Here is a 57,145-nt window from a genome sequence, read left to right on the forward strand (position 1 = left end):
GGGGGCGGCCGGGGTGTCGGCAGGGCTGGGGAGGGTCGTCTGCTCGGTCATGGCGCTGCGAGCGTACCCGGATGGTCTGACATGCCCCATTTACGCCGGGGCTATGTTGAGGGCATGACCAACGAGCAGAGCAAGTTCGGCGGGACACCGGTCACGACGGTCGAGGAGCTCCGGGAGATCGTCCCGCCGCCGCTGGAGACGGCGGCGAACAAGGTCCGTCCCGCCCTGCACGAGCTCGACCGGCAGTGGCTGGCGGCCTCGCCGCTGTGCCTGGTCGCGACGTCCGACGCCGAGGGCAACCTCGACGTCTCCCCCAAGGGGGACCCGGCCGGCTCCCTGGTACGGGTGCTGGACGACCGCACGATCGCCGTCCCCGAGCGGCCCGGCAACCGGCGCACCGACGGGTTCCTCAACGTGCTCGCCAACCCGCACGTGGGACTGATCTTCGTGATCCCCGGCCGCGGCGACACGCTGCGGGTCAACGGCCGCGCCCGGCTGGTGCGCGACGCGCCCTACCTCGCCGAGCTCCAGGTACGCCGCAACGTGCCGGTCCTCGCGCTGGAGGTGGACGTCGAGGAGGTGTTCCACCACTGCTCGAAGGCGTTCCTGCGCTCGAGGGCCTGGGACCCGGAGACCTGGGGCCAGGACGAGGTGCCGCGCCGCGCCGTCATCTCGCGCACGCTGGAGCGCAGGAACGACAGCCTGGAGGAGCTCGACGCGTACTACGGGCCGCGGTACGCCGAGACCATCTACGGCTGAGCGCGCGGGCCGGGGTGAACTTCGCCGCTCTGGTTGGCAGTCCCCGGACACGGAGGGACGATGCGAACATGTCCGTGCCTCCTCCGGAACCGCCCGCCCCCGGCCCTGCCCCGCGGCGGACCGGCCCCAAGGTGCTCACGTTCACCGCGCTCGGCGTCCTGCTGGTGGGCATGATCGTGGCCGTGGTGGGCTTCGCGGCAGCCGCCCGGGGCATCGTCGAGCTGGTACCCACCGACCTCGTCACCAGCGAGGGGACCGCCGGCAGCGACGCCCTGGCCCTGGGACCGTCCACCACTCCCGTGGCCTTCGACGTCCAGGAGCGGGGCGCCTACCTCGTCGTCGAGGTCTCGCGGGACTCGTCGACCAGCCTGCCCACCTCGTCGGTGAGCGCCCAGGGACCGAGCGGCCCGGTGCGCATGAGCCGGCCGGACCAGCCCGGCTCCCTGGAGGTCAACGGCTGGGCGGTGCACCCCGTCGGGATCATGGTCCCCGACGAGGACGGGACGCACGCGATCGTCGTCGACCCGCAGGTCGCGACCGACGACGTGAGCATCGCCGTGAGCGGCCCCTTCAACGCGGAGAGCGTGGCCGGGATCGGCGGCAGCGGACTCGTCCTCCTGCTCGGCCTCCTGATCGGCGGGCTGGGCTTCCTGCTCCTGATCGGCGGCATCATCTGGTGGGCGCTCGCCAAGAAGTAGTGCGTCACGCGCCCAGACCGAGCATCGCCCGGACCGGCGCCACCCCCGCGAGCGTGACGTCGGGCCGGTGCAGGTCCGGGCGTGCCGCCCACATCTCGCGGGTCATCCGGTAGCGGTTCTCCGTGGCCGCCGTGCCCTGCCGGTCCACGAGCGCGACGCCGTTCGGCGCGTAGCCGAGCGACCGCGTCACGCCGTTGGACTCCGGGTTGTCGTCGAAGGCCTCGGTCGTGGCGTCGGCGGCGTCGAAGCCCTCGAACAGCAGGTGCAGCGCCAGCAGCCGCATGCGCTTGCCGAGGCCCTTGCCGTGATGCTCCAGGCCCAGCCAGGAGCCGGTCCCGGCCGAGCGCGTCGCGGCGAACGCCTTGGCACCCACGCTCTGGACGCCGACGGGCTCGCCGTCGAGGAACACGCCGAGCTCCAGCGCCCAGGCCTCGGGCGCGATGCGGCCGCGCGACGCCCAGTGGTACTGCAGCAGCCCGCGGCGCACCTCGTCCGGCTCGCCGATGTTCCACGGGACGAGGAACGGGCTGCGCTCGGGCGGGTGGATCCCCGCGACGGCGAGGTCGGCCAGCCGGACGAGGTCGGTGTCGTCGGGCAGGCGCAGCTCGAGGTCATCGGAGGTGACCCGGAGCCCGAACGGCGGGAAGGCGCTCGCGAGATCCATCGCCCGACCGTTCCAGGTGCCGCCGGGCCGGGGCAACCTGAAATCGGCCGACGGCGTGTCGCGCTCCGGAGCAACCCACACCCGGACGAGGGGTGCTGGCTGGGCTGCATTTCATTCACCTGGGACACGGGTGATCCACGTGTGCTGAACAGTTCGGCTGAGCCGAAAATCTCGGTAGCAGCGTGAACGAAATGCGGCCCAGCCGGCACCTCCCACCCGACCGTGCTTGACCCCGAGAGGTACTCGCACATCGGCCGCAACAGGCGACCGTGCACGCGCTGCGTCGAGTCGGAAACCGGGCCTGTGGACAGCGCTCCCGAGCTCCCGGGAGCGGGCAGGCTGGGTCCATGGCGCGCACCAACTACGACCCGCTCGACCGCAACCCGATCTTCGACGGCACCCTGGACCCCGATCTCGACGACGACGTCGAGGCCGACGACGCCGGGGTCACCCCGCGACCCGCGCCCAACCTGTACCGGGACGGGCTGGCGCTCGTGTGCGCGGCGGCCATCCGGTTCGAGGCCGCGCGGCGCGGCCTGAGCCAGCAGCAGATCGCGGCCGAGGTCGGCCTGTCGCGCGCCGCCGTCTCAGCCCGGTTCCGGGGCCGGACCGCCTGGACGCTCGACCAGGTGGGCAGGCTCGCGATGCTGTTCGGCTGCGACCCTTCCGTGCTGGTCACGGAACCACGCCAGCCCGTTCGGGAGCTCGCCGGGAACTACCGGTGAGCGCCGGGCCGGCCGCGGCGGGACCGCGGCCGGCGGCCGGCGCACCCCGGGCTCACATCAGGGTCGCGTCCGCCGCCTCGAGCGCGACCGCGCCGAGATTGCCGCCCGACTGGACCGCCCAGGCGTGCTGGCGCATCGCGCCGTTGCCCTGGGACCAGAGCCCGCCGAGCAGCTCGGTCACGGTGTCGAGATCGCCGAGATCCACCAGAGCGTCGCGGACGTGTTCCACGAGCGCGCCGACGACGTCGTGCGCCGGGGCCGGCCGCCAGGTCCGCGGGTCCACGAGGGCGCCCGACAGGCCGGAGCGGCCCGCCCGCCACAGGGCGGTGCGCAGGATCTCCACCGGCACCTCCGGCGGCGGTTCGTCGCCCGCCCGCGCCGCCGTCTCGACGAGGCCCCGGGCGAGCGCGGCCAGGAGTGTCGCCGTGTCCGCCGAGAGGCACACGTCCGCGACCCGGATCTCCACGGTCGGGTACCTGGCCGAGAGCCGGGCGTCGAAGTAGACCATCCCCTGGTCGAGGATCGTGCCGGTCGCGACCAGGCCCTCGACGGCGGCGTGGTACGCCTCCGGCGTCCCGAAGGTCCGGGTCGGGCCCGCCGTCGGCCAGCGCGACCAGACCTGCGAGCGGAAGCTCGCATACCCGGAGTCGTCGCCCATCCAGTACGGCGAGTTCGCCGACAGCGCCAGCAGCGGCGCGAGCCACGGCCCGATCCGGTCGAGCACCACGACGCCCTCGGCGTCGTCGGCCACCGCCACGTGCACGTGGCAGCCGCTCGTGAGCTGCTCGCGCGCCGTCAGGCCGAACTCGGCGCGCGCCTGCAGGTAGCGGAGCTTGCCGACCGTGGTCCCCGCGAACGCCAGGGGCGACGTGCCCAGCGCGGCGATCCGGGCGTCGTGTCGCTCGGCCGCAGCCTGGGCGCCTGCCCGGCCCTCCCGGATCGCCGCGGCGACGTCCTCGAGCGTCGAGCGCGGCGGCGTGGCCGTCTCGATCTGCTCCTCCATGAACTCGTGCTCCAGCGGGCCGTCGTCCGGCTCGGCCGTGCCGAGCACGTCCTGGGCGCGCGCGATCGGCGCCCCGTCCTGCCCGACCAGCATGAGCTCTTCCTCGACGCCGACTGTGCGCCTGTTCGTCGTCACCGCGGCGTCACAGCAGGGCGAGCGCCGCGAGGGCGTCCCGGGTCGCGTCGGCCGCGGTCATCCGCTGCGCGCGCACGATGTGGTCCCGGCTGGCGTGGTCGAGGAACTGGACCGGCAGGCCCATGTGCACCTGCGGCGTGCCGATGCCCTGCTCCCCGGCGCGCTGCGCCAGCATGTCGCCCACGCCGCCGTCGACCACGCCGTCCTCGAGCGTGACCACCAGGTCGTGCTCGCCGCAGAGCTTGACCAGGTTCTCCGGCACGGGCAGGACCCACGTCGGGGAGGCCACCGTGACCTCGACGCCGTGCGCCGCGAGCGCGGTACCGGTCTCCATGGCGCAGGCCGCCATCGACCCCACGCCCACCACGAGCACGCGGCGGCTCACGGCGCCCTTCTGCCGGGTCGGGTCCGGCGCGAACCGGCCCACGACGTCGACACCGTCGAGCTCCTCGACGGCCGGGATGTCGTCGCCGAGGGCGCCCTTCGGGTAGCGGACCACGGTGGGCGCGTCGTCGACGTCGACGGCGGTGCGCAGGGCGGCGCGCAGCGTCGTCTCGTCGCGGGGCGCGGCCAGGCGCAGGCCGGGCACGATGCGCAGCATCGCCATGTCCCACATGCCGTTGTGGCTGGCGCCGTCGTCACCCGTGATGCCGGCGCGGTCCAGGACGAAGGTGACGCCCGCCTTGTGCAGGGCGACATCCATCAGGACCTGGTCGAACGCGCGGTTCAGGAACGTCGCGTAGACGGCGACGACGGGGTGCAGGCCGGCGAACGCCATGCCCGCCGCCGACGTCGCGGCGTGCTGCTCGGCGATGCCGACGTCGAAGGTGCGCTCCGGGAACTGCTCCTGGAACGGCGCGAGGCCCACGGGGTGCAGCATGGCGGCGGTGATCGCGACGACGTCGGACCGGCGGCGGCCGATCTTGACGATCTCGTCCGCGAAGACCTTGGTCCAGCCAAACCGGCTGGCGGCGACGGGCAGTCCGGTCTCGGGGTGGATGACGCCGACGGCGTGGAACCGGTCGGCGATGTCCTCCTCCGCGGGCTTGTACCCGCGGCCCTTCTCGGTGATGGCGTGCACGATCACGGGCCGGCCGTACGCCTTGGCGCGGCCGAGCGCGCGCTCGAGCGCCTCGGTGTCGTGGCCGTCGACGGGGCCGATGTACTTGATGCCCAGGTCCTCGAACAGGCCCTGCGGCGCGACGACGTCCTTGAGGCCCTTCTTCAGGCCGTGCAGCCAGCGCCAGGCGAAGCGTCCGGGCGGGCCGGAGCGGTGCAGGGCGCGGGTGCCCCAGCTCAGGAACGCCTCGTAACCGCTGGTGGTGCGCAGCGTGTCGAGGTGGTTGGCCAGGCCGCCGATGGTCGGCGAGTAGGAGCGGCCGTTGTCGTTGACCACGATCACGAGCTTGCGGTCGCGGCTCTCGGCGATGTTGTTCAGCGCCTCCCAGGCCATGCCGCCGGTGAGCGCGCCGTCGCCGATGACGGCGACCACGTGGTCGTCCTTGCCGCGCACCTGGTTGGCCTTGGCGATGCCGTCGGCCCAGGACAGGGCGGTGGAGGCGTGCGAGTTCTCCACGACGTCGTGCTCGGACTCGGCGCGGCTCGGGTAGCCGGAGATGCCGCCACGCTTGCGCAGGTCGGAGAAGTCCTGGCGGCCCGTGAGCAGCTTGTGCACGTAGGACTGGTGGCCCGTGTCGAACACGAGGGAGTCGCGCGGCGAGTCGAAGACCCGGTGCATGGCGATGGTCAGCTCGACGACGCCGAGGTTGGGCCCGAGGTGCCCACCGGTGCGCGAGACGCTCTCCACCAGGAAACGGCGGATCTCCTCGGCGAGCTCCGGCATCTGGCCGGGCGTGAGAGCCCGGACGTCCTGCGGCGAGCGGATGTCGCTCAGCAAGCCCATGCGCGTCCTTTCGTCGTGCCCGGTGAGGGGCGAATCGGGGCCCCACTCTAAGGGGAACCGACCACTCCACTGTGCCACGTCAGGGTCGCCTCCCATGCCTGTCTCCGATACCTCCACAACGATGTGGCAGGACTCATAGGCACAGGCAGGCAAACTCTTTACTCTTGGTGAACGTGCGATTCCTCCACGAGCAGTCCCAGGCCACCGACCTCACCTATGGCGACGTCTTCCTCGTGCCGTCGCGCTCGGACGTCACGTCACGGTTCGACGTCGATCTGTCCTCCGACGACGGCACCGGGACGACCATCCCTGTGGTCGTCGCGAACATGACCGCCGTCGCCGGCCGGCGCATGGCCGAGACCGTCGCGCGCCGCGGCGGGCTCGCGATCATCCCGCAGGACGTCCCGGCCGACGTCGTGGCCGGCGTCGTCGCGGACGTCAAGGCCAAGGACCCCGTCATCGAGACGCCGGTCGTCGTCGCCCCGCAGGACACCGTGCACAGCGTGCTGACGCTGCTCGGCAAGCGGGCGCACGGCGCCGCCGTCGTCGTGCAGGACGGCCGGCCCGTGGGTGTGGTCACGGAGTCGGACTGCGCCGACGTCGACCGGTTCACCCGCGTGGCCGAGGTGATGTCCGCCGAGCCCCTGCTCCTGGAGGCCGCCCTGCTGGACGGCCCGGGCGGGCTGGAGGCGGCGTTCGACGTGCTGCACTCCGCGCGGCTCGACCTCGCGCCCGTGGTCCGCGACGGCCTCCTGGCCGGGGTGCTGACCCGCAAGGGCGCGCTGCGCTCCTCGATCTACAGCCCCGCCCTGGACGCGGCGGGCAGCCTGCGGATCGGCGCCGCCGTGGGGATCAACGGCGACGTCGCCGCCAAGGCGAAGGACCTGCTGGCCGCGGGCGTCGACGTGCTCGTGGTCGACACCGCCCACGGCCACCAGTCCAAGATGCTCACCGCGCTGGAGGCCGTGCGCTCCGTGGACCCGGACGTGCCCGTCGTGGCCGGGAACGTCGTGACCGCCGACGGCGTGCGCGACCTCGTGGCCGCCGGCGCCGACATCCTCAAGGTCGGCGTGGGCCCGGGCGCCATGTGCACCACGCGCATGCAGACGGGCGTCGGGCGGCCGCAGTTCTCCGCCGTCCTGGAGTGCGCGGCCGCCGCGCGCGAGCTCGGCAAGCACGTCTGGGCCGACGGCGGGGTGCGCCACCCCCGCGACGTCGCCCTGGCGCTGGCCGCGGGCGCGTCGCAGGTGATGGTGGGCTCCTGGTTCGCCGGCACGTACGAGTCCCCCGGCGACCTGAAGGACGACGGCACGGGCCGCCTGTACAAGGACTCGTTCGGCATGGCCTCCGCGCGCGCCGTCGCGGCCCGCACCGCCGGGAGCGGCACGGCGTTCGCCCGGGCCCGCAAGGCCCTGTACGAGGAGGGCATCTCCACCGGCAAGATGTACCTCGACCCCGCCCGGCCGGGTGTCGAGGACCTGCTCGACGAGATCACGTCGGGCCTGCGGTCCTCGTGCACCTACGCGGGCGCCCGGTCCCTGGCGGAGTTCTCCGAGCGCGCCGTCGTGGGCATCCAGTCGGCCGCCGGGTACCAGGAGGGCATGCCGGTCGCGACGAGCTGGTGAGGCGGCAGCTCAGGCGGCCGGGCCCTCGGTCGGCCGAGCCCGCGGTTCGGCCCCCGGCTCAGCCGACCACGACCAGCCGGCGCGTCGGGCGGGTCAGCGCGACGTAGAGGTCGCGCTCCCCGCCCGGGCGCGCGGCAGTGATCCCGTCCGGGTCGGCCACCACGACGGCGTCGAACTCCAGGCCGCGCACCTGGGAGACGGGCACCACGCGGACGTCGGTCGCGGCCAGCGCGGCGGCGAGCTCACCGACGCGCGCGTCGGCCGCGACGACGGCGACCAGCTCGTCGGGCTCCGCGGCCGCGAGCGCCCCCGCCTCCTGGGCCACGGCGGCGACGAGATCGCCCGGCGCGGCGACCGCGACCTGGCGGGGCGCGTCGCCGTGCCGCACCGCGCGCGTCGGCGCCTGGTCGGGGGCGATCCGCGCGAGCAGGGGCGCCGCCTCGGCGAGGACCTCCGCGGTGGTGCGGTAGCAGACGGTAAGGGTGCGCACGTCGGCGCGCCGGGCCAGGTCGGCGCCCAGCGCGTCGGCCCAGGTGCGGGCGCCGGTCGCTGGGCCGGCCTGCGCCAGGTCGCCCACGACGGTCATCGAGCGCCCGGGGCAGCGGCGCAGCACGGAGCGCCACTGCATCGGTGTCAGCTCCTGCGCCTCGTCGACCACCACGTGCCCGTAGATCCGCGCGGGCGGGCCGTTCAGCAGGTGCTCGGCCTCGTCGAGCAGGGGCAGGTGGGCTGCGGTCCAGGCCGGGGTGTCGGCGTCGGGCACCGCCAGCTCCGGGTGGGTGTCCAGCAGGTCCAGCACCACGTCCTGGGCCACGAGGTAGGGCCACGCCTCCTCGACGGCGCGCTCCAGGGCGACGTCCTCTCCGAGCTCCGCGGCGAGCGCGCCCGGGTCCAGCTCGGCCACGGCGGCGGCGTGGCCGAACCTTCCGCCGTCGTCGGGGGCGAAGCCGAGCCGGGCCAGGTCGCCCGCCGCGGCCTTGTCGACGTCCACGCCGCCGGTGAGCACCTCGATGTCCTCGTCAAGCTTCGCGAGGAACACGCGGGCGCGGGCCTGGACCTCGTCGGCCACGACGTCCACCACGAGGTCCTTGAAGATGGCCCGGGCCTGGTTGTGCGGCAGCCCGGCGCCGCCGGCCGTCTCGCGCGCCTCGGCGAGCGCGTGCTCGTCGAGGGTGACGGGGTCGCCGTCGACCAGCACCGTCAGGGTGCCGGACGGCGCCTGGTACCCGCGCACGACCTCGGCCAGCGCGTCGGCCAGCCGCGGGTCGCCGGCGGCCCGGCGCAGCGCGTGGCCGGCCGCGGGTGCCTCGGGCAGTCCCAGAGCGTCGGCGACCAGGCGGTCGACGGTGCTCAGGGCGACATCGTTCTCGCCGAGGGACGGGAGCACCTCGGCGATGTAGTCGAGGAACCGCGTGCCGGGGCCGAGCACGAGCACGCCGTCGGCCCGCGCCTCGTCGAAGCCCGCCAGGACGTACGCGGCCCGGTGCAGCGCGACCACGGTCTTGCCGGTGCCGGGGCCGCCCTCCACCACGGTGAGGCCGCGGTGCGCCGAGCGGATGATCGCGTCCTGCTCGGCCTGGAGCGTCGCCACGACGTCGCGCATGCGGCCGGTGCGCCGCGCGCTGATGGCCTCCAGGAGCGGCCCGTCGCCGACGACGTCGTGCGGCCCGGGCTCGGTGCCGTCCAGGATCTCGTCGCTCACGCGGGAGACCCGGCGGCCGTCCAGGGCCAGGTGCCGGCGGCGGCGCAGGCCCATCGGGTGCACGGCCGTGGCGGCGTAGAACGGGCGGGCGGCCTCGGCGCGCCAGTCCACGAGGAGCTGGTCGTCGCCGTCGCTCAGCCCGGTGCGGCCGATGTGCAGCGTGCGGCCCTCGGCGTCGTCGATCCGGCCGAAGCAGAGGTGGTGCTCGGCAGCGTCCAGGGTGCGCTCCCGGCGGCGTAGCATCGCGACGCGGACCTCGCGTGTGTAGGCCTCGGCCGGGTCGGTCGACGAGGCGCGGACGGCGTCGCCGAGGTCGGCCCGGACGCGGCGGGCCTCGCCGTCGAGCCGGGCGTACAGGGCGTCGACGTGCTGCTGCTCGGCGGACTGCTCGGTCTGGCGTGGCTGCACCGGGTCTCCTTCTTGTTGGCCTGGGGTCAACGCAAAGGAATCACGGAACGTTCCCGGCCACCTAGCTCCCTCGTTGGCAAGCACCAACACGCCGACGGCCGCGCGTGGGTCACCGCACGGGCTTCGACGCGAGCGTGACCGCCGCGCCGAGCGCGATCGCGGCCGCTGCGACCACGGTGGTGCCCGTCCAGCCGATCCAGCTGACCGCCGCGGCGCCGAAGGCGGTGCCCAGGCTCCCGCCGACGAAGTAGACGATCATGTAAGCACTGTTGAAACGCGCGGGTGCTCGTGGGTCGATCGCCAGCACGGTGCTCTGGTTGGCGACCTGGGCGGCGAACAGCCCGCCGTCGAACAGTGCCAGGCAGACGAGCATCGGACCAGGCTCTCCCAGGACTAAGCCCATGACCGTTGCCGCGATGCCGGCCAGCGCCAGCCCCGCCAGGATCACCGGGCGGGCCCCGAGCCGGTCGGTCTGCGCCCCGGCGATCCGGGTCGCGAGGATCCCGGCGAGTCCGGCGAGGGCATACAGGCCGATCCGCTCGGCCGAGTAGTGGTACGGCGGCCCGGACAACGCGACCGCGATGGCCGCCCAGATCGCGCAGAAGGCGAAGAACCAGGTCGCCCCTCGTGCGGCGGCCAGCCGGAGGGTCGTGAACCGCCGGAACAGGCCCGGCATCGAGCGAAGGGTTGCCAGGTATCCGCTCCGTGCGCCTCCGCTAACCCCGGGCAGGAGGAGCAGTGCGCCGCCCGCGACCACCAGACAGGCGGCGCCGAAGGTGAGGAGCATCCCGCGCCAGCCGACCGTGTCGGCCAACCAGCCACCGAGGATGCGGCCGGCCAGGATCCCGGCCGAGATCCCGGCGGTCACCGTGCCGAGCACGGTCGCGCGGCGCCGGGCGCTGGACAGCCGCCCGGCGACCGAGCTCAGGCCGGCGCCGACCGAGGAGCACAGCCCGCTCAACAGGACGCACAGGCCCAGCAGCCAAGCGTTCGGGACGGCCGCGGTCGCGCCGATCGAGGCGGCCAGTGCGACGAATTGCGCGGCCAGCACGTACCGCGGCGGGTACCGGTCGACCAGCGGCACGAGCAGGCCGAGACCGATCAGATAGCCGGCCGGTCCGCAGGCCAGCGCCAGGCCGACCGCCGCTGTCGACGACCCGAGCGAGCCGGCCACATCGGCGATCGCAGGCTGCAGCGGGTAGATCGCCGCCGTCCCCAGCGCGGCCGCGATCGCCATGAAGAGCACGACCGGGGCACGAAGGTCGGTGGCGCTGGTGGAGTTGTCCGCGAGCTCGGTGGTCACGACAGCGACCCTAGGAACAATCCCGGCCGACTACTGGCGGGATCCGGACGCCACAGTCACCGCGGCCGCACCGGCGACCATTAGCCTTGGCTCTCCATCCGGTCACGAGCCCAGCGCGTGGCCCGGAACCAGCACACGGAGACAAGGAGCCCCCGTGGTCGCCGCCGACCTCGACGTCACCATCGACCTCGCCCGGTCCCTCCTGGCCGAGCAGCACCCCGACCTCGCCGACCGCCCGCTGCGGCTGGTCGCGAACGGCTGGGACAACGTCATGCTGCGGCTCGGCGACGACCTCGCCCTGCGCCTGCCGCGCCGCGAGATCGGCGCGCGGCTCATGCGCAACGAGCACCGGGTGCTGCCCCTGCTCGCACCCCGGCTGCCCGTCGCCGTGCCCGCCCCGGTCCGCACCGGGGAGCCCAGCGCGGCCCTCGGCTACCCGTGGCCGTGGGGCGTGGTGCGCTGGGCCGACGGCGTCGCGGCCGCGACCGTCCCGGCGGCGCGCCGCACGCCCTGGGCCGAGCACCTGGCGCGCGTGCTCGTGGCGCTGCACCGGCCCGCACCGGCCGACGCGCCCGAGAACACGTTCCGCGGGGTCCCGGTGGCCGAGCGGTCCGCGAGCCTGGAGGAACGGATCCCCCTGCTGCCGGAGCGGTACCACGCGCGCGCCCGGGAGCTCTGGGCCGAGGCCGTCGCCGCCCCGGTGTACGACGACGCGCCGGTCTGGCTGCACGGCGACCCGCACCCGGCCAACCTCGTGGCCGACGGCGACCGGTTGTCGGCCGTCATCGACTTCGGCGACGTGACCAGCGGCGATCCGGCGTCGGACCTCGGCATGGCGTGGCTCACCTTCGACGCGGCGGGTCGGGAGCGGTTCCGTGCGGTGATCGACGCCGAGGCGCGCGACGGGCGCGGCTGGGACGCCGGGATCTGGCGCCGCGCCCAGGGCTGGGCGGTGCTGTTCACGTCCATCTGCTTCGCCTACCCGGACACCCACCCGATCATGGTGCGTGTCGGGGAGCACGCCGTGGAGCAGCTCTTCGCCTGAGGGGCCGGGCGGGAGTGTCGGTGGCTGCCGCTAGGTTCCTGCCATGACCTACGACCTCCCCTTCTTCGCCCTGATCGACGGGACGCCCGAGGGCACCCCGTACCCGCAGAAGGTGCACGACCTCGGCCTGCTCCACGTCCCCTCCGGCCGCATCGAGGCGTCGGACCCGTACGTCACGCTCGGCGAGGGGCTGGTCGTCCGTGTCGAGCCGGGCACCTACCCCGCGTTCGTCACGGTCGCCGACGTGTCCGAGGAGCGCGACGGGAGCCACCTGCGGGAGGCGTACCTCTCGCTCGTGCTGTCCGACGACGCACCGGTCGCCGAGGTGCGGGGCGTCACCCCGGAGGGCGCCGAGCCGGCGGACGACGGCGAGCACTACGGGGTCGGCGTGGACGCCGGCACGGTCGGGTTCGCGGACGCCGACGCGATCGTGCGGTGCATGCCGCCGGAGGACGACTCGACCGACTGGTACGACCTGCTGTTCGACTCGGGCGAGCCCACGTCGTGGTTCGAGCTGATGGACAGCCCCGACCACTACCGTGAGGGCAGCGCGAACATCGCCATGCCGCTGGCCACCGCCGGCGAGAACGTGGTGCTCAGCCACTCGGGCTGGGGCGACGGGTTCTACCCCGTGGTCACGACGCACGCCGCCGACGGCACCCTGCTCGGGGTGCACATCGACCTCCTGGTCGCCGGGCCCGACGACGACGAGCAGGAGGACGACGAGGACGACGCCGCGGAGGCCGACGACTGACGGCGCAGCCCGGCGGCCGCACGGAACCGCCTCAGAGCTGCACGGCCGAGGTGTTCGCTCCGCACACGAGCACCGCGACCCGCTCACCGGGCTCGGGCACGTAGGCCCCGGACAGCAGCGCCGCGAGCGCCGTCGCGCCGCCGGGCTCGGCCACCACGCGGGCGGCGTCCCACAGGGAGCGCTGTGCGGAGGCGATGGCGTCGTCGGTGACCAGCACCGACCGCTCCACGAACCGCTGGGCCAGCGGGAACATGAGCCGCCCCACCTGCTTGGGCGCGAGCGAGTCGGCGGCGATCCCCTCGGTGGGCGCATCGACGGGCTCGCCCGCCGCGAGCGCCCGGTGCAGGGTGGGCGCGCCCTCGGGCTCGACGGCCACGACGCGCACGTCGCCCCGGAACCAGGCGGCGATGCCGCCGATCAGCCCGCCGCCGCCCACGGCGACCAGCAGGGTGTCGAGGTCGGGCAGGTCCTGGCCGATCTCCAGGCCGAGGGTGCCCTGACCGGTCAGCGTGGCAGGCTGGTCGTAGGCGTGCACGGTCATGGCGCCGGTACCGGCGACGAACTCCTCGCTGGCGGCCAGCGCGTCGGCGTACCGGTCGCCGCCCACGACAAGCTTGGCGCCGTACCCGCGGATGCGCTCGGCCTTGGCGGGGGTGGTCACGCTCGGCACGAAGATCGTGGCGGGTACGCCGAGCCGGGCCGCGGCGTATGCGACGGCGGCCCCGTGGTTGCCGCCCGAGGCGGCGACCACGCCGGCGTCGGGCACGTCGCGGGTCAGCAGGCTGGTGAACGCGCCGCGGGCCTTGAACGAGCCGGAGTGCTGGAGGCACTCGAGCTTGAGCGCCACGGGCTGCGCCGGCCGGCCGAAGTCGGCCAGGTCGACCTCCAGCACGGGCGTGTGCCGCACGTGCGGCCGGATCAGCGCCTCCGCCGCACGGATGGCGTCCCGGGTCACCTCTGTCGTCGATACGTCCGTCATCGATCCTCCATCAGCTCGTGCCGTCCTCTCGCGTGAGCCTGCGGCTCACGCGATCCCCAGCTCTCGGTCCCGGTCCCAGTGCTCGGTCCAGCCGAGCTGGTCGAACATCGCGTCCAGGATCCCGGCGGTGAACCCCCACACGAGGTGCGTGAGGTCGCCGTCGTGCACGTGGAACCCGGGGCCGCGCCACGTCTGGTTGCCGCGGCGCAGGACGGTGGTGAACCGGTTGGCCGGGTCCAGCAGGTCGGCGACAGGGGCACGGAAGACGTGCGCGGACTCGGCGACGTCGACCACGCGCACGGGCGTGGGCCGGGCCCACCAGCCGAGCACGGGCGTGACCACGTGGTTGCTGACGGGCATGGGCAGCTCGCCGAACGCACCGAGCACCTCGACGCCGGCGGCGTCCAGGCCGGTCTCCTCGACGGCCTCGCGCAGGGCGGCCGCGACGGCGTCCTCGCCGTCCTCGGCGCGACCGCCCGGGAAGGCGACCTGCCCGGCGTGGCTGCGCAGCGTGGCGGCGCGCGCGAGGAGCAGCACGTCGAGGTCGGCGGGCACGGCCAGGTCGTGGTCACCGCGCTCGGCGGCGAGCCCGTCGAGCACGCCGAACAGCACGAGCACGGACGCGGGGCGCGCGCCGCCGGTGAACTCGCCGCGCGCGTGGGGCCACGGCCCCTCGAAGCCTCGCTCGGCGAGGGCGATCAGCTGCTTGCGTGCGGATGCGGAGGAGCTCACCGCCCGACCTTAACCCCGCACGGCGACGCCGCCGGAAACCGGCCGGCGGACGTCAGCGGGCGGCGTTCACCAGAGGAACGACCGCACCGCCGTCGCCACCGCCGAGGGCCGCTCCCGGTGCACCGCGTGCCCGGCGCCCACCACGACGCGCGCCCGCACGCTCGGGTTGCGGATCATCAGCTCGACGCCGGTGCGGGGGTGGAACAGCGCGCCCCGGTCAGGGTCGGCGCCCAGCACGAGAGTGGGCACGGTCAGCCGCGTGACGACGGCGGAGTGCCGCCAGGGCGCGTTGTCACGCAGGGTGTGCGCCACGGCGGCGGCGTCAGCGGCCTTGGCGGCCGCGGCGACCGCCGCCGCGTCCCGACGGTCCCAGGCCGTGTGCGCGCCCTGCACCGTCCGGGCCGACGGCGGGTGGGTGGCGTCACGGATCTCGGCCTTGGCCACGGCCTCGAACCGCTCCTCCTCGACGTCGAGCGCGGGGTCGAGCAGCACCAGGCGGCGGGTGAACCGGCGGTCGGCGTCGACGGCCAGTGCGCCGAGCAGGCCGCCGAGGCTGTGCCCGACCACGAGGTCCCAGCCGCTGCCGAGGGCTCGCACGTCGGCCACGTGGTCGGCCAGCAGGTAGGAGTCGGCGCGCGGGCTGGTCCCGTGCCCGCGCAGGTCGGGGGCCACGACCTCGTAGCCGTCGTCGGCGAGCGTCTCGGCGAGGCGCCACCAGGTGGCCCCGGCGGACACGATGCCGTGCAGCAGCAGCACCCGGCCCGGGCCGGTGCCCCACCTGGTCGTGGCGAGCGCGACGGCCGCAGGTGGTTGGGGAGTGCCGCCCGGAACTTCGTGCCACATCGCCATGAACAGAGGGTAACGAGCACATGTATACCGGCTTGAAACAATTGCCCGTTTTACCGCAGGGCGGCGAGATCCGCGCCACGAGCCCCCAGCAGGGACCGCGCGGCCTCCAGTGCCCGCCGGTAGACCGCATCGTCGCGCAGCAGCAGGGACCGGTCGTTCGCGGCGTTCAGCAGGGCGTTGATCTCGAAGGTGACCTGCTCGGGATCGGTGCCGGGAGCGAGCTCGCCCTGCTCGAGCGCGAGCCGCGCCTGGTGCACCAGGTACGACTCCCAGGACCGCTGGGCCGCGACGACGGCGTCGTGCACGGCGCCGTCGCGCATGTCGAACTCGACCTCGACGGTGCGGAAGAAGCAGCCGCCCTGGAACACGCGGGACCGCGAGTACTCGGTCCAGGCCAGCACCAGCGCCCAGAGTCGCGGCAGCCCTCGCCCGGCCGACCGCGCGGGGACGATCACGTGCTCGGTGTAGATCTCGACGGCCCGTTCCACGGCGGCGAGCTGCAGCTTCTCCTTGGATCCGAACAGGCCGGCGATCCCGCTCTTGTTCACCGGGACGGCCTCGGCCAGCGTGCCGAACGACAGCGCGTCCAGGCCGCGTACGGACGCCTCCTGCACCGCGTGGTCCAGCACGGCACGGCGCGTGCGGTCACCGCGGAGGCGGCGCAGGTCGGTCGGCTCGGTCAGCTCGGTCACGAAACCAAGTGTACGACCGTTCGTTCATCAGATAGTGTGCGAACGATCGTACAGATTGATCACCACACCCCGGAGGTCCCCGTGCCCCAGCCCCCGCGCGCCGTGCGCACCTTGTTCAGCACCCTCGGCCGCGTCGCGCCGCCCGCCGCCCTGGCGCTCGGCGCTGCCACCTACTGGCACGTCGGCGCACGGACCCCGGTCCGGCCTGCCGACCAGGCCGTCCACGACGCGGCGCGGCGCACCCCCCTCGAGCACCGCTCCACGTTCCGGCGCGGCCGGGACGGGCGCCCCGGCGTCGACGGCACCGTCACGGTCGCCACCTACTCCTGGGGAGACCCGGCCGCGCCCGGCGTCCTGCTGGTCCACGGCTGGCAGTCCCGCGCGTCGGCGTTCGGGCGGGTCATCGAGGACCTGGTCGGCGCCGGGCTCCGGGTCGTCGCCTACGACGCGCCCGCCCACGGCGCCTCCGGCGGGCAGCGACGCACCGGGCTCGACGACCTGGCGATCATCCGCCGGCTGTCCGACGCCGAGGACGCCCCGTGGGCCGCGGTCGTGGGGCACTCGCTCGGGGTGCTCGGCGCGGGCATCGCGCTGCACGAGGGTGTCGCGGCCGAGCGGTTCACCGCGATCTCCGGCCTCACGTCGGTCCGCGTCACGACCGACGGCTTCGTCCGCGGGTCCGGGCTCCCCTGGGCGCTCCGCGACGCCTTCGCGACGGCCGTCCAGCGGTACGGGCTGCCCGACCACGCGGACGTCTACGAGCGGTTCGACCTGCTGGGGCGCACCGTCCCGGCGGCCGTGCCGACCCTCTGGCTGCACGACGACGGGGACCGCGTGAACCCCCACCACCTGTCGGTCCAGCTCCACGAGGCCCATGCGGACTCGAGCGAGCTGTTCACCACGACCGGTCTGGGGCACAACAAGATCCTGGGCGACCGCGCGGTGCGGTCCAGGATTCTGGACCACCTCGCCGCACCGGCGCGGTGAACTCGGCGTGAACTCCTGCCGACATCACGAGATGGATACCAGAAACCTTCCCTGACCTGGGAGAACACCGTACTCTGCCGTCCGATTTGTACTTTTTTCGGACGGGAGGAAGACGATGGAGCACACGAGCGACGGAGCACTGGCGGCCACCGCGGTCAGCGTCCTGGGGATCCTGTGGTTCGCCTGGACCGTGCGGCACTCCGGACCCTGGTCCCGGTTCCTCCCGATCGGGGGCGTGGTCCTCGGTGTGGCAGTCGGTGCGCTCGGCGCGCTGACCACGATCCGCACCTGGCCCGACGGCACGTCGGTGACCGGCGGCGTGGTGAGCATCTACGTCGCCGCGCTGCTGGTGCACGGCGCGGTGACCCGGCTCGCCACCGGCGCGATCGCGAGCAGGTACCGCAAGGCGAAGGCCGCGGCCAAGGACGCCGACAAGGCGAGCGTCACCACCGGCAAGTCCCGCCTGCACCTGATCCCGACCGTCGTCTCGGTCTCCACCGCGATCCAGGTGGCGGTGATCGCGAACACCCTGGACGTACCGCACCTGTACCTCGGCGCCGCCACCGGGCTGGTGGCCGCCGCCGTGGCCTGGCCGCTCGGCGGGCTGCTACGGCTGGTCACCAGCCCGCGCGGGCACCGCCCGACCGTGGCCCTCGCCCACCCGCTGACCGGCCTGCTCACGGGCGCCGTCCTGCTCGCGACGGCGGTCTGGCTGCTGCTCGGGACCGCGTGAATGCCCGGAACCGCGTGACCCACCGGGATCTTTGCTTGGTCACATAGACGAAGCCTGTCGCTGTTTGTCCAACTTTTGCTTGACACTCGCCATAAGTCCTCCTATGTTCGAAAAGTCACCCGGTGGAGTACGTCCTGCCCCGGGGGCGTGGCCGTCGTCGCCGACGACCACGTGACGCACCCATGGAGGGAACGACGATGAGGTCCACCTCTCTGACACCGCTGTCACTCTCGGCGTCGCCGCCGCCCGCGTCGCACGCCTGAGCCAGATCCCTCCTGCACTTCAGTCTCGTCGGGACGGGCACTTCCGCCTGCCCGATGGTGTCGAACGGAGACTCATGCCCGAGAACAGCACTGACGCCACTCCCCTGCCCGGCGGCGTGTCCCGTCGCTCGATCCTGACCGGAACCCTCGCCGGGCTCATGGCGCCGACGGCGGCGCTGGCGCTCGGATCCGACACGGCGGTGGCCGTGTCGTCGTCGGTCCGGCCGCTCGCGTCCACCCGGCACATCACCGTGTACGCGGAGGCCCTGCCCGGGGGCCAGTACGGCTACGGGCTCACCCCCGGCAAGGCCACCATCCCGGGCCCCGTGCTCGAGATGTGGGAGGGCGACACCCTTCAGGTCGAGCTGGTGAACAACACCGACAAGCGCCTGTCGATCCACCCGCACGGCGTGGACTACGCGACCGACTCGGACGGCAGCCCGTTCAACGACTCGTTCAACGAGCCCGGCGAGACCCGCACCTACGTCTGGAAGAGCCACAAGCCGAAGCAGCGCGCCGACGGCACCTGGATGGCCGGCTCCGCCGGCTACTGGCACTACCACGACCACGCGATGGGCGGCGAGCACGGCACCGCCGGGCTGCGCGCGGGCCTGTACGGCGCCCTCGTGGTGCGGCGCGAGGGCGACCCGTTGCCCGACCGCCAGCACACCGTCGTGTTCAACGACATGACCATCAACAACAGGGTCGCCCCCGACACCCCGATGCTGGAGGCGAACAAGGGCGAGAAGGTCGAGTTCATCGCGATCGGGCACGGGGACCAGCTCCACACGTTCCACGTGCACGCGCACCGCTGGGCGGACAACCGCACCGGCTGGCTGACCGGCCCCGACGACCCCTCCCGGGTGATCGACACCCGCGACCTCAACCCTGGCTCCTCGTTCGGCTTCCAGGTCATCGCGGGCGAGGGCGTGGGCGCGGGGGCCTGGATGTACCACTGCCACGTCCAGTTCCACTCGGACGGCGGCATGGCCGGGATCTTCCTGGTGCGCAACGCCGACGGCAGCATGCCGGCCGGCGCCCAGGACGCCATCGACCGGTTCCACGAGCACGGCGGCCACACGACGAGCGGCACCACGAGCGAGAAGACGAGCGGTTCCGCCACCACCGACACCGAGACGGGCGCGGCGAGCCATGCCGGGCACCACTGACCGCACGACTCCCCGTTCACGCGCAAAGGAGCAGTGATGCAACGAACACGAAGAGGCCTCATCGCCGCGGTGGCCGGCGCCGCCCTCGTCGCCACGATGGCGGCGACCCCCGCGGCGGCCCAGCGGAGCACCGCCGCGGCGTCCGCGCCCACGGCCCTGACCACGGCCAAGACCTCGCCGGCCACGAACACGAAGACCACGGACACCAAGGCCACGGCGGCGGGCGAGCCGACCGTGCTCGTCTTCCACGGCGCGGCCGCCGACCAGGCCGACCCGGTCACCCTGGCCAGCAGGACCATCCGTGAGCTCGGCGCCGAGAACGGCTTCGCCGTGCACACGGCGACCGACCCGGCGGTGTTCAGCGCCGAGACCCTCGCGGAGTACCGCGGCGTGGTCTTCCTGTCCGCCGAGGGCGTCGAGCTGAGCACCGCGCAGGAGGACGCGCTCAAGGCCTACGTGCAGGGCGGCGGCGGGTTCCTCGGCATCCGCGACGCCGCGCGGGCCCAGGCCCGCTCGCAGTGGTTCACCGGCCTGATCGGCACGCGTCCCGCCGGCAACCTGCCGGACCCGCTGCCGGTGCAGAGCGCCACCGCGAGCGCCGAGAACCCGCCGAACGAGGTGGCCTCGAAGCTGATCGACGGCGACTCGCGCACGAAGTGGCTGGCGTTCGAGCCGACGGCGTGGATCGAGCTGGAGCTCGCCGAGCCGCTCGCGGCCGCCCGGTACGCGCTGACCTCGGCCAACGACTCCGAGGGCCGCGACCCGGCCGACTGGACGCTGCAGGGTTCCACGGACGGCGAGACCTGGACCGACCTGGACACGCAGACGGACCAGGACTTCCCGGACCGCTTCGCCACGAACGACTACGACCTCGACAACGACGTGGCCTACCAGCACTACCGCCTGGACATCACGGCGAACGCGGGTGACGACCTCACCCAGCTCGCCGAGATCCAGCTCTTCGACACCTCGGGCGAGGAGGAGCCCGACCCCGAGGTCCCCGTGCAGGAGGCGACGGTGAACGTCGTCGACCGCGCGCACCCGGCCAACGACGGGCTGCCGCTGAACTGGACCCGTGAGGACCGGTGGCTGAACTGGTCGCCGAACCCGATCGGCGAGGTGCACACGATCGCGCAGGTGCAGGAGTGGGACTACGACCCGGGCGAGGCGGCCAACGGCCCGTTCCACCCGATCTCGTGGTGCCGTGACTACGACGGCGGCCGCTCGTTCTACACGGGCATGGGCGGCACGGCGGCGAGCTACGCCGAGGAGGGTTTCCGCGACCACCTGCTGGGCGGCCTGCTGTGGTCGACCGGCATGGTGCGCGGCGACTGCCAGGCGACCATCGCGGCGAACTACGAGGCCGAGCGCCTGACCGGGGCGAACGCCGCCGGCACGCTCGACCAGATCGGCGAGCCGCACGGCCTGACGGTCGCGCCCGACGGCGGCGTCTTCTACATCGGCAAGGGCGCGTGCCCCTCCGGGCCGGTCGTCTCCTGGGACGACCCGAACGTGGGCCTGGGCTGCGGCACGATCCACCGGTGGGACCCCGAGGCGGGCGAGACCAACCTGCTGACCACGCTGGACGTCATGGGTAACCGTGGCAGCGGCAGCGAGCTGGTCAAGAACGAGGAGGGGCTGCTCGGCATCACGCTGGACCCCGACTTCGAGGAGAACCAGTGGATCTACGTCTACTGGATGCCGCACGAGTCGATCGACGTCGAGCGGCGCGTGGGCCAGCGGACGGTCTCGCGCTTCACCTATGACGCCGCGGCCGACACCATCGACCAGTCCACGCGCAAGGACCTGCTGGAGTGGGACACGCAGATCCACAGCTGCTGCCACGCGGGTGGTGGCATGGACTTCGACAACGACGGCAACCTGTACATCGGGTCCGGCGACAGCAACTCGTCGGGCGGCTCGGACGGCTACTCCGGCAACAACTGGACGCAGGAGTACGCGGGCCTGTCGTTCCAGGACGCGCGCCGCACGGCCGGTAACACGAACGACCTGAACGGCAAGATCCTGCGGATCCACCCGGAGGACGACGGCACGTTCACGATCCCCGAGGGCAACCTGTTCCCCGAGGCGGACGACCCGGGCGACAAGACGCGCCCGGAGATCTACGTGATGGGCGTGCGCAACATCTCGCGCCTGGCCTACGACAAGAAGAACGACTGGCTGACGGCGGCCTGGGTGGGTCCGGACGCGGGCATGCCGAACCCGGAGCTCGGGCCGGCCAAGTACGAGACCGCGACCATCATCACCTCGGCGGGCAACCAGGGCTGGCCGTACTGCATGGGCAACGGGCAGCCGTACCGCGACCGCAGCAACGAGGACGCCACGGTGCTGACGGGCTGGTACGACTGCGACAACCCGAAGAACACCTCGCCGCGCAACACCGGCCTGGTGGACCTCCCGCCCGTGCGGGACAACATGATCTGGTACTCCCCCAGCGGTGGCGGCCCGGTCTTCCCCGAGGGTGAGAACGGCATCCCGTCGTACGTGGACGAGGAGGCCACGTACACGCTGCCGTACCTGCGTGGTGGCGGTCAGGCCGTGATGGACGGTCCCACCTACCACCGGTCCGACGTCGACACCGACAGCGGCGTCGCGTGGCCCGCGTACTGGGACAACAAGTGGTTCATCGGCGACCAGTCCAACGCCAGCAACCGGATCGCCGTCACGGTGAACCCGGACACGGTCGAGGAGGCCGGTCCCCCGGTCTTCGCCGAGGACCTGCGCAAGATCATCCAGGGCGGCGCGGGCAACGAGCAGGTGCAGAGCTGGATGGACGCCAAGTTCGGCCCGGACGGCGCCCTGTACCTGCTGGACTACGCGGGCGGGTTCTTCTCCCTGCACCCCAACCAGAAGCTCGTCCGGATCAGCTACAAGGGCGGGGCCCCGACCCCGGTCCCGGCGGCGTCCGGCGCGAGCGTGCAGAGCTCCCCGCTGACCGTCGCCTTCACGGGTGACCGCTCGGGCGGCGTCTCGTACGCCTGGGACTTCGGGGACGGCCACACCTCCACCGAGGCCAACCCGCGGCACACCTACGCCCGCGTGGGCAGCTACGACGCGACGCTGACGGTGACCTACGCCGACGGCGAGACGTCGACGGTCGAGGTTCCGGCCCGGACCACCTGCACGATCCCGGACGACCGGGCCACCGTGTTCCTGGGAGACAAGGACAGCGGCGTCACCAACGACGACCTGGGCGGCTGCACGATCAACGACCTGATCGAGGACGAGCGGGAGTGGGACACGAACGGCCGGTTCGTCAACCACGTCACGGCCGTCGCCGACCAGCTCCGGGCCGACAAGGTCATCACGGTCGCCGAGCGCAAGAAGCTGATCAGCGCGGCGCAGTCGTCCGGGATCGGCGCCGAGGGCAGCACCGGGTACCGGTGGCTGTTCGACGGCACGGCCGAGCAGCTCGCGGACTGGCGACAGGCCCCGGGCGGCAAGTTCGACCTGCTGGACGACGGGTCGATCCTGGCCACCGGCGGGCTCGGCATGCTCTGGCACCCGGGGACGGAGCTCGGCGACTTCTCGCTGAAGCTCCAGTTCAAGGACTCCGCGCCGGAGGGCAGGTTCGCCAACAGCGGTGTCTTCACCCGGTTCCCGGACCCGCGCGTCCCGCGGGACGAGCGGCCCGAGTGCGGGCAGGGCACCGCCGACGAGGCCTGGGTGGCGATCTACTGCGGCCACGAGATCCAGCTCTACGACGGTCCCACCGGCGAGGTCCAGAAGACGGGGTCGGTCTACAACTTCGACCCCAACACCCTGGAGAACGCCGGGGTCACCCCGAAGGGCGAGTGGAACGACTACGAGATCCAGGTGGTCGGTCAGCAGTACACGATCATCCGCAACGGCGAGGTCATCAACGAGTTCGAGAACTCGCCCGGCAAGGAGTCCTCGCGCGCCGGCGACCCGCCGACCGACCTGCGCCAGTTCCTGCGCGGCTACATCGGCCTGCAGAACCACAGCGACGCGGACGCCATGGAGTTCCGCAACATCCGGGTGCGTGACCTGTGACCAGGCCCGCGGAGACGAGAGGTACACCCATGAGACACAAACTGTCCCGCCTCCTGGCGGCGGCAGCGGTCAGCGCCCTGGTGGCGGTGCCGCTGGCGCCCGCCACCGCCGTCGAGTACGCCGGTGAGGTCACGCCGGCGTCCGCCACCCCGGTGGCCGACGGCCCCGCGAAGGAGGCCGCCACCCAGGCGGCCGACCAGGTGCTGACCTTCACCGCCAGCGCGAGCGTGTCGGCCTATGCCTCCGCGCCCGCGACGGCGGCGGCCGGGCCCACCACGATCGTGTTCGAGAACAGCACGGCGACCGGCAACAACATCGGGATGTCCCACACCCTGACGTTCGAGACCGGCTCGTCGGAGTACAACCAGGACGTCACCCTCGACATCCTGGCCAACCCCCTGGACACCAACGGCGGCCGCTACGAGGCCGAGGTGAACCTGACCCCGGGCACGTACCGGTACTTCTGCGCGATCCCGGGCCACGGCACGATGTCGGGCGAGCTCGTCGTCACCGAGGGCGGCGGTGGCGACGACACCACCGCCCCGACGGTCACGGCCGAGGTCCAGGGCGACCAGAACGACGAGGGCGCCTACGTCGGCGCGGCGACCGTGAACCTCGCGGCCGACGACGGCGACGGCTCCGGCGTGGAGAGCGTCGAGTACGACCTGGACGGCGCGGGGTACGCCCCGTACACCGCGCCCGTCGTCCTCGACGAGCCCGGCACCTACATGCTGGAGTACCGGGCCACCGACGTGGCGGGCAACACCTCCGAGCCGGAGATGCTGCACGTCACGGTGGTCGCGCCGGACGGCGAGGACACCACGCCGCCCGTCGTGACCGCCGAGGTCACCGGTGATCTCGACGGCGACGGCGCCTACGTGGGCTCCGCGTCCGTGAACCTCACGGCGCGGGACCCCGGGTCGGGCGTCGCGGGCATCGAGTACGACCTCGACGGTGCGGGCTACGCGGCGTACACCGCGCCCGTCGTCGTCGACGAGCCGGGCGAGCACACGGTGACCTACCGGGCCACCGACCGGGCCGGCAACGTCTCGGAGCCGGGCTCGGCGACGTTCACCGTGGTCGAGGCGCCGCCGGAGGACACCGCTCCGCCGACGGTGACGGCCGAGGTCACCGGCGAGCAGGACGCGGACGGCGCCTACGTGGGCTCGGCGACCGTGCAGGTCCTGGCCGAGGACACCGGCTCGGGCGTCGAGTCCGTCGAGTACAGCCTCGACGGCGCCGCCTACGCGCCCTACACGGACGCGATCGTGGTGGACGTGACCGGCGCGCACACGGTGTCCTACCGGGCCACCGACGCGGCGGGCAACACGTCGGAGCCCGGCACGGTGGACCTGGTCGTGGTCGGCGGGCAGGACCCGCCGGACACCACGCAGCCCATCGCGTCGGCGCAGGTCGACGGCGACCAGGACGACGAGGGCTTCTACCTCGGGTCCGCCACGGTCACCATCACCGCCCGGGACGACGAGTCGGGGGTGGCGTTCATCGAGTACGCGCTCGACTCGCCCGCCTTCCGGGAGTACACCGGCGCCGTGGAGGTCACGGAGCCCGGGTCGCACGCGTTCGCGTACCGGGCCACCGACAACGCCGGCAACGTGACCCGGACCGGCACCCTGCGGTTCGACGTCGCCCGCGGCGAGATCGACGCGTGCCCCGTCTCCGACGAGCGCCCCACGGTGATCATCGGGAACAAGGACAGCAAGGTGACCAACTACGACACCGGCAACGGGTGCACCGTCGCCGACCTGGTCGACGCCGACGGCGGGTGGGTCAGCCACAGCGCGTTCGTCAGCCACGTGACCCAGGTCGCCGACCAGCTCGACGACGCCGACGTCATCACCGCGCAGGAGGCCACGAAGCTGATCCGGGCCGCCCGCCAGTCCGACGTCGGGAGGTAGCACCACACCACCGCACGACCGCAGTGCCGACGCAGGCCGTCTGCCCCCGGGCAGGCGGCCTGCGTCGTCCTCCGGCCTGGTGCCCTGGGCGTCCCGTCGGCACACTGGTCGGATGACGTCCCCGGATCCCTGGGCCCTGCTCGGCGTCCCGTCCAGCGCCGCGGCCCACTCCCGCGGCCTGGAGAAGGCACCGGCCGCCCTGCGCGCGGCCGGTCTGCTCGACGCCCTGCGGGCCGCGGGCGTCGACGTCCGGGACGACGGCGACCTGCCGGTCGTGACCTGGCGCGCGCACCGCGGGCCGGGCGAGCCCAACGACGTCGACCGCGTGATCGACGGCCTGCGCGGCGTGCGGCGGCGCGTCGAGCAGGTTCTGGCCCGGGGCGAGCGCGCCCTCGTGCTCGGCGGGGAGTGCACGGTCGCCCTCGGGGTGGTCGACGCCGTGGCCGAGCGGTACCCGGACGTGGCCCTCGTGTACGTCGACGGCGGCCAGGACCTCCAGCTGCCGCCCGACCACCCCGACGAGCCGATCCTCGACTCGATGGGCGTGGCCCACCTCCTCGACCTGCCCGGCACCTGGGGGCCGCTCGCCGCCGTCGGCCACCGGCGCCCCCTGCTGACGGCCGACCGGCTCGTCTACCTCGGGTACTCCGACGACGAGGAGGACGTCCACGGGCTCGTGAACGCGGTACGGATCCCGGCGGCGCAGGTGCTCGCCGACCCGGACGACGCCGCGCGGCGTGCCCTGGCGGCCGTGGGCGGCACCCCGTTCGTGCTGCACCTCGACGTCGACGTGCTCGACTTCCTGACCCTCCCCGTGGCCGACGTCCCGACGTACGGCCGCGGCCTGGTCCCGGCGACGCTGGACCGCGCGCTGCGCGCGCTCGCCGCCGACCCCGGCCTGGTCGCCATGACCTGCGTGGAGGTCAACCCCGACCACGCGGACGAGGCGGGCCTGCGCGGCGTCGTCCGGCTGCTGGCCGGAGCGCTCGCCGGCTGACCCCGGGAACGACGGCGCCCCGCCCCTCCGCGAGGAGGGACGGGGCGCCGGGGTCACGGCAGGCTCGACCAGAGAGGGTCAGGAGGCTCTACCTTCTGTCGCCTGAGCCTGCGGTTCCGCTACAGGCGGGTGCCTCGTTCCTCGGCCCCCACCCTGCACTGCACCTCCGGCTCAGGCGACCAACGACCGCAGCACGTACTGCAGGATGCCGCCGTTGCGGTAGTAGTCCGCCTCGCCCGGGGTGTCGATGCGCACCACGGCGTCGAACTCGACCTGCGAGCCGTCGCCCTTGGTGGCCGTCACCTTGACCGTCTCGGGCGTGACGCCCTCGTTCAGCGCGGTGACGCCGGTGACGTCGAAGGTCTCCGTGCCGTCCAGGCCCAGCGACTCGGCGTTCTGGCCGGCCGGGAACTGCAGCGGCAGCACGCCCATGCCGATGAGGTTCGAGCGGTGGATGCGCTCGAAGCTCTCGGTGATGACGGCCTTGACGCCCAGGAGCGCGGTGCCCTTGGCGGCCCAGTCACGCGACGAGCCGGAGCCGTACTCCTTGCCGCCGAGCACCACGAGCGGGGTGCCGGCCGCGGCGTAGTCCTGCGCGGCGTCGTAGATCGTGTCCTGCGCGTTCTTGACGAAGTTGAAGGTGAAGCCACCCTCGACGCCCGCGCCGTTGTTCTCGGAGGCCAGGAGCTGGTTGCGCAGGCGGATGTTCGCGAACGTGCCGCGGATCATGACCTCGTGGTTGCCGCGGCGCGAGCCGTAGGAGTTGAAGTCGCGGCGGGCCACGCCGTGCTCGGCGAGGTAGACGCCGGCCGGGCTGTCCGGCTTGATCGAGCCGGCCGGGCTGATGTGGTCGGTCGTGACCGAGTCACCCAGCTTGGCGAGCACGCGGGCACCGGTGACGTCGGTGACGGGCTCCGGCGTCATGCCCATGCCGTCGAAGTACGGGGGCTTGCGCACGTACGTCGACTCGGCGTCCCAGGCGAACGTGTCACCCTCGGGGGTCTCCAGGGCGGCCCAGCGCTCGTCGCCCTTGAACACGTCGGCGTAGTCCGCCTCGAACATCTTGCGGTCGATCGAGGACTCGATCGTGGCCTGGACCTCCTCCGGCGACGGCCAGATGTCGCGCAGGAACACGGGGTTGCCGGCCTCGTCGCGACCCAGCGGGTCGTGCTCGAAGTCGAACTCCATGGTGCCGGCCAGGGCGTACGCGATGACCAGCGGCGGGGAGGCCAGGTAGTTCATCTTGACGTCCGGGTTGATGCGGCCCTCGAAGTTGCGGTTGCCCGAGAGCACCGAGACGACCGACAGGTCGTGCTCGTTGACGGCCTCGGAGACCTTCTCGTCCAGGGGGCCGGAGTTGCCGATGCAGGTGGCGCAGCCGTAGCCCACCAGGTGGAAGCCCAGCTTCTCGAGGTACGGCCAGAGGCCGGCCTTCTCGTAGTAGTTGGTCACGACCTGCGAGCCCGGGGCCATGGAGGTCTTGACCCACGGCTTGGAGACGAGGCCCTTCTCGACGGCGTTCTTCGCGAGCAGCGCCGCGGCGAGCATGACCGAGGGGTTCGAGGTGTTGGTGCAGGACGTGATCGAGGCGATCGCGACCGCGCCGTGGAACAGCTCGAACTCCTTGCCGTCACTGTTGGTGACGTGCACGTGCTTGCGGCCGTTGGGCGTGATGGCCGGCGAGTCGGACGCGGGGAACGACTCCTTCTCGGCCTCGTCGACCTGGTCCAGGACGTCGGGCGCGTAGGTGGGCAGGTCACGCGTGAACGCGGCCTTGGCGTTCGTCAGCTCGATGCGGTCCTGCGGGCGCTTGGGCCCGGCGATCGACGGGACGACCGTGGAGAGGTCGAGCTCGAGGTACTCGGAGAAGACCGGCTCGGCCGAGTCGGCGTCGAGCCAGAGGCCCTGCTCCTTGGCGTACGCCTCGACCAGGGCGAGCTGCTCCTCGGAGCGGCCCGTCAGGCGCAGGTAGTCGACCGTGACCGAGTCGATCGGGAAGATCGCGGCCGTCGAGCCGAACTCGGGCGACATGTTGCCGATGGTGGCGCGGTTCGCGAGCGGCACCTGGGCGACGCCCTCGCCGTAGAACTCGACGAACTTGCCGACCACGCCGTGCTGGCGCAGCATCTGCGTGATCGTGAGCACCACGTCGGTGGCGGTGACGCCGGCCGGGATCGAGCCGTTCAGCTTGAAGCCCACGACGCGCGGAATGAGCATCGAGACCGGCTGGCCGAGCATCGCGGCCTCGGCCTCGATGCCGCCGACGCCCCAGCCCAGCACGCCCAGGCCGTTGACCATGGTGGTGTGCGAGTCGGTGCCGACGCAGGTGTCGGGGTAGGCGCGCAGGGCGCCGCCCACCTCGCGGGTCATCACGGTGCGCGCCAGGTACTCGATGTTGACCTGGTGCACGATGCCGGTGCCCGGCGGGACGACCTTGAAGTCGTCGAACGCCGTCTGGCCCCAGCGCAGGAACTGGTAGCGCTCGTGGTTGCGCTGGTACTCGAACTCGACGTTGCGCTGGAACGCGTCGGCGCGGCCGGCGACGTCGATCTGCACGGAGTGGTCGATGACCATCTCGGCGGGGGCCAGCGGGTTGATCCGCGTCGCGTCGCCGCCGAGGGCCGCGACGGCCTCACGCATGGTGGCGAGGTCCACGACGCAGGGCACACCGGTGAAGTCCTGCATGATCACGCGCGCCGGCGTGAACTGGATCTCGGTGTCGGGCTGCGCGTCCGGGTCCCAGGACGCCAGCGCGCGCACGTGGTCGGCGGTGATGTTCGCGCCGTCCTCCGTGCGCAGGAGGTTCTCGGCGAGGATCTTCAGCGAGTACGGGAGGCGCTCGACTCCCTCGACCGCGCTGAGCCGGAAGATCTCGTAGGACTTGCCCGAGACCTCCAGCGTTCCCTTTGATCCGAACGTGTCCACGGTGCTCACTCGGGCTCCTTCTGCGGGGCTGACGGTGCGTCGGCTCTCACAGGCGCGGTCGTCGCGCGAAGGAGCCGCCGCATGGGTTCCAGGGGGCTTCACCCAGCCTAGGCCGGGCTGCTGGAGCCAGCATAACGCATTTATCTTGACGTCAAGATATCTGTCGGCCGCGCGCCCGTCTCGTCCTGCCCGGCCGCCGGCGCCTGGAGCGTCCGCAGCACCCGCCGGGCGATCATGGCGTTGCCCGCGTCGGTCGTGTGGACCCCGTCCTCGTGCACCAGGGAGCCCTGGACGATGTTGGGGTCGAGCAGCGACACGTACGTGGCCCCCGACTCGGCCGCGGCGGCGCGCACCGCGCTGTCCATCGCCCGCGCCTCCAGGCCGATCGCCCGCGGCGTGGACGGCCCGATCGAGACGATCTCGGCGTCCGGGAACCGCTCCACGGCCAGGGCATACGTGTCCGCGACCGCCTGGAAGACCCGGCCGGGGTCCTTCCGCAGCCCCTTGAAGTCGTTCTGCCCGCCCGCGATCACCACGATGTCCGCGGTGCCCGGGGGTACCGACCGGAGCTGGGTCGGGTAGTTGTCGCGCTTCGCGTTCCCCTTGACGAACCCCGTGCCGCCGACGGCGACGTTGAGCTCGCGCCAGCCCATCTGCTCGGACACGAGGGTGCTCCACCGCAGCTCGGGCGACGACGCGCCCTGGCCCACGGTGTAGGAGTCGCCGACGAAGAGCACCACCGGCTCCCGCTGGACCACCGGGGACGGCGAGGGCGACGGGGACTGAGCCCACACCGACGGCGCACCCCTCGGCGCGGGCCCCGAGGCCCCGCCCGTACCGCCGACGGCAATGCCGCCGGCTCCCAGCACCATGCCCACCAGGACGGCGACCGCGAACGCCGCTACCACTGACGCCGCGATCCCGCCGCTTACCAGCCACCGCTTCACGGAGCGCATCCTATGCGCACTGACCTGGGGCTTCGTCCATCGTCCCGTCAACCCTGCCGGTCCAGGACAGCGACGGCCTCGACGTGGTGCGTATGGGGAAAGAGGTCGAACCCTCGCACGCCCGTCAGCACGTACCCGTGCGCCGCCAGGTAGCCGACGTCGCGCGCGAGCGCGGCCGGGTCGCACGCCACGTAGACGATGCGCCGCGGCTCCCGGGAGGCGATCGCGTCCACCACGGCACGCCCGGCACCGGAGCGCGGCGGGTCGAGCACGACGACGTCGGCCGCGGGCACCTCGGCCTCCCCCGGACCGCCCGCGAGCACGCGGTCCACGGCGCCCAGCCGCAGGTCCACCTGCTCGTACGCGTGCGCGTTGCGGCGGGCGTCCTTGACGGCGCGCGCGTCGCCCTCGACGGCCACCACGCGTCCCTGCGGGCCGACGGCCTCCGCGAGCGGGAGCGTGAACAGGCCCGCGCCGGAGTACAGGTCCAGCACGGTGGCCCCGGCCAGCTCCCCCGCGCTCGCGCCGGTCGCCTCCAGCACGGCGCCGGTCAGCACGGCGGGCGCCGCGCGGTGCACTTGCCAGAACCCGTCGGCGGCCACCCGGTAGCGGTGCGTGCCCCACGGCCCGGTCACGACCTCGGTCACGGCGCGGCGGGCGTTGGGCCGGGTGTCGGCGTGCCCGCGGCGCCACGGCTCTCCGTCCACGAGCAGCACGGGGTCGCCGTCGGACGGCGCGACCAGCTCCAGCCGCGTACCCGGCGTCCAGGAGCGCGTGAACACGTCCTCGGCGACGGTGAACGCCGCGACCTCGGCGGAGGCGAGCGGCATCTTCTTCAGCGCCACGACGTCGTGCGAGCGGTGCTTGCGCATGCCCGCGTGGCCGTCGGCGTCCGCCACCAGGTCGATCCGCGTGCGGTAGTGCAGGCCGCGCCGCTCGTCGTCGCCCGGCACGCCCTCCACCGTGACGTGCTCGGCGAGCCAGCCGGCGTCGATCCGGGCCAGGCGCTGCAGCTGCTCCACGAGCACGTCCTGCTTCCAGCGGCGCTGCGCGGGCAGGGCCACGTGGGACAGCTCCCCGCCGCCCGCGCCGTCGGCCCCGGCCGCGGGCCACGCGGGCTCGACGCGGTCGGGTGACGCCTGGAGGATCTCCACGGCGTCGGCCCGCCAGAAGCCGGTGCCGCCCTCGGTGACGCGGGCGCGCACGCGCTCACCGGGCAGCGTGTGCCGTACGAACACGACCCGGCCGTCCAGGCGGGCGACGCAGTGGCCGCCGTGGGCCACGGGGCCGACCTCCAGCTCGAACTCCTGTCCCACCTCGGGTGCGGGGGCGGCGTCGCTCACCCGGCGGGCGCGGCCCGGCCGCGGGGAACGCTGGGGACGACGGCGCACGCGGGCGCCCTGCTCGGGGTCGGCGGGCGCGCTGCGGCGATCGGAGTTGCGGGGCATGTGCTCAAGTATCGCGCACCGGCCGGCTTCGCCGCTGCGGTCAGGCCGTCGGACGGGTCATGTCACATCCGCCGGCCGCGCAGGAACGTGTCGCCCTCCAGGCCCGTCTGGCCGCGCGTCGAGGCGAGCTGCCACGGCACGGAGGCCACGACGACGCCGGGGGTGAACAGCAGGCTGCCCTTGAGGCGCAGCGCCGACTGGTTGTGCAGCAGCTGCTCCCACCAGTGCCCCACAACGTACTCGGGGATGTACACGATCACCAGGTCGCGCGGGGACTCGCGGTGCACGGAGCGCACGTACTTGACCACGGGGCGGGTGATCTCGCGGAACGGCGAGTCGAGGATGCGCAGCGGCACGGGCAGGTCGAGGGCCTCCCACTCGGCCGTCAGCCGCTCGACGTCCTCACGGTCCACACCCACGCTGACGGCCTCCAGCTCGTTCGGCCGCGCGGCCCGCGCGTAGGCCAGCGCGCGCATGGTCGGCTTGTGCACCTTCGAGACCAGCACCACGGCGTGGACGCGGCTGGGCAGCGCGCGGGCCGCCGAGACGTCGTCGAGCGCGAGTTCCTGGCTGACCCGGTCGTAGTGCTTGCGGATGCCCCGCATGAGCACGAACAGCACGCCCATGGCCAGCAGGGTGATCCAGGCGCCGTGGGTGAACTTGGTCAGCAGCACGATGATCAGCACGATGCCCGTCAGGCCGAACCCGACGCCGTTGACCAGCCGCGAGCGCTTGTACCGGCTGCGCACCGCGGGGTTGGGCTCGGTGCGCAGCTCGCGCGTCCAGTGCCGCAGCATGCCGAGCTGGGACAGCGTGAACGAGACGAACACGCCCACGATGTAGAGCTGGATCAGCCGGGTGACCTCGGCGTCGAACACCACGATCAGGACGATCGCCGCGACGGCGAGGGTGATGATGCCGTTGGAGAACGCGAGCCGGTCACCGCGGGTGTGCAGCTGGCGGGGCAGGTAGCCGTCGCGGCCCAGGATCGAGCCCAGCACCGGGAACCCGTTGAACGCCGTGTTGGCGGCGAGCACCAGGATCAGGCCCGTGACGGCGGACACGGCGTAGAACGCGGGCGGGAAGCCGGAGAACACGGCCTCGGCGAGCTGGCCGATCACCGGGATCTGCACGTAGTGGTCCGAGACCGGCTCGCCGTTCAGCGTGAGCTGGCTGTGCGGGTCCTCCGCGAACTGGACCCCGGTGGCCTGGGCCAGCAGCAGGATCGACATGATCATGGTCGCGGAGATCGTGCCGAGCAGCAGCAGCGTCGTGGCGGCGTTGCGCGACTTGGGCTTGCGGAACGCGGGCACGCCGTTGCTGATGGCCTCCACGCCGGTCAGGGCGGCGCAGCCGGACGCGAAGGCGCGGGCCAGCAGGAAGGCGCCCGCGATGCCGACCAGGCCCTGGTCGAAGGCGGCCTCGGCGGACAGCTCGAACTCCGCGCTCTGCGCCTGCGGCAGCGTGCCCGAGAAGAACCGGAACGCGCCCGTGACGATGAGCGCGCCGATGATCGCCATGTAGCAGTAGGTCGGGATGGCGAACGCGGTGCCCGACTCCTTGACCCCGCGCAGGTTGACGAGGGTGAGCAGCACCACCGCGATGACCGCGGCGAGCGCCTCGTGCCCGCGCAGCCCCGGGATGGCGGCGGACGCGTACTGGGCGGCCGACGAGATCGACACGGCCACGGTGAGCACGTAGTCGACCAGCAGCGCGGAGGCGACGCCGATGCCCGCGGACGGGCCGAGGTTGGTGGTGGCGACCTCGTAGTCGCCGCCGCCGGAGGGGTAGGCGTGCACGTTCTGCCGGTAGGACGCCACCACGATGAGCAGCACCACGACCACCACGAGGCCGACCCATGGGGAGAACGCCAGGGCGGCGATACCGGCCAGTGACAGAGTCAGGAGGATCTCGTCGGGCGCGTACGCGACCGACGACAGCGCGTCCGAGGCAAACACCGGGAGCGCGATGCGTTTGGGCAGCAGCGTGTGCCCCAGGCTCTCGCTGCGCATGGGGCGGCCGACCAGGAGGCGCTTGGCCGCATCGACGATGTCCGACACGTTGGATGACTCTATGCCCGTCGATGGCGTCCAGCGCACCCAGCGCACCCAGCGCACCATCGTCACCCCCGGCGCGGTAGCGTTCCGTCCGTGCACTTCGTCATCATGGGTTGCGGCCGGGTCGGCTCCAGCCTCGCTCAGGAGATCGAGGGCCGCGGGCATTCCGTGGCCGTCATCGACCAGAACCCGGACGCGTTCCGGCGCCTGCCCGCGGACTTCTCCGGCAAGAAGGTCACCGGCGTGGGCTTCGACCGGGACACCCTGGTCCAGGCCGGCATCGAGGACACGTACGCGTTCGCCGCGGTGTCCGACGGCGACAACTCCAACATCCTGTCCGCCCGCGTGGTCCGCGAGACCTACGGCGTGGACAACGTGGTGGCACGCATCTACGACCCGCACCGCGCGGAGATCTACCAGCGCCTGGGCATCCCGACGGTCGCCACGGTGCGCTGGACGGCCGACCAGGTGCTGCGGCGCATGCTGCCGCTGGGCTTCACCGACGAGTACCGCGACCCGTCCGGCACGGTCCGGCTCGCGCAGATCGACTACCACCGGCGCTGGGTGGGCCGGCCCGTGCTGGGCATCGAGGCCGCGACGGGCGCGCGGGTCGCGTTCGTGACCCGCTACTCGTCGGCGATCCTGCCCACCGCCGACGTCGTGCTCCAGGAGAACGACGTGCTGCACCTGCTCATGGCCGCCGACCGGTCCGCAGAGATCGAGCGCATCCTCACCGCCGCACCGACCGCCGAGGAGGACTGATGCGCGTCGTCATCGCCGGGGCGGGGTCCGTGGGCCGCTCCATCGCCCGCGAGCTGCTGAGCCACGACCACGAGGTCACCCTGATCGACAAGAACCCGTCGGCCATGCGGGTCTCGCAGGTCCCCGAGGCGGAGTGGGTGCTGGCGGACGCGTGCGAGCTGCCCGCCCTGGAGGCGTCCGAGCTGGAGCAGGCCGACGTCGTGGTGGGTGCCACCGGCGACGACAAGGTGAACCTGGTGTTCTCCCTGCTGGGCAAGACGGAGTTCGGCGTGCCGCGCACCGTCGCGCGGGTGAACAACCCGAAGAACGAGTGGATGTTCGACCAGTCCTGGGGCGTGGACGTGGCGGTCTCGACGCCGCGCATCATGACGGCGATGGTCGAGGAGGCCGTGGCCGTCGGCGACCTGGTGAAGATCTTCAGCTTCAGCCAGTCGCGCGCCGACATCCTGGAGCTGACGCTGCCCGCCGACTCCCGGGTCGCCGGGACGCGCGTGGGCCAGGTGATCTGGCCGGCGGACGTCACGCTCTCGACGATCGTGCGCGACGGCCGCCCGCTCGTGCCGAGCCCCGACGACACCCTGGAGGCCGGCGACGAGCTGCTGCTGGTCGCCGGCGCGGACGCCGACACGGACGCCCTCCAGAAGCTGCTGGTGCCGAAGGGCTAACGTCGGGCAGCGCCGAGCTCAGGCCGCGGGCCGCGGCTTGGGCCGGCGCACGACGTACCAGGTCAGGTACAGCACGAGCGCCCACAGCGGCACGCCCAGCAGCAGGTGGAACGTGCCCAGCCAGGCGACGTCGCCGGCGAAGTAGAGCGGCGTCTTGACGGCCAGGCGCAGGGCGAACAGGCCCACCCAGAGCCAGGTGGCGATCGAGTACATGCGCATCTTGGCCGGGTCGGAGCGCCAGGCGGTCAGCGCGGCGAACGCCGAGGGCTGGTCGTCCGGGCGGTCCGCGTCGGCCTTGACGGCCTCCGGCGTCAGGCCGGCGCGCAGCGCCTCGACCACGTAGCCGACGGCGGGGCGGCGCGCGAGGATCGTGCCGAGCAGCACCACGAGGTAGCCGGCGTTCAGCAGCAGGCCGCCCGCGTAGTAGTCCTCCGCGTCGCCGGAGGTCCAGGCCCACACCACGCCGACGGCGATGCCGAGCAGCCCCCCGAGCGCCTGCGTGACCGGCGTGCGCTGCACGAGGCGCGCCACGACGAGCACCAGCGCGGCGACGACCGACGCGACCAGCGGGACGGTCAGGTCGTTGGTGATCACGAACGCGACCACGAACACGAGGCCGGGCAGGACCGCCTCGACCAGGCCGCGCACCCCGCCTACGGCCTGCGCGGCCGAGAACTCCTCGCCCGCGAGGGCGCGCATGCCGCGCGCGGGGGTCTGCGCGTGGTCGTTCTGCTGGGTCTGCTCGTGCGGGGGCACGTCATGACGTGCTGGATCGCTCATGGGGGCTATTGTGCCTCGCCCGGCCGGGGCCTCAGCTCGTACCTCGGGTTGAACATCGTGCGGCGCCCGTCGACGTCGCACACCATGCCCTCGACGCGGATGCGGCGGCCCGGCTCGATGCCCTCGATGGTGCGGCGCCCGAGCCAGACGAGATCGAGCGCGCCCGAGCCGTCGAACAGCTCCGCCTCCAGGGTGGGCACGCCCTCGCGCGGGCGCAGGACCACGGAGCGCAGGACACCCGCGACCTTGCCGCGGGACCGTGTGGGCAGCGACGTGACCGCCGCACAGCCGACGTTCTTGGACGCGTCGGCACGTTCGGCGGTGTCGCTGACCTCCTCGTTGGACGCGAGCGTCGCCGCGATGCGGGACGCGAGCGCCGAGCGGAGCGACATCAGTGGTTCACCTCGTCAGCCGATCTGGGTGATCTCGGGGCCGCGGCGCAGCGGGTTGAAGTCCGACATCTGCGGTGCCGCGTTCTCGGGAGCGACCGGCTCCGGTGCCGGCTGTGCACCATCCTTGCGCGCCGACTTCGGCAGCGCCAGGGGCAGCAGGTCCCGTGGCGGGCGCGGGCTCTGGTCGCGCACCACGACGATGTTCGCGAACACGGACTCCAGGGGCTTGGCCGCCTCGGCGTCCAGGGCAGCCCGGCCCGCGAGCACGCCCCGGATGAACCAACGAGGACCGTCCACGCCCACGAACCGCGCCGGCCGCTGGCCGGACTGCCCGTCGGGGCCGGTCACCGGCATGCGGACCAGCAGCTCACGGCCGAACACGCCGGGGACGTCGTCCACGATGCCGCCCTGCCCGCTGACGGACTGCGCGATCTCGTGCCGGATCTCGTCCCAGATCCCGTCGGTACGCGGCGCGGCGAAGGCCTGGATCTGGAGGTTGGACCCCTCCAGGGCGGCCGTCACGCCGGTCACCTTCTGCGTCTTCTTGTCGATCTCCATGCGGAGCTCGAGCCCGGGCATCACCGGCAGCCAGATCGCGCCGAGATCGACCCGGGGGCCCATCTCGTCCACCTGCGAGCGGTCGAAGGGTCCGTGGGGCCGCTTCTGCTGCTCGGCCTCCACCGACGCCCACTCGACCGAAGCCGGCTCCTGAGCCGTACCTCGTCGGCTGAACAGACCCACAGCCACACTCCTTCGTCGTTCTTCCGTTGCCCGCCCGGCGGCTCGCCGGACGCTCGCCGTCCCCGGCCGCGCGCGATTGCTCCGCCGGGTGGCGTTATCCGCTCGTTACTTACAGCCTAGACCTGTCCGGGCTGCACTTGGACACGCGTTCAGCGTCCGGCGAAACCGCCGCTGGAGCCGAAGCCGCCCTCACCCCGGTGCGAGCCGGGCAGCGCCTCGGCCCGCAGGAAGCGCGCACGCTCGACCTTCTGGATCACGAGCTGCGCGACGCGGTCGCCGCGCGCCAGCTTCACGGCCTGCGTCGTGTCGGTGTTGAGCAGCGTGACCTTGATCTCGCCGCGGTACCCCGCGTCCACCGTGCCCGGCGCGTTGACGATCGTCACGCCGTGCTTCGTGGCGAGCCCCGAGCGCGGGTGCACGAACGCCGCGTAGCCGTCCGGCAGCGCGATCGACACCCCCGTGGGCACCAGCACCCGCCCCTGCGGCGGGATCTCGACGTCGACCGTGGTCACCAGGTCGGCGCCGGCGTCGCCGGGATGCGCGTAGGACGGCAGGGGGACGTCGTCCAGGAGGCGGATGAGCACGTCGACCGTGCTGCCGTCAGGGGTGGGCTCAGGGGTGGGCACGCCGGAAGAGTACGCCACCTGGGCCCGCGCCGCCGCAAGAGTGCTCGGGCAGTGCTCGGGGCTGGGATGATGTGTCCATGACGGCGACCACCCTCACCTTCCACGAGCGCCTACTGCCCGGTCCCGGCGGCTGGCTCGGCACGGTCGGTCTGGGCGCCATCGCGGCGATCGCGCTGTGGCCCGTGCACGCGGTGACGGCGGTGACCGTGGGCCTGCTCGTGTGCGTGGGCTCAGCGGTCGCCCTGGCGGTGTCCTCGCCCGTGGTGGAGGTGTCCGACGGCGTGCTGCGCGCCGGGGCCGCCCGGATCCCGGTGGCGCTGCTCGGCGCCGCGCAGGCGCTGGACGTCGCGGCCATGCGGCACGAGCTGGGCCCCGGCCTCGACGCGCGCGCCTACGTGTGCCTGCGCGCGTGGGCGCGGACCGGGGTGCGGGTCGCGGTCGACGACCCGGCCGACCCCACCCCCTATTGGCTGGTCTCCACGCGCCGCCCGGAGCTGCTGGTGAAAGCCCTCACCGACTGAGCCGGAGGTGCAGCGCAGGGTGAGGGCCGAGGAACGAGGCACGCGCCCGAAGCGGGACCGCAGGCTCAGGCGGGAAAAGCAGAGCCGAGTCAAGGCCCGACCCCGGACACGACGAAGGCTGCCATGCTCCGCATGACAGCCCGGTCGTGTCGTCAGTGCCTAGGGCCTGGCAGTAATCAGGCAGCGCACTCCGTGCAGATCATCTGGCCGGCCTTCTCGTAGGCCAGCTGGCTGCGGTGGTGCACCAGGAAACAGCTCGAGCACGTGAACTCGTCCGCCTGACGCGGCAGCACACGTACGGCGAGCTCCTCGCCCGACAGATCGGCGCCCGGGAGCTCGAAGCCCTCGGCCGCTTCCGTCTCGTCCTCGTCCACAACGCCCGAGGACTTGTCAGAACGACGTGCCTGCAGCTCCTGGATCGAGTCCTGCTCGACATCCTCGTCGTTCTTACGCGGGGCGTCGTAGTCAGTTGCCATGTGGTGTTCTCCGTCGATAGGTGGTCGCGCCGGAAGGGTTCGGGACATCCGGGGGTTCGACGCCGCCCCGGCCGGGACCCCGCGAGAGCCGTCGAACAGCGACCGCAAGCGGGTGTACGCGCAGATAATGCACACGGCCCCGGTTTTGTTCCCGAGTCGGCCCACGGATTGTGCACCATTTCTGTCAGGCGCGCTACATCTGCCGGTGTAACCCCCGTCACGTATGCTCTGACCTGCAAGAACGGCCTGTTTTCGGCCTTTTGGCCGTGGTCAGCAGTGACCAGCCTTGCGGGGGTGTGTCATATAAAAGATCACCCGTGATCTACCCCGCCGGCGCCGTCCGCGTCGACCTCCTCCAGGATCCTGGCGAGCTGCCCGACGAGCCCTGCGGGGCCCGCGACGGTCATCGCGTTGCCGGCCGGCCGGCCCCGCAGGCCGGTCACGACGGCGCCCGCCTCGGTGGCCACCACGACGCCCGCGGCCATGTCCCACGGGTTCAGGCCGCGCTCGTAGTACAGGTCGAGCGAGCCGTCGGCGAGCAGGCACAGGTCGATCGCGGCCGACCCCAGCCGGCGGATGTCGCGGATCTCGGGCAGCACACGAGCCAGCACCGCGGCCTGCTCGCGGCGGCGTCCGGCGTCGTACCCGAAGCCCGTGCCCACCAGGGAGGTGCTCAGGGACGCCGGGGCGCCCACGTGGACCGGCACGCCGTCGCGGGTGGCGCCCTCGCCGAGCCCGGCGGACCAGGTGCGCCCGTCGGCGACGCTGTGCACGCAGCCGGCCAGGACGGTCCAGGAGGCGGGCTCGGGCGGGCCCGCCACCACGGCCACCGACACGGCCCAGGAGGCCACCCCGTACAGGTAGTTCACCGTGCCGTCGATCGGATCGAGCACCCAGGTCAGGCCGCTCGTGCCCGGCAGGTCGTCGCCCTCCTCGCCCAGGACGGCGTCGTCGGGCCGCTCGGCGGCGATCATCTCGCGCAGCAGGTCCTCCGAGGCGCGGTCCATGACCGTGACGGGGTCCACCTCGCTCGACTTGGTGGCGGCGACCTCGACCCGTTCCGGTCTGCCCTCCCGCACGAGGGCACCGGCGGCCGTCGCGAGGCGGACGGCGAGATCGCGGAGTTCGGTGACGGTGACGCCGTCGGGCAGCTCGTGCGGTGCGGGTGAGATCACGCGCCCATCCTGCCGCACCCGCACGCGGGCTACGATCCGGCGGCACACCGACGCGCCTGCGCCGCGGCGCCCCCGCTCGGTGGCAGGCTCGGTGCACAGGACTACCCGGGAGGACTGGCATGGACGAGCTGGAGCTGGTGAGGCTGCACGAGGACGGTGAACGCCTCGTCCTCGCCGCACGCGACGGCACCCAGAGCACCCTGCCCATCACCGACGCCCTGCGCGCCGCCATCCGGGGTGACCGTCCGCGCATGGAGTCGATCCGGGCCCAGGAGGAGTCCGCGCTGCGGCCCCGGGAGATCCAGGCGCGCCTGCGCGCGGGCGAGACGTGCGAGGCCCTCGCCGAGGCCTCGGGCCTGCCCGTGGAGCACGTGCGGCGGTTCGAGTACCCGGTCATCTCCGAGCGCGAGCACGCGATCTCCCGGGTACGTGCCAAGGCCGTGCTGACCGACGACGACACGGCCACCACGCTGGGCGAGGTCTCCGACGAGCGGCTGCGCTCGCGCGGTGTACGGCCAGACGACGCCGCGTGGACCGCCACGCGGGAGGGCACGCACCCGTGGATCGTGCAGGTCGAGTTCGTCGCGGGCGAGCGCCCGCGGCTGGCCCGCTGGGCCCTCGAGCCGCGCGGCGGCTTCGTGACCGCCCTCGACGACGAGGCCCGCTGGCTGGGCCTGCCTGAGGACGACGAGGGCCCGGAGCTGGCCGGGGTGTCCGCCCTGCCGCCGGCGCGGCTCGGCGCGCGCCCGGGGCGGCCGGCACCGCCCGAGCCGGACGACACCGACCTGCTCCTGGACAACCTGTCCGAGCGGCGCGGCCAGCGGCCCTCGCGCCGTCCCGCCCCGGATCCCGGGCTGCCCGGCCTGCTGGACCTCGAGCACCTGGACGGCAGCTCCGCGAGCCCGGGCACGGGCTCGGCGGCGAGCCCGGACGAGGCCCCCGAGCCCGCGCCGGAGCCGGCCGCCGCGGTCGTGGACATCGGCGCGCGGCGCCACGGGTCACGTCCGAAGATGCCGTCGGTGAAGGTGCCGGACTCCCCCGCCGACCTGGAGTGGGAGGCGCCGAGCCAGTGGGAGATCCCGGGTCCGGGGTCGGCGTCCGGTCCCGCACCGACGCCGCCGGCCGAGCACGAGATCCCGCCGGAGCCCGAGCCCGAGCCCGCACCGGCTCCCGAGCCGGCCGACCCACCTGACAAGGAGCCCGCCGTCGCCAAGCGGAACGCACCCAAGCGCGGCCGCAAATCCCGCGCGCAGGTGCCGAGCTGGGACGAGATCGTGTTCGGCTCGCGGCCGGAGGTCTAGCGCGGGGGTCTAGCCCCAGAGGGACTCGTCCGCCGACCGGCGGCGGGCGGTGAGCGCGGTCATACGGCGCATGTGGTGACGGCGGCACAGCACCTCGTACGCGACCTCGCCGAGGCCGACGTCGCCGATGACGACCTGCTCGCCCTCGGTGACCATGATGCCGTCGACGGTGCGCGCGTTGTGCGTGGCGCGCGCACCGCACCAGCACAGCGACTGCACCTGGAGCAGCTCCACGCGGTCGGCGAGCTCGACGAGCCGGGCCGAGCCGGGGAACAGGCGTGTGCGGAAGTCGGTCGTGATGCCGAACGCGAAGATGTCGATCTCCATCTCGTCCACGAGCCGGGCGAGCTGTTCCACCTGCGCGGGCGAGTAGAACTGCGCCTCGTCGCACACGAGGTAGTCGACGGCCTGGCCGGCGGCGCGCCGGGCGCCGATCTCCACGAGGAAGTCCGTGTCGTCGGTGACCTCGACGGCCGCGACCTCCAGGCCCAGCCGGCTGGAGACCCGGTCGGCGCCGGCGCGGTCGCCCCGGCTGTAGATCAGGCCCTCGCGCCCGCGCGCGCGGAAGTTGTGGTCGGTCTGCAGGGCCAGGGTGGACTTGCCGGAGTCCATGGTCCCGGAGAAGAAGACGAGCTGTGCCACGGGTGGTTCCTAGGAGGTCGCGGTCAGGAGCGGCACGAGCATCTCGTGCGGGGTGAGGGAGCCGTGCACGCCGGGCATGGCCCGGGCGTTCGCGGAGTGCACCCGGGAGTCGACGACGGTGGCGGCGCCGGTCATCGCCACCACGACGTCACCGATCGCGGGCAGCACGTGCGGGGCGACGGGCCCGAACCAGCCGTCCGCGACGGCCTGGTCGCGGGGCACCACGAGGGCGTGCTCCCCCAGCCGCTCCGTCCAGCGCGCGACGACGTCGGCCGGGTCGGTGCCGGGCTCGGTGTACAGGTGCAGGGCTCGGGGCTCGCCGCCGACCAGGGCGACGCCGGGGTGCAGCGCCGGGTCGGTCGCGACGTCCCACTGGTGGGCAGGGTCTGCCTTGATCTGGCCGTGGTCGGCCGTGACCAGCACGAGCGTGCCGCGCGGGACGCTGCGCACCAGGCGGCGCAGCTCCTGGTCGGTGGCTTCCAGGGCGTCGCCCCACTGCCAGGAGTCCCAGCCGAACCCGTGGCCGGTCTTGTCCACGTCGCCCTGGTACAGGTAGACGAGGCGCTGCCCGGTGCCCGCCGGGTCGACGGGCCGGCGCAGCGCCGCGACGGTGGCGTCCACGCGCTGCTCGAACGTCTCGGCGGCCACGTGCACGGGGCCGCGCAGCGCGGCCTGGCTCATGCCGGAGCCCGCGAACTTGCGCGGACCGGGTGCGACGACCCGGGTGCCTGCGGCGGCGAGCGTCTCCAGGACCGTGGGCTCGCGTTGCACGTCGGCCGGGTCGCCGAGGTCGCGCCACTGCACCACGGCGGCCAGCTTGCCCGTCTCCGGGTTGCGCTGCGTGTAGCCGAGCATGCCCGTGCGGCCCGGCGCGGTGCCGGTCCCGAGGATGCTCAGGCCGGCCGCCGTCGTCGACGGGAAGCTGGAGGTGAGCGTCGCGGTCGCCTCGTCGCGCTCGCGCAGGAGACCGCGCAGGAACGGCGCGTGGCCCCCGCGCTCGGCGAGGTTGCGGATGCCGAGGCCGTCCACGAGCACCACGACCACGCGGTCGGCGTCGGGCAGGCCGAGGGCCGCGCGGCAGCCCGCCGCGGTCAGGCCCGTGGCCGTGGTGAGGTCGTGGCCCAGGGCGCCCGCCGCGGCGGGGAGCACCGCGGCCAGGCTCGCGGTGTCGTAGGACGGGGCCACCAGGCCCTCGGGAAGCTCCGGGGTGCTCACGCAGACGTGGCCCGGGACAGGGCCTTGGCGAAGTCGACGGCGGCCCGGACCGCGGCGTCGCCCTCGGCCTCGCCGGAGACGCGGACCACCACGTCGTCGGGCGTCACCTGGCCGGTCAGGCCGTGGTCCGCGGTGCAGTTGGGGTCCACGCACGAGGCCGGCTCCAGGTCGACGCGGGACACGGCACCCCAGCCCACCGCGAGCGTGACCTCGCGCGTCGCGCCGCGGCGCGGGTACTGCGCCGGGTCCGCGATCACGTGGGTCAGCGCCACGGAACGGATCTCGCGCACCGGCACCACCTCGGTGGTGGCGGACGCCGAGCCGGGCCGCGCCGGGTCCTCCCCCGTGTGGTCGTCCACGTGCGCGGTGACCAGGCGGGTCGGCGTCAGCACGAGCACCGTCAGGTGCCGGCGCACCTCCGAGTCGAAGGTGGTCTCGGCCTGCACGAGGTGGGCCATCACCTCCTCGCCGGCCAGGGCCACGTCGAGCACGTCGGCCACGAGCTCGGGGTAGTAGCCGGCCCGGTGCAGGTGGGCGGTCAGGTCGTCACGGGCATCGGTAGGGGCATGGGGCACAGGCGAATCATCCCACGAGAGCGGGTCGCGCCGTTAGCCCGGCAGCGCCCTGCGCAGGGCGTCCGTACGTCGTTCGGCGGGTCGCAGGCGGATCGTGGCGTGCAGCACCGAGGCTCCCCGCTCGGCGACCGCGACGGGGTACAGCTCCACCGAGGCGAGCTCCGGGAGGTCCTCCGCCATGACCGAGACGCGGGCCAGCACGTCCTCCAGCGCGGCGACGTCGGCCTCGGGCGCGCCCTGGTACCCGAACAGGCGCGGGGCGGCGCGCACGCCGCGCACCATGCGCGCCACGTCCACGTCGGTCAGCGGGGGCACACCGTGGGTCACGTCGTCGAGCAGGTCCACGGCGTCGCCCGCCACGCCGAACGAGACGACGGGGCCGAACAGCTCGTCCTCGACCGACCGCACCACGCACGCCACGCCCGTGGGCGCCATGGCCTGCACCTCCAGCACCGGGTCGGTCCCGGGCAGCAGGGCCGACGCCGCGGCGAGCATGCGCTCGGCGTCCTCGGCCAGGTCCTCGGCGTCGGCGATGTCGAGGCGCACGCCGCCCAGGTCCGCGCGGTGGCGCAGCGCGGGCGAGGCGACCTTGAGCGCGACCGGCCAGCCCAGGTCGCGCGCGGCGGCCACGGCCTCGTCCGGCGTGCGCACGCGCCGCGACCCCCACAGCGTCAGGCCGTAGCAGGCCAGCAGCTCGGTCGCGGCGTCCTGGTCCAGCACGGTGCCCTCGGGGTGGCGGCCGAGCAGCGACTCGACGAGCGTGCGCGCCTGGGTGCGGGCCACGCCGTCGGACACGCCCTCGCGGAGCGCGGGGCGCACGGGCCTGCCGTGGTCCTGGGCGCGCCAGCGCGCGTAGCGGACCACCTCGCCCAGGGCCCAGACGGCGTCCTCGGGCGTGGAGAAGGCGGGGATCCGGATCTCGTCGCCCGCGCCGGGCAGGCCGTCGGGCACCGTGGCCGCGAGCACGTCGGGCATGCCGTGCAGGCCCAGGGCGCTGACGACGGTGGTGCGGCCCGTGCGCGCGGCGGCCCGTGCGACGGCGCGGGCCATCGCGTCGGTGCGCGGCAGCACCACGGGCACGGAGACCATGACCACCGCGTCGCACGCGTCGGGCCCGTACAGGGCGTCGACGGCGGCGGCGATCTCGTCGTCGGGCGCCCCCGCGGACAGCGGCTCCAGCGGCCCGACGACGGTCAGGCCGGCGGCCGCGACGGCGTCGGCCACGAGCGCGGCGAGCGACGGCGAGCCGGCGAGGATGCCGACCCGGCCGCCCGCCGGGAGCGGCTGGTGGGCGAGCACCTGCGCGACGTCCATGAGCTGGTGGGTGTTCTCCGCGCGGATCACGCCGGACTGGCGCAGCACCTCGTCGAGCATGCGGCGCGGGGCGCGCGTGGCGCGCACCGTGTGCCCGGGCGGCACCACGCTCCCGTGCCGGCCCGCGACGACCACGACCACGGGCTTGACCAGCGCGAGGCGGCGGGCGATCCGCGAGAACTTGCGGGGGTTGCCGAGGGTCTCCAGGTACAGGCAGACGACGTCGGTGTGCGGGTCGTCCTGCCAGTACTGCATCACGTCGTTGCCCGACACGTCGGCCCGGTGCCCCGCCGAGACCAGGGTGGACAGGCCCAGGCCGCGGCGCTTGACCGTCTCGGACGCCGTGACCGCCGTCGGCGCGCTCTGGCTGAACAGGCCGACCCGGCCGGGGCGCGGGGCCGTGAGCGCCAGGCTGGCGCGCAGGCTCGCGCCGGGCACGTTGGTCAGGAGGCCGTAGCTCGCGGGGCCCACCACACGCATGCCGGCGCCGTGCGCGGTACGCAGCAGCTCGCGGCGGCGCGCGATGCCCGCAGGCCCGGTCTCGGCCCAGCCGGCCGAGAGCACGACGACGCCGCGCGTGCCCGTGCCGCGCAGGCGGCGGACGGCGTCGATCACCTCGGCGGGCGGGGCGGCGACGACGGCCAGGTCGACGGTGGCGCCGTTCTCGAGGTCCGCCCAGGTCACGTCGTCACCGAGCACCAGGAGCTCGGTGTCGCCGGGGTCGGCGGCGTAGGCCTCGCGGACGCGGGCGACGAGGAGGTGGTCGATGTCGGGGGTGTCGGTGCCGTCCTGGGCGCCGGCGTCGGGGACGGCGGTGGGGACGGCGGTGGGGACGGCGGTGGGGACGGCGGTGCCGGCGTCGGCGGGCCCGACCAGGAGCACGCGGCGCGCCGAGAGCAGACCCTGCATGGAGCGGGCCTCGGTGCGGTGCTCACGGTCGGCCATGACCTCGCGGGACCGGTCGGTGGGGTCGAGGTCCACGGAGACGGTGACCACGCCGTCGTCCAGGTGCTGCTCGACGTCGTAGCCCGCCTCCCGGAACACGCCCAGCATCGCGCGGTTCTGCGGCAGCACCTCGGCGATGAACCGGTGCACGCCGCGCTCGCGCGCCGCGGCCGCGATGTGCTCCAGCAGGACCGAGCCCAGGCCCTGGCCCTGCAGGGCGTCGGCGATGTTGAACGCGACCTCGGCGGTGCGGCGCCCGGGCTGGTCGTCGGTCACGTCGTAGCGCGTGACCCCGACGATGTCCTCGGCGTGCTCGGTGCCCGGCCGGACCGCGACGAGCGCCGCCCGGCGCACGTGGTCCACCGTGACGAGCTGGGTCAGGAGCCGGTCGGGGATGCGCTGCAGGGCCGCGAAGAACCGGAGGTAGGTCGAGCGCTCCGACTGCGCCATCTGGAAGCGCTGGAGCGCGTCGGCGTCGTCGGGCCGGATGGGTCGTACGTGCGTGGTCGAGCCGTCACGCAGCACCACGTCGGCCTCCCACTCGACCGGGTATCCCCGTCGGTCGGCCGGTTCTGGCTGGTCCACGGGACCAAGGTTAGGTCGGCGGGCGTCAGCCCACCAGCACCATGCCCACGAGCAGCATCACGGCGAAGCCCACGAGCACCAGGCGCTGGCGGCGGTTGGGGCCCGACGCCGTCAGGATCGCGGCAAGGGCGGGACCCGCCCCGAGCAGGAGCCACGCGCCGAGCGCGGGAGCCACGTTGGCCGACACCGCCGCGACGGCGACGACGACGAGACCGTGCACCACGCCGAGCCCGACGCGCATGGCGACGACGATGTGCAGCACCGCCGCGAGGATCGCCAGGCCGGCCCACATGGTGATGCCCTGCTCCAGGCAGCCCCACTCCTGCTGGGCGCACTGCCAGGACTGCATCCACCACGTCACCAGGGCGCCCAGCACCAGCACGGGCACCACGCTGAGCCCCACGACGCCGTAGGCGAGGCCGATCCGGGCCAGCCAGCCCGGGACGGCGGTCGGCCTGGTGACCAGCGGCAATTCGGGCATACCTGAATACTGCCAGGTGACGAGGCCCATTTGCACATGCCCCGGCGCCGTGACCTGGCACGGGATCTGGTGTAGGCGCGGTGTGGGGCGGGCTGGTGTGTCGGTGGCGCGGGGTACCGTTTGCCTGTCCCGTCCGCCCCCTTCAGTCCAGGAGCCCCACGAACCATGGCGCGCAAGCCGTCGCAGCCGCTCGACGAGAGCGAGATCCACGAGAAGGTCGTGGACATCGACGTCGCCTCGGAGATGGAGACCTCGTTCCTCGAGTACGCCTACTCCGTGATCTACTCGCGGGCGCTCCCCGACGCGCGCGACGGCCTGAAGCCCGTGCAGCGCCGCATCCTCTACATGATGTCGGACATGGGGCTACGGCCCGACCGCGCACACGTGAAGTCGTCGCGCGTGGTGGGCGAGGTCATGGGAAAGCTGCACCCCCACGGTGACGCGCCCATCTACGACGCGCTGGTGCGCCTCGCGCAGGACTTCTCGCTGCGGCTCCCGCTCGTGGACGGCCACGGCAACTTCGGCTCCCTCGACGACGGCCCCGCCGCCCCCCGGTACACCGAGGCGCGGCTCGCGGCGCCGTCGATGGCGATGACCACGGGCCTGGACGAGAACGTCGTCGACTTCGTGCCGAACTACGACAACAAGCTCACCCAGCCCGAGGTGCTGCCGGCGGCGATCCCGAACCTGCTGGTCAACGGCGCGTCCGGCATCGCGGTGGGCATGGCCACGAACATGGCACCGCACAACCTCGTCGAGGTCGTCTCCGCCGCGCAGCACCTGATCAAGAACCCCGAGGCCACGCTGGAGGACCTGCAGCGGTTCGTGCCCGGGCCCGACCTGCCCACGGGCGGCAAGATCGTGGGCCTGGACGGCGTCCGCGACGGCTACCGCACCGGCCGCGGAACCTTCCGCACCCGCGCCACCGCGCGAATCGAGAACGTGACCCCGCGCCGCAAGGGCATCGTCATCACCGAGCTGCCCTACCTCGTGGGCCCGGAGAAGGTGATCGAGAAGATCGCCGACGGCGTCAAGGCCAAGCGCATCCAGGGCGTGACCAACGTCCAGGACCTCACGGACCGCACGCACGGCCTGCGGCTGGTCATCGAGGTCAAGACGGGCTTCGACCCGGACGCCGTGCTGGAGCAGCTCTACCGCGTCACGCCGCTCGAGGACTCGTTCGGCATCAACAACGTGGCCCTCGTCGACGGCCAGCCGCGCACGCTCGGCCTGCTGGAGATGCTGCGGGTGTGGGTGGACCACCGGATCCTGGTGGTCCGGCGCCGCTCGCAGTACCGCCTGGACAAGCGCCTGGAGCGCCTGCACCTGGTGGACGGCCTGCTCATCGCGATCGTCGACATCGACGAGGTCATCCAGGTGATTCGCTCGTCCGACGACGCCGCCATCGCGCGTGACCGCCTGCGCGAGATCTTCGACCTGTCGGAGCCGCAGGCGTCGTACATCCTCGACCTGCAGCTGCGCCGGCTGACCAAGTTCTCCCGCATCGAGCTGGAGAAGGAGGCCGAGGAGCTGCGCCGCGAGATCGCGGAGCTGGAGCAGCTGCTGAGCGACGAGAAGCTGCTGCGCCGCCTGGTCAGCACCGAGATGGGCGAGGTGGCCAAGACCTACGGTACGCCGCGCCGCACCGTGCTGCTCGACGCCGCGGGCGGGTCCATCGGCTCGGTGGCCGTGGCCCCGGCGAACGGACGCAAGAAGAACGTCGAACCCATCGATCTGCAGATCAAGGACCAGCCCACCCGCGTGGTGCTGTCCGCGACGGGCCTGCTCGCCCGCCTGCCCGAGGACGTCCCCGTGCCGCGTGAGGGTAACCGCGCCGCGCACGACGCCCTGCGGGGCGACGCGTCCGCGACGACGCGCGGGTCCGTGGGTCTGGTGACGTCGGCCGGCCGGATGCTGCGGATCTCGGTGCTCGACCTGCCGTCGCTCCCGCCGACCGACGGTGCGCCGTCCCTGTCGGGCGGCATCCCGGTCAGCGAGCTCGTGGAGCTGGAGCGTGGCGAGTCCGTGCTGGGCGTGACGGGGCTCGGCGCCGACGCGCCGACCATCGCCGTCGGCACCGCGCAGGGCGTCGTCAAGCGCATCGCACCGTCCGACGCACCGGCCAAGGGCGACGAGTGGCCCGTGATCGCGCTCAAGGACGGCGACACCGTCGTGGGTGCCGCGGTCGTCTCGGACGACGACGAGCTGGTCTTCGTCGCCGACGACACGTCGCTGCTGCACTTCCCCGCCTCCGCCGTCCGCCCGCAGGGCCGGGCCGCCGGCGGCATGGCCGGCATCAAGCTCGCCGAGGGGCGGCGCGCGGTGTTCTTCGGCGCGGTCCCAGCCGGGGTCGAGGCGACCGTGGTGACCATCGCGGGCGCGGGCGACGCGCTGCCGGGCATCGAGCCGGGCGCGGGCAAGGTGACGCCGTTCGCGCTGTACCCGGGCAAGGGCCGGGCGACCGGCGGTGTGCGGTCGCAGCGGCTGCTCAAGGGCGAGGACGGTCTGATCCTCGCCTGGGTCGGCGCCACTCCCCCGCGTGCACTCGGCGCCGGCGGCCAGCCGGTCGAGCTGCCTGAGGAGGACCAGCGCCGGGACGGCTCCGGGACGCCGATCTCGGTCCCGGTCGCGGTGATCGGCTGACGAGTTCTCCCGAGACTGTCGATTCCGGTCTCGCTCGCGCGTCCAAGGCGTGTCAACATTCCCGTAAGAGGAGCTCGCCATGACTGACACCTGGGTCTTCCTGATCCGCGAGAACGACTGGGACTCGGACGCCTACCTGCCCGAGAACACGCAGGGCCGCGACCGGCGCGAGGACGAGGACATGGCCGCGCACGGTCGCTTCCAGGAGGCCGTGGCCGACCTCGGCGCGAAGATCTCCGGCGCCGCGGCCCTGCAGAACGCCAAGTACGGCGGTTGGGTGGCGGTCGGCAAGGACGGCGCCGAACCGGTCTACACCGACGCACCGTTCACCGACACCAACGAGGTGATCACGGGCTTCTACCAGGTCGACTGCGACGAGGCCACGGCCCGCAAGATCGCGGCGCTCGTCCCCTCTGGTCACGCGGTCGAGTGGCGCAAGGTACTGCACTTCGGTTCCTGACAGGTGATCGACCCCGCGGCGTTCCGCACCGCCTGGCCACAGGTGGTGCGGTCGCTCGCCGTGACCACGCGCAGCCTCGACCGCGGCGAGGAGTACGCGGCGGAGGCGTTCGCGCGCGCCGCCGCGCAGCCGGGCGGCACCATCGACGACCTGGTCGGCTGGTGCGTTCAGGTCGGGCGCCGGACCTGGTTCGACGCGCTGCGTCACCGGACCGTGTTCGACCGGCTCCAGCCCCAGCTCGCCCGCCCGGAGGTGGCCGACGTGGACGTGCCGCACGCCCCGGGTGACGACCTGGACGACCGCCTCGCGCTGCTGTTCGTGGCGTGCGACGACGCCCTGGCGCCCGGGGCGCAGCTCGTCCTGGCGATGCGCGTGGTGTGCGGGCTCACGATCCGGCAGATCGCGGGTCATCTCGGCATCGCTGAGGCCACCGCGGCAGCGCGGCTGACCCGGGCCAAGTCGGCGCTGGCCCGGGCACGTGGCGAGTTCGCAGTGCCGGACGAGCACGCCCGGGAGGCCCGGCTGCCCGTCGTGCTCGCCTGCGTGGCGGGGCTGTTCACCGTGGGGCAGCGCGAGGCGCTCCAGCCCGCCGACGCCACGCAGGACCCGGCGCGCGATGCCTACACGCTGGCAGAGGCCCTCGCCGCGGAGTACCCGGACGACCCCGAGGTGCTCGGCCTGCGCGCCGTGTGCCGGCTCGGCCTGGCGCGACGGCCCGGCCGGGTGCGCGACGGGGTGGCGCTCCCGCTCGACGAAGTGGACCGCATGGCCTGGGACCACCGCTTGCTGCGCGCCGGCCTGGACGACGCGGCGGCGGCGCTCGCCCACTATTCCGGGCCGGATTCGGTGTCGCCCGGCAGGTTCGCACTCGAGGCCGCGATCTCCGGGGTCCACGCGACCGCGCCGGACGCCGCGGGTACGGACTGGCCGCGTCTCGCCCAGCTCTACGACGTGCTTCTGGCCACCTGGCCGTCGCCCGCCACGCGCGTCGCCCGGCTCGTGGTGCTCGGCCGGCTCGCGCTGCGCGACGGCGGCGACCTCGCGCCGGTCGAGCACGAGCTGGAGAAACTCGTCGCCGAGGGTCCGCCGTACGCCGCCCGCGACGCGAGCCTCGCCCTGGCAGACCTGGCCCGCCGCTCGGGGCGCGCCGATGACGCGGCGGGCCGGTACCGGGAACTGCTCGACGTGGTGCCCGAGGGACCGCTGCGGGAGTTCTGCCGGCAGTACGCGGGATAGGCGCTTGGCCACCGGCCCGCTTCATGGTCGACGCTCAGAACGGTGGTTCGGCGGGCGTGCTCCGTCCCGCATCGGCGCCCGCGAGTGCCGCGCTGTCCCCCTTCATCGAGTGCTTCATCGAGTGCCGCCACGGCGGACGCTTCCTGGACGGGGACCGCAGCGTCAGGTCGTAGCTCGTGTCGCCGTCTGCCGTCTCGGTCGTGCCGGCGTTGGTCGCGTCGGCGATGTCGATGTGCGTGTCCAATACGGTCGGCGGCCGCGTGTGCACCCGGCCTGAGGGTGCGGTCCAGGTCGTGATGCCGCTGGTCGCGTCCCGGACGACGCTCCAGCCGCCGTGTGTCTTCAGCAGGTGGTGCCGTCGGCACAGGGGCTGGAGGTTGTCGGCACGCGTCTGGCCCGGGGTGCCCGGGGGCAGGGTCTCGGTGTCGAGGTCGTGGTCGAAGGGCACGATGTGGTCCAGGTCGTCCTGGTCCGCGGGGTGCTCGCACTGCGGGAACTCGCAGGTCCCGTCGCGCGCGACCACCGCCTGCCGCAGCACCTTGCCCGGCCGGTACGAGGTGGTCGAGTAGTCGGTGAGGACCCCGGTCAGCGGGTCGGTGACCAGGCGCTGCCAGGTCGCGTCGGCGGCGATCCGGCCGGCCAGGTCCGCGGTGACGGGCCCGAAACCCTCCAGCTCGCCGGGGGCGTCGTCCTGGCCCAGCAGGGCGCTGGCCGGGACGGTGACCCGCACCACGGGCCTGGTCGGCACCATGCGCATGACGGTCCGCCGCACCGGGGCCCGGCCACCGCACGTGCAGACGCGGGTGCCCGCCGCATCGCCGGTCCCGTCGCTGCGCGCCCCGTCGCGGGAGCCGTCGCCGTCGGTCCGGTCGTCGGCCTCGGGCCCGTCGGCCGTCCGTAGCCGGCCGGTGACGATCCCCGTCAGGCAGTCCGCCCGCAGCTGGCCCAGGTCCCGCTCCTCGCCGGGCGCGCGCCGGAGCTGGTGGGCCAGGTCGTCGAGCACGCCCCACACCGCTGCGGCGTCGACCGCGGGCAGGTAGGCCGACAGCCAGGCCATGTCGTCCCCGGCCCGGTCGATCTGCACCGAACGGCGCGCCGCCGCGGCCTTGGCCGCCTGCTCGGCGCCATGCCGCGTCCTCGCGAACGCCAGCATCTTCGACCGCAGCCAGCGCCACGTACGGAACGGGGCGTGCGGCAGGTACCGGGCGATCGCCTCCGCGCGTTCCTCGAGGGTGAGCTGCGCGGCGGACCGCAGCAGGGTGTGGGCCTTCTTCACGTCGATCCGCCCGGTCGTCAGGGCGCGGATCACGGAGGGATGGTCCGCCCCGGACTCGCCGCGCACCACGACCTCGGACGCCTCCGTCCCGGTGACCGCCAGCTCACCCGTCACCTGCGCGACCAGCGAGCTGTGCGCCAGCGGACCGGTCTCCCGGCTCGCTCGCTCGGCCACGGTCCGGGCCTGCAGGCCCGCGGCCCAGGACTGCAGGCGGCCGCACGCGATCATCAGGTCGCCCAGGGCGTCGTCCGGGAGCTCCGCCAACAGCTCGGCGTCCGGGTCGGTGGCCTCGGCGACCACTTGCGCCAGCTTGAGGCCGATCGCGCTGGTCAGCGCGGAACGCAGGGGCTCCACCGGCCACAGCGCGACCGGTACGGCCTCGGACGGCCAGTGCGGCCTGTCCTCCAGTTCGTCCAGCCTGACCAGCTCGGCGAAGGCGTCGTCGTCCAGGAGCACGTGGCTCATGCCCTCGTAGCTCTGCCCGTTGTCCATGAACCAGCCCCTCGCCTCATAAGCCACCCAAAAAGACATCAAACCCGCGGATGCTCGTTCGACGATATCCGCCACCACTGGTGCACGCCCGGTATCCACATGCGCTTCTGCCTGCCGCGTAAGAACCCGCGACCGGCCCACCCACGGGGTATCGCGTGCGGGACGGCTGCCCCCGGCACCAGGACACCCGCGAACCGCAATTGCCTCGGCCCGTGTCGGTGTCCAGTGGTTGACTCCAGCACATGAACGACGACCAGCCCTACGAGTTCTCCACCGACCCGGACCGCATCGACGCCGCCCGCGTGCACGAGCTCGTCGCCCGGCACGCCTACTGGGCCAAGGATCGCCCGCGCGAGGTCATGGACGCCGCGATCGCGGGTTCCCGGCCCTACGGCGTCTACCGCCGGGCCACGGGTGAGCAGGTGGGGTTCGCCCGCGTCGTGACCGACGGCGCGACGTTCGCGTGGCTCGCCGACGTCATCGTCGACCCGGAGCTACGTGGGCAGGGCATCGGAAAGCTGCTCGTCGCGGGCGTCGTCGCGGAGCTGGACCAGCTCGGGCTGCGCCGCACGATCCTCGCGACCGCCGACGCGCACGGGCTCTACGAGCAGTTCGGCTGGACGGCGGTGACCGAGGAGTACAAATGGATGGAACGTCCCGGCAGCGCGGCGGGCGCACCGGCAACCACCCCGACATCCCACCCAGGAGCAGCCACATGAGCCTGTCCGTCGAGATCGGTGACCTCACCCGCGTGGAGGCCGACGCCGTGGTCAACGCCGCGAACTCGCTGCTGCTGGGCGGCGGCGGGGTCGACGGCGCGATCCACGCCGCCGCCGGGCCCCGCCTGCTGGAGGCCTGCCGACGCCTGCGCAAGACCACCCACCCGGACGGGCTGGCCGTCGGCGACGCCGTGGCGACCCCCGCGTTCGACCTGCCCGCCTCGTGGGTGATCCACACGGTCGGACCCAACCTGCATCGCGGTCAGGACGACCCGACCCTGCTCGCCTCCTGCTTCGCGCGGTCGCTCGACGTCGCCGCCGAGCTCGACGTGCGGTCGGTCGCGTTCCCCGCGGTGAGCGCGGGCGCCTACGGCTGGCCCGTGTCCGACGTCGCCCGCATCGCCGTGGCGACCGCCCGGAGCTGGCTCGCCGGACATCCGGACGGCAGCCCCCGCGAGGTGCGGTTCGTCGTGATCGACGAGCGGGTGCAGCACGCCTTCGACGACGTCCTCGGTCGCTGAGGAGGCGTCGTCCGGCGGAGGACGACGCCCCGACGGGTGTCGCCCGCCGCCGGCGGGAGCGCGCCGCCCGTCCTCAGTTCGTGAGCAGCTTGCGCAGCTCCTCCGGCGTCGCCGCGACGGCCGCCGCGCCCGCCGTCTCCAGCTCGCCCGGCGCCCCGTAGCCCCAGGCCACGCCGACGGTCGCCACGCCGTGGTGGGCGGCGGCGTGCACGTCGTGCTCGCGGTCGCCCACCATCACGACCTGACCGGCGTCGGCCCCGAGCGCCACCGCGTGCGCCAGCGCCCGCTCGACCACGACCTCCTTGCCCTGCACCAGGCCAGCGGACTCGGCGGCCGCGCCGTGGACGCCGTCGAGGCCGCCGGTCAGATAGCCGGCCAGCCCGAAGTGCTCCGCGATCTGCTTCGCGTAGGGCTGGGGCTTCGCGGTCGCGACCAGGAGCGTCACCCCGGCGTCCCGCAAGCCCGCGAGCGCCTCCGGGATGCCGGGGAACACGGAGTTGCCGCCGATCATGCCGTGGACCTCGAAGTCGCGCCGGTAGGCGGTGATCACGGCCTCGGCGTCGGCCCGGGAGAAGCCGATGCCGGTCATGCTGGCCCCGAGGGGCGGGCCGACGAAGGCCCGCAGTACCTCCGCGGACGGGACGGCGAACCCGGCGTCGGCGAAGCCGGCGCGCAGGGACGCGATGATGCCGGGTGCGGAGTCGGTGAGGGTGCCGTCGAGGTCGAGCAGGACGTGCGTGATGGTGCGGGGCAGCGAGAGGGTCACGCGACGAGCGTGCCACAGGTTCAGTGCTGCCCCTGGTGCGCGTCCGTGGCTGGAGTCACGTCCGGCCCGGAGCCCCCGGCATCGGCATCGCTGTGATCCCCGTGTTCCGCCCCGCCGTCGTGCTCGGGCACCGTCCCCGCGTCCTGCCCCGGTTCGACGACGACGAACTGGCCCATCATCCCCTCGTCCTCGTGCAGCAGCATGTGGCAGTGGAACATGTAGGGCACGTCCGGGTCGGTGTAGTCCTCGAACCGCATGAGCAGCCGGTAGGTGCGGTTCGGCTCCAGGTACACGGTGTCCTTGGGGCCGGCGAGCTCGGGCGGTGGCGGGTCGCCGTCGACCGTCAGGACGCGGAACTGGACGTCGTGCACGTGGAAGGTGTGCGGCATCGGCACGATGCTGCGCACCTCCCACACCTCGGTGGCGTCCACGGTGGCGGTCTCGTCGATGCGGCCCATGTCCATGGTCCGGCCGTTGATGCGCCGGTCGTCGAGCTCGAACTCGCGCGTCACGGTGGCGTCGGACTCCCGCAGCGCGTCGTCCGCGGCGTGTGCCGACGTCGTCCAGGCGGGTTCGGGCGACGGCGCGAGCCGGTCTGTGGCGCGCAGCTCCAGGACGTCGAAGTCGTCGTTGCCGCCCATCGCGAACGGGACGACGACGCCCCCGAGGTCGGCCTCGAACGAGTGCAGGCGGGTGGTCTCGCCGGGCTCCATCCGGACGACGACCTCGGCGCGCTCGCCGGGAGCGAGCCGCACCTGCTCGAGCCGGACCGGGGCGTCGAGCAGCCCGCCGTCGGTGGCGACGAGGTCCATCTCCCGGTCGGCGAAGCCGAGCTGGTAGGTGCGGGCGGTCGACCCGTTGAGCAGGCGCAGGCGCACGGCCTCGGTCGTGACCTCGTGGTACGCCCCGACCGTCCCGTTGGCCAGCACCGTCCCGCCGAGCGTGCCGGGCTCGCTGCCGTCGTCCGACAGCTGGAGCTGGCCGGCGTCGTCGAGCACCTTGTCCTGCACGACGACGGGCACGTCGTCGACGCCGTACTCCTGCGGCAGGTCGGCGGCGCGAGAGGCGTCGTCGTCGAGCAGGAACATGCCCGCCAGGCCGCGGTAGACGTGCTTCTCCGTGGCTCCGTGGGGGTGCGGGTGGTACCAGAGGGTGGCGGCTGGCTGGTCGATCCGCCAGGTGGGCCGCCAGGTCCCGCCCGGCTCGACCTCCTGGTGGGGGCCGCCGTCCATGGCCGCGGGCAGGTGCATGCCGTGCCAGTGCACGCTGGTGGGCTCGTCGAGGTCGTTGGTGACCTCGACGGCGACGCGTTCGCCGCGCTCGGCGCGCAGGGTCGGGCCGAGGTAGGGACCGTCGAATCCCCAGGTGCGCGTCTCGACGCCGGGCAGGAACTCGGTGGTGCCCTCCTGCGCCCTCAGGGAGAAGACGCGCGCGCCGTCCACGACGCGCGACGGCGCCAGGGGCGGAATCGCGAGCTCGTTCGTGAACTCCACCTCGTCCACGGGGGTGACGGAGCCGGGGACCAGGCCGCAACCGGCGAGCCCGAGCAGCAGCGCCACCGTACCGGCGGCCACGGACCCGGCCACGCGAACCGGGCCGACGCGCCTCATCGGCCCGCCCCGCGCAGCCGCTGCACGCCCGCTGCCACGACGCCCGCGAGGGCGCCCCACATGGCGTCGAACGCCAGGGCCGGGATCAGGGTCCACGCCGGGCCGTCGCCGGGACCGCCGAACCCGGACAGCACAGGAACCAGGAGTCCGATCGTGTGGGCGACCAGCCCGTAGGCGAGACCGGTCAGCGTCAGGGTGAGCACGGGGCGGGGCACGCGGCCCAGCCCGACGACGCCGATCCAGACGGCCGCGGTGATGCCGATGATGGCCAGCGCGCGGGGTGCGCCGGTGCCGAGCGCGCCGGTCAGGCCGGTCAGCGGCCAGAGCAGGGCCAGCGCGGACAGGCCGGCGACGAGGGTCCACGGGACGGGGACGGCCGCGGGCCCCGGCGTCGGCCGGGCGGGAGGCTGTGATGAGGTCATGCCCCGACGGTGCCCGCCGGACCCGCCCCGCCACATCGGCCCGGGATCGTCTCCTGGTGTCGCCTGGGGGCGACACCGACCCTGGACCCTGGTCTGATGCCTCAGGGTCGGGCCGTCCGTAGGGTGTCGGTGTGCCCGAGAAGAGCGAGGTCCCGTACGCCGTGGACCCACGTGTCACCGACGTCGTCCTGGCGATCGCCATGGCGCTGCTGGTCGCCGTGGTCATCGCCGCCGACCCCGACGCGGCCCACCACGCCGGGCCCGGCGCCTACCTGTTCGCGGCGGGCTTCGGGGCGCTGGTCCTGCTGCGGCGGCGGCTGCCGCGCACCGTGCTCGTGGTCACCGTGCTTG

At 73.4% G+C, this 57,145-nt stretch carries 51 protein-coding genes (2 of these 51 running past the window's edge); 22 read left to right on the forward strand and 29 right to left on the reverse strand.

Going from position 1 to position 57,145, the window contains the following annotated elements; all coding sequences use genetic code 11:
* Positions 1–51, reverse strand: the start of a protein-coding gene (locus ACH47X_RS05985; protein ID WP_397402349.1) for a DEAD/DEAH box helicase. The gene continues 2,160 nt to the left of window position 1, outside the view; the window shows 51 of its 2,211 coding nt (coding positions 1–51); its start codon is at positions 49–51; its stop codon lies beyond the left edge, outside the window.
* 63 nt (positions 52–114) lie between these two features.
* Here ACH47X_RS05985 and ACH47X_RS05990 point away from each other — a divergent pair, with 63 nt between their 5' ends.
* Positions 115–759, forward strand: a complete 645-nt coding sequence (locus ACH47X_RS05990; protein WP_397402351.1) for a pyridoxamine 5'-phosphate oxidase family protein — start codon at positions 115–117, stop codon at positions 757–759.
* A gap of 68 nt (positions 760–827) precedes the next feature.
* A complete protein-coding gene (locus ACH47X_RS05995) occupies positions 828–1,457 on the forward strand; it encodes a hypothetical protein (RefSeq protein ID WP_397402353.1) in 630 nt (209 codons plus the stop codon).
* Positions 1,458–1,461: 4 nt separating this feature from the next.
* On the opposite strand, the gene ACH47X_RS06000 is transcribed toward ACH47X_RS05995, so the two are convergent.
* The gene (locus ACH47X_RS06000) at positions 1,462–2,121 is read right to left on the reverse strand and encodes a GNAT family N-acetyltransferase (RefSeq protein WP_397402355.1); all 660 of its coding nucleotides are present in this window, start codon (positions 2,119–2,121) and stop codon (positions 1,462–1,464) included.
* Positions 2,122–2,468: 347 nt separating this feature from the next.
* On the opposite strand from ACH47X_RS06000, the gene ACH47X_RS06005 reads away from it, so the two are divergent.
* A complete protein-coding gene (locus ACH47X_RS06005; RefSeq protein ID WP_397402357.1) occupies positions 2,469–2,846 on the forward strand; it encodes a helix-turn-helix domain-containing protein in 378 nt (125 codons plus the stop codon).
* A gap of 52 nt (positions 2,847–2,898) precedes the next feature.
* Here the strand turns inward: ACH47X_RS06005 and ACH47X_RS06010 are convergent, their stop codons facing one another.
* Both ACH47X_RS06010 and dxs read right to left on the reverse strand, forming a co-directional pair.
* Positions 2,899–3,984 carry a glutamate--cysteine ligase gene (locus ACH47X_RS06010; protein ID WP_397402359.1) on the reverse strand — a complete coding sequence of 362 codons (1,086 nt, stop codon included), beginning with the start codon at positions 3,982–3,984 and terminating at the stop codon, positions 2,899–2,901.
* Positions 3,985–3,991: 7 nt separating this feature from the next.
* Positions 3,992–5,887 (reverse strand): 1-deoxy-D-xylulose-5-phosphate synthase, encoded by a 1,896-nt coding sequence (gene dxs / locus ACH47X_RS06015; RefSeq protein WP_397402361.1) that lies wholly within the window; start codon positions 5,885–5,887, stop codon positions 3,992–3,994.
* Positions 5,888–6,060: 173 nt separating this feature from the next.
* Here dxs and ACH47X_RS06020 point away from each other — a divergent pair, with 173 nt between their 5' ends.
* On the forward strand, positions 6,061–7,512 hold the full coding sequence (locus tag ACH47X_RS06020; RefSeq protein ID WP_397402363.1) for a GuaB1 family IMP dehydrogenase-related protein: 1,452 nt from the start codon (positions 6,061–6,063) through the stop codon (positions 7,510–7,512).
* A 58-nt stretch (positions 7,513–7,570) separates the two neighbouring features.
* On the opposite strand, the gene ACH47X_RS06025 is transcribed toward ACH47X_RS06020, so the two are convergent.
* Both ACH47X_RS06025 and ACH47X_RS06030 read right to left on the reverse strand, forming a co-directional pair.
* Entirely contained in the window at positions 7,571–9,622 is a 2,052-nt protein-coding gene (locus tag ACH47X_RS06025) for a HelD family protein (protein ID WP_397402365.1), read from the reverse strand.
* Positions 9,623–9,731: 109 nt separating this feature from the next.
* Positions 9,732–10,925 (reverse strand): MFS transporter, encoded by a 1,194-nt coding sequence (locus ACH47X_RS06030; RefSeq protein ID WP_397402367.1) that lies wholly within the window; start codon positions 10,923–10,925, stop codon positions 9,732–9,734.
* A 154-nt stretch (positions 10,926–11,079) separates the two neighbouring features.
* On the opposite strand from ACH47X_RS06030, the gene ACH47X_RS06035 reads away from it, so the two are divergent.
* Both ACH47X_RS06035 and ACH47X_RS06040 read left to right on the forward strand, forming a co-directional pair.
* Positions 11,080–11,970, forward strand: coding sequence for an aminoglycoside phosphotransferase family protein (locus ACH47X_RS06035; RefSeq protein ID WP_397402369.1), 891 nt, complete (start codon positions 11,080–11,082; stop codon positions 11,968–11,970).
* A 43-nt stretch (positions 11,971–12,013) separates the two neighbouring features.
* Positions 12,014–12,724 carry a DUF4241 domain-containing protein gene (locus ACH47X_RS06040; RefSeq protein ID WP_397402371.1) on the forward strand — a complete coding sequence of 237 codons (711 nt, stop codon included), beginning with the start codon at positions 12,014–12,016 and terminating at the stop codon, positions 12,722–12,724.
* 31 nt (positions 12,725–12,755) lie between these two features.
* On the opposite strand, the gene ACH47X_RS06045 is transcribed toward ACH47X_RS06040, so the two are convergent.
* From ACH47X_RS06045 to ACH47X_RS06060, 4 genes are all read right to left on the reverse strand, one after another.
* A complete protein-coding gene (locus ACH47X_RS06045; RefSeq protein WP_397402373.1) occupies positions 12,756–13,703 on the reverse strand; it encodes a threonine/serine dehydratase in 948 nt (315 codons plus the stop codon).
* A 45-nt stretch (positions 13,704–13,748) separates the two neighbouring features.
* Positions 13,749–14,435: an NUDIX hydrolase gene (locus ACH47X_RS06050; RefSeq protein WP_397402375.1), complete on the reverse strand. Its 687-nt coding sequence runs from the start codon at positions 14,433–14,435 to the stop codon at positions 13,749–13,751.
* A 66-nt stretch (positions 14,436–14,501) separates the two neighbouring features.
* Entirely contained in the window at positions 14,502–15,284 is a 783-nt protein-coding gene (locus ACH47X_RS06055; RefSeq protein WP_397402377.1) for an alpha/beta fold hydrolase, read from the reverse strand.
* A gap of 50 nt (positions 15,285–15,334) precedes the next feature.
* Positions 15,335–15,976, reverse strand: a complete 642-nt coding sequence (locus ACH47X_RS06060; protein ID WP_397402379.1) for a TetR/AcrR family transcriptional regulator — start codon at positions 15,974–15,976, stop codon at positions 15,335–15,337.
* Positions 15,977–16,057: 81 nt separating this feature from the next.
* Between ACH47X_RS06060 and ACH47X_RS06065 the strand changes: the two genes are divergently transcribed.
* The 6 genes from ACH47X_RS06065 to ACH47X_RS06090 all read left to right on the forward strand — a co-directional run bounded on the left by ACH47X_RS06065 (position 16,058) and on the right by ACH47X_RS06090 (position 26,076).
* Entirely contained in the window at positions 16,058–16,963 is a 906-nt protein-coding gene (locus ACH47X_RS06065) for an alpha/beta fold hydrolase (RefSeq protein ID WP_397402381.1), read from the forward strand.
* Between the two features lie 115 nt (positions 16,964–17,078).
* Complete coding sequence (locus tag ACH47X_RS06070) at positions 17,079–17,696, forward strand: hypothetical protein (RefSeq protein WP_397402383.1); 618 nt, start codon at positions 17,079–17,081, stop codon at positions 17,694–17,696.
* Between the two features lie 337 nt (positions 17,697–18,033).
* Positions 18,034–19,128, forward strand: a complete 1,095-nt coding sequence (locus ACH47X_RS06075; protein WP_397402385.1) for a multicopper oxidase domain-containing protein — start codon at positions 18,034–18,036, stop codon at positions 19,126–19,128.
* 36 nt (positions 19,129–19,164) lie between these two features.
* Positions 19,165–23,163, forward strand: a complete 3,999-nt coding sequence (locus ACH47X_RS06080) for a ThuA domain-containing protein (RefSeq protein ID WP_397402387.1) — start codon at positions 19,165–19,167, stop codon at positions 23,161–23,163.
* 29 nt (positions 23,164–23,192) lie between these two features.
* Entirely contained in the window at positions 23,193–25,079 is a 1,887-nt protein-coding gene (locus tag ACH47X_RS06085) for an OmpL47-type beta-barrel domain-containing protein (RefSeq protein WP_397402389.1), read from the forward strand.
* Positions 25,080–25,191: 112 nt separating this feature from the next.
* Positions 25,192–26,076, forward strand: coding sequence for an arginase family protein (locus ACH47X_RS06090; protein WP_397402391.1), 885 nt, complete (start codon positions 25,192–25,194; stop codon positions 26,074–26,076).
* Positions 26,077–26,247: 171 nt separating this feature from the next.
* On the opposite strand, the gene acnA is transcribed toward ACH47X_RS06090, so the two are convergent.
* The 4 genes from acnA to ACH47X_RS06110 all read right to left on the reverse strand — a co-directional run bounded on the left by acnA (position 26,248) and on the right by ACH47X_RS06110 (position 33,456).
* Complete coding sequence (gene acnA, locus ACH47X_RS06095) at positions 26,248–29,010, reverse strand: aconitate hydratase AcnA (RefSeq protein WP_397402393.1); 2,763 nt, start codon at positions 29,008–29,010, stop codon at positions 26,248–26,250.
* Between the two features lie 131 nt (positions 29,011–29,141).
* Positions 29,142–29,948: an SGNH/GDSL hydrolase family protein gene (locus tag ACH47X_RS06100; protein ID WP_397402395.1), complete on the reverse strand. Its 807-nt coding sequence runs from the start codon at positions 29,946–29,948 to the stop codon at positions 29,142–29,144.
* A 47-nt stretch (positions 29,949–29,995) separates the two neighbouring features.
* Positions 29,996–31,396 carry a class I SAM-dependent RNA methyltransferase gene (locus ACH47X_RS06105; protein WP_397402397.1) on the reverse strand — a complete coding sequence of 467 codons (1,401 nt, stop codon included), beginning with the start codon at positions 31,394–31,396 and terminating at the stop codon, positions 29,996–29,998.
* A 62-nt stretch (positions 31,397–31,458) separates the two neighbouring features.
* On the reverse strand, positions 31,459–33,456 hold the full coding sequence (locus tag ACH47X_RS06110) for an APC family permease (protein WP_397402399.1): 1,998 nt from the start codon (positions 33,454–33,456) through the stop codon (positions 31,459–31,461).
* Between the two features lie 105 nt (positions 33,457–33,561).
* On the opposite strand from ACH47X_RS06110, the gene ACH47X_RS06115 reads away from it, so the two are divergent.
* Both ACH47X_RS06115 and ACH47X_RS06120 read left to right on the forward strand, forming a co-directional pair.
* Positions 33,562–34,215 carry a potassium channel family protein gene (locus tag ACH47X_RS06115; protein WP_036966665.1) on the forward strand — a complete coding sequence of 218 codons (654 nt, stop codon included), beginning with the start codon at positions 33,562–33,564 and terminating at the stop codon, positions 34,213–34,215.
* A complete protein-coding gene (locus ACH47X_RS06120) occupies positions 34,215–34,880 on the forward strand; it encodes a potassium channel family protein (protein ID WP_036966638.1) in 666 nt (221 codons plus the stop codon). Before ACH47X_RS06115 ends, ACH47X_RS06120 begins: the two co-directional genes overlap by 1 nt.
* 18 nt (positions 34,881–34,898) lie before the next feature.
* On the opposite strand, the gene ACH47X_RS06125 is transcribed toward ACH47X_RS06120, so the two are convergent.
* The 4 genes from ACH47X_RS06125 to dut form a co-directional block, all read right to left on the reverse strand.
* Entirely contained in the window at positions 34,899–35,660 is a 762-nt protein-coding gene (locus ACH47X_RS06125; protein WP_397402401.1) for a DUF3159 domain-containing protein, read from the reverse strand.
* Between the two features lie 5 nt (positions 35,661–35,665).
* On the reverse strand, positions 35,666–36,052 hold the full coding sequence (locus tag ACH47X_RS06130) for an OB-fold nucleic acid binding domain-containing protein (RefSeq protein ID WP_036966641.1): 387 nt from the start codon (positions 36,050–36,052) through the stop codon (positions 35,666–35,668).
* Positions 36,053–36,067: 15 nt separating this feature from the next.
* On the reverse strand, positions 36,068–36,793 hold the full coding sequence (locus tag ACH47X_RS06135; RefSeq protein WP_397402404.1) for a DUF3710 domain-containing protein: 726 nt from the start codon (positions 36,791–36,793) through the stop codon (positions 36,068–36,070).
* Positions 36,794–36,942: 149 nt separating this feature from the next.
* A complete protein-coding gene (gene dut / locus ACH47X_RS06140; protein WP_397402406.1) occupies positions 36,943–37,419 on the reverse strand; it encodes a dUTP diphosphatase in 477 nt (158 codons plus the stop codon).
* Between the two features lie 77 nt (positions 37,420–37,496).
* Between dut and ACH47X_RS06145 the strand changes: the two genes are divergently transcribed.
* Positions 37,497–37,940, forward strand: a complete 444-nt coding sequence (locus tag ACH47X_RS06145; RefSeq protein ID WP_020014532.1) for a DUF3093 domain-containing protein — start codon at positions 37,497–37,499, stop codon at positions 37,938–37,940.
* Positions 37,941–38,116: 176 nt separating this feature from the next.
* On the opposite strand, the gene ACH47X_RS06150 is transcribed toward ACH47X_RS06145, so the two are convergent.
* The gene (locus tag ACH47X_RS06150) at positions 38,117–38,416 is read right to left on the reverse strand and encodes a DUF4193 domain-containing protein (protein WP_020014531.1); all 300 of its coding nucleotides are present in this window, start codon (positions 38,414–38,416) and stop codon (positions 38,117–38,119) included.
* A 311-nt stretch (positions 38,417–38,727) separates the two neighbouring features.
* On the reverse strand, positions 38,728–39,591 hold the full coding sequence (locus ACH47X_RS06155; protein WP_397402408.1) for an inositol monophosphatase family protein: 864 nt from the start codon (positions 39,589–39,591) through the stop codon (positions 38,728–38,730).
* A 119-nt stretch (positions 39,592–39,710) separates the two neighbouring features.
* Between ACH47X_RS06155 and sepH the strand changes: the two genes are divergently transcribed.
* Positions 39,711–40,892 (forward strand): septation protein SepH, encoded by a 1,182-nt coding sequence (gene sepH, locus ACH47X_RS06160; RefSeq protein ID WP_397402410.1) that lies wholly within the window; start codon positions 39,711–39,713, stop codon positions 40,890–40,892.
* Between the two features lie 9 nt (positions 40,893–40,901).
* On the opposite strand, the gene ACH47X_RS06165 is transcribed toward sepH, so the two are convergent.
* Genes ACH47X_RS06165 through ACH47X_RS06185 form a run of 5 tightly spaced genes read right to left on the reverse strand, consistent with a single transcriptional unit; the run spans position 40,902 to position 46,649 of the window.
* On the reverse strand, positions 40,902–41,534 hold the full coding sequence (locus tag ACH47X_RS06165) for a thymidine kinase (protein WP_377239930.1): 633 nt from the start codon (positions 41,532–41,534) through the stop codon (positions 40,902–40,904).
* 9 nt (positions 41,535–41,543) lie between these two features.
* Positions 41,544–42,749 carry an alkaline phosphatase family protein gene (locus ACH47X_RS06170; RefSeq protein WP_397402413.1) on the reverse strand — a complete coding sequence of 402 codons (1,206 nt, stop codon included), beginning with the start codon at positions 42,747–42,749 and terminating at the stop codon, positions 41,544–41,546.
* Complete coding sequence (locus tag ACH47X_RS06175) at positions 42,746–43,324, reverse strand: DUF5998 family protein (RefSeq protein WP_397402415.1); 579 nt, start codon at positions 43,322–43,324, stop codon at positions 42,746–42,748. The genes ACH47X_RS06170 and ACH47X_RS06175 overlap by 4 nt, the downstream gene beginning before the upstream one ends.
* 33 nt (positions 43,325–43,357) lie before the next feature.
* Positions 43,358–46,168, reverse strand: coding sequence for a GNAT family N-acetyltransferase (locus tag ACH47X_RS06180; RefSeq protein ID WP_397402417.1), 2,811 nt, complete (start codon positions 46,166–46,168; stop codon positions 43,358–43,360).
* 25 nt (positions 46,169–46,193) lie between these two features.
* Complete coding sequence (locus ACH47X_RS06185; protein ID WP_397402419.1) at positions 46,194–46,649, reverse strand: hypothetical protein; 456 nt, start codon at positions 46,647–46,649, stop codon at positions 46,194–46,196.
* 165 nt (positions 46,650–46,814) lie between these two features.
* Here ACH47X_RS06185 and ACH47X_RS06190 point away from each other — a divergent pair, with 165 nt between their 5' ends.
* The 3 genes from ACH47X_RS06190 (at position 46,815) to ACH47X_RS06200 (ending at position 50,988) form a co-directional block, all read left to right on the forward strand.
* Entirely contained in the window at positions 46,815–49,292 is a 2,478-nt protein-coding gene (locus ACH47X_RS06190) for a DNA topoisomerase (ATP-hydrolyzing) subunit A (protein ID WP_397402421.1), read from the forward strand.
* Between the two features lie 79 nt (positions 49,293–49,371).
* Positions 49,372–49,752, forward strand: a complete 381-nt coding sequence (locus ACH47X_RS06195) for a YciI family protein (protein WP_397402423.1) — start codon at positions 49,372–49,374, stop codon at positions 49,750–49,752.
* Positions 49,753–49,755: 3 nt separating this feature from the next.
* A complete protein-coding gene (locus ACH47X_RS06200; protein ID WP_397402425.1) occupies positions 49,756–50,988 on the forward strand; it encodes a DUF6596 domain-containing protein in 1,233 nt (410 codons plus the stop codon).
* A gap of 34 nt (positions 50,989–51,022) precedes the next feature.
* On the opposite strand, the gene ACH47X_RS06205 is transcribed toward ACH47X_RS06200, so the two are convergent.
* Positions 51,023–52,756 (reverse strand): HNH endonuclease, encoded by a 1,734-nt coding sequence (locus tag ACH47X_RS06205; RefSeq protein WP_397402427.1) that lies wholly within the window; start codon positions 52,754–52,756, stop codon positions 51,023–51,025.
* 242 nt (positions 52,757–52,998) lie between these two features.
* On the opposite strand from ACH47X_RS06205, the gene ACH47X_RS06210 reads away from it, so the two are divergent.
* Both ACH47X_RS06210 and ACH47X_RS06215 read left to right on the forward strand, forming a co-directional pair.
* The gene (locus ACH47X_RS06210; RefSeq protein ID WP_397402429.1) at positions 52,999–53,475 is read left to right on the forward strand and encodes a GNAT family N-acetyltransferase; all 477 of its coding nucleotides are present in this window, start codon (positions 52,999–53,001) and stop codon (positions 53,473–53,475) included.
* Entirely contained in the window at positions 53,472–53,996 is a 525-nt protein-coding gene (locus ACH47X_RS06215) for an O-acetyl-ADP-ribose deacetylase (RefSeq protein ID WP_397402431.1), read from the forward strand. The genes ACH47X_RS06210 and ACH47X_RS06215 overlap by 4 nt, the downstream gene beginning before the upstream one ends.
* 73 nt (positions 53,997–54,069) lie before the next feature.
* Here ACH47X_RS06215 and ACH47X_RS06220 read toward each other — a convergent pair whose 3' ends face one another.
* The 3 genes from ACH47X_RS06220 to ACH47X_RS06230 are packed head-to-tail and all read right to left on the reverse strand — an operon-like array spanning position 54,070 to position 56,794.
* A complete protein-coding gene (locus ACH47X_RS06220) occupies positions 54,070–54,762 on the reverse strand; it encodes an HAD hydrolase-like protein (protein WP_397402433.1) in 693 nt (230 codons plus the stop codon).
* A 20-nt stretch (positions 54,763–54,782) separates the two neighbouring features.
* Positions 54,783–56,372: a multicopper oxidase family protein gene (locus ACH47X_RS06225; protein WP_397402435.1), complete on the reverse strand. Its 1,590-nt coding sequence runs from the start codon at positions 56,370–56,372 to the stop codon at positions 54,783–54,785.
* Positions 56,369–56,794: a hypothetical protein gene (locus tag ACH47X_RS06230; RefSeq protein WP_397402437.1), complete on the reverse strand. Its 426-nt coding sequence runs from the start codon at positions 56,792–56,794 to the stop codon at positions 56,369–56,371. Before ACH47X_RS06230 ends, ACH47X_RS06225 begins: the two co-directional genes overlap by 4 nt.
* A 131-nt stretch (positions 56,795–56,925) precedes the next feature.
* Between ACH47X_RS06230 and ACH47X_RS06235 the strand changes: the two genes are divergently transcribed.
* Positions 56,926–57,145 carry the 5' end (the start) of a sensor histidine kinase gene (locus ACH47X_RS06235; RefSeq protein WP_397402439.1) on the forward strand. 911 nt of this gene lie beyond the right edge of the window, so 220 of the gene's 1,131 nt are visible here — the first part of the coding sequence; it begins with the start codon at positions 56,926–56,928; the stop codon falls past the right edge of the window.

The organism is Promicromonospora kroppenstedtii (assembly GCF_044389675.1).
Lineage (GTDB): Bacteria > Actinomycetota > Actinomycetes > Actinomycetales > Cellulomonadaceae > Promicromonospora > Promicromonospora kroppenstedtii.

Bases quoted from the DNA above. Each gene is read 5' to 3' on its own strand.
- ACH47X_RS06055 (WP_397402377.1), bottom strand. From the start codon at position 15,284: ATGGCGATGTGGCACGAAGTTCCGGGCGGCACTCCCCAACCACCTGCG.
- ACH47X_RS06115 (WP_036966665.1), top strand. From the start codon at position 33,562: ATGGGTTGCGGCCGGGTCGGCTCCAGCCTCGCTCAGGAGATCGAGGGC.
- ACH47X_RS06045 (WP_397402373.1), bottom strand. From the start codon at position 13,703: ATGACGGACGTATCGACGACAGAGGTGACCCGGGACGCCATCCGTGCG.
- ACH47X_RS06205 (WP_397402427.1), bottom strand. From the start codon at position 52,756: ATGGACAACGGGCAGAGCTACGAGGGCATGAGCCACGTGCTCCTGGAC.
- ACH47X_RS06145 (WP_020014532.1), top strand. From the start codon at position 37,497: ATGACGGCGACCACCCTCACCTTCCACGAGCGCCTACTGCCCGGTCCC.
- ACH47X_RS06005 (WP_397402357.1), top strand. From the start codon at position 2,469: ATGGCGCGCACCAACTACGACCCGCTCGACCGCAACCCGATCTTCGAC.
- ACH47X_RS06070 (WP_397402383.1), top strand. From the start codon at position 17,079: ATGGAGCACACGAGCGACGGAGCACTGGCGGCCACCGCGGTCAGCGTC.
- ACH47X_RS06230 (WP_397402437.1), bottom strand. From the start codon at position 56,794: ATGACCTCATCACAGCCTCCCGCCCGGCCGACGCCGGGGCCCGCGGCC.
- ACH47X_RS06075 (WP_397402385.1), top strand. From the start codon at position 18,034: ATGCCCGAGAACAGCACTGACGCCACTCCCCTGCCCGGCGGCGTGTCC.
- ACH47X_RS06225 (WP_397402435.1), bottom strand. From the start codon at position 56,372: ATGAGGCGCGTCGGCCCGGTTCGCGTGGCCGGGTCCGTGGCCGCCGGT.
- ACH47X_RS06150 (WP_020014531.1), bottom strand. From the start codon at position 38,416: ATGGCAACTGACTACGACGCCCCGCGTAAGAACGACGAGGATGTCGAG.
- ACH47X_RS06195 (WP_397402423.1), top strand. From the start codon at position 49,372: ATGACTGACACCTGGGTCTTCCTGATCCGCGAGAACGACTGGGACTCG.
- sepH (WP_397402410.1), top strand. From the start codon at position 39,711: ATGGACGAGCTGGAGCTGGTGAGGCTGCACGAGGACGGTGAACGCCTC.
- ACH47X_RS06120 (WP_036966638.1), top strand. From the start codon at position 34,215: ATGCGCGTCGTCATCGCCGGGGCGGGGTCCGTGGGCCGCTCCATCGCC.
- dxs (WP_397402361.1), bottom strand. From the start codon at position 5,887: ATGGGCTTGCTGAGCGACATCCGCTCGCCGCAGGACGTCCGGGCTCTC.
- ACH47X_RS06185 (WP_397402419.1), bottom strand. From the start codon at position 46,649: ATGCCCGAATTGCCGCTGGTCACCAGGCCGACCGCCGTCCCGGGCTGG.
- ACH47X_RS06105 (WP_397402397.1), bottom strand. From the start codon at position 31,396: ATGCCCCGCAACTCCGATCGCCGCAGCGCGCCCGCCGACCCCGAGCAG.
- ACH47X_RS06085 (WP_397402389.1), top strand. From the start codon at position 23,193: ATGAGACACAAACTGTCCCGCCTCCTGGCGGCGGCAGCGGTCAGCGCC.
- ACH47X_RS06040 (WP_397402371.1), top strand. From the start codon at position 12,014: ATGACCTACGACCTCCCCTTCTTCGCCCTGATCGACGGGACGCCCGAG.
- ACH47X_RS06130 (WP_036966641.1), bottom strand. From the start codon at position 36,052: ATGTCGCTCCGCTCGGCGCTCGCGTCCCGCATCGCGGCGACGCTCGCG.
- ACH47X_RS06125 (WP_397402401.1), bottom strand. From the start codon at position 35,660: ATGAGCGATCCAGCACGTCATGACGTGCCCCCGCACGAGCAGACCCAG.
- ACH47X_RS06215 (WP_397402431.1), top strand. From the start codon at position 53,472: ATGAGCCTGTCCGTCGAGATCGGTGACCTCACCCGCGTGGAGGCCGAC.
- ACH47X_RS06210 (WP_397402429.1), top strand. From the start codon at position 52,999: ATGAACGACGACCAGCCCTACGAGTTCTCCACCGACCCGGACCGCATC.
- ACH47X_RS06000 (WP_397402355.1), bottom strand. From the start codon at position 2,121: ATGGATCTCGCGAGCGCCTTCCCGCCGTTCGGGCTCCGGGTCACCTCC.
- ACH47X_RS06080 (WP_397402387.1), top strand. From the start codon at position 19,165: ATGCAACGAACACGAAGAGGCCTCATCGCCGCGGTGGCCGGCGCCGCC.
- ACH47X_RS05990 (WP_397402351.1), top strand. From the start codon at position 115: ATGACCAACGAGCAGAGCAAGTTCGGCGGGACACCGGTCACGACGGTC.
- ACH47X_RS06090 (WP_397402391.1), top strand. From the start codon at position 25,192: ATGACGTCCCCGGATCCCTGGGCCCTGCTCGGCGTCCCGTCCAGCGCC.
- ACH47X_RS06190 (WP_397402421.1), top strand. From the start codon at position 46,815: ATGGCGCGCAAGCCGTCGCAGCCGCTCGACGAGAGCGAGATCCACGAG.
- ACH47X_RS05995 (WP_397402353.1), top strand. From the start codon at position 828: ATGTCCGTGCCTCCTCCGGAACCGCCCGCCCCCGGCCCTGCCCCGCGG.